Annotated in this window: 73 protein-coding genes and 7 pseudogenes; 65 read left to right on the top strand and 15 right to left on the bottom strand. The window is 38.6% G+C overall.

Annotation, left to right across the window (positions count from 1 at the left end; translation table 11 throughout):
- Positions 1–25 precede the first annotated feature (25 nt).
- The 13 genes and pseudogenes from AC07VD_RS10895 to AC07VD_RS10835 form a co-directional block, all read left to right on the top strand.
- Entirely contained in the window at positions 26–508 is a 483-nt protein-coding gene (locus AC07VD_RS10895) for a DsrE/DsrF/DrsH-like family protein (RefSeq protein WP_024572226.1), read from the top strand.
- A 15-nt stretch (positions 509–523) separates the two neighbouring features.
- Positions 524–619, top strand: a pseudogene (locus tag AC07VD_RS10890) (rhodanese-like domain-containing protein); the annotation flags it as partial.
- Between the two features lie 65 nt (positions 620–684).
- A complete protein-coding gene (locus AC07VD_RS10885; protein ID WP_086344105.1) occupies positions 685–1242 on the top strand; it encodes a sulfurtransferase TusA family protein in 558 nt (185 codons plus the stop codon).
- Between the two features lie 20 nt (positions 1243–1262).
- A pseudogene (locus AC07VD_RS10880) lies at positions 1263–1644 on the top strand (DsrE/DsrF/DrsH-like family protein).
- A gap of 29 nt (positions 1645–1673) precedes the next feature.
- Positions 1674–2808, top strand: a pseudogene (locus tag AC07VD_RS10875) (MBL fold metallo-hydrolase).
- 33 nt (positions 2809–2841) lie between these two features.
- Positions 2842–3069 carry a sulfurtransferase TusA family protein gene (locus tag AC07VD_RS10870; RefSeq protein WP_012116896.1) on the top strand — a complete coding sequence of 76 codons (228 nt, stop codon included), beginning with the start codon at positions 2842–2844 and terminating at the stop codon, positions 3067–3069.
- 59 nt (positions 3070–3128) lie between these two features.
- Positions 3129–3905, top strand: a complete 777-nt coding sequence (locus AC07VD_RS10865; protein ID WP_217018194.1) for a sulfite exporter TauE/SafE family protein — start codon at positions 3129–3131, stop codon at positions 3903–3905.
- Positions 3906–4351: 446 nt separating this feature from the next.
- Positions 4352–5011, top strand: a complete 660-nt coding sequence (locus AC07VD_RS10860) for a GntR family transcriptional regulator (protein ID WP_042976734.1) — start codon at positions 4352–4354, stop codon at positions 5009–5011.
- A complete protein-coding gene (locus AC07VD_RS10855; protein ID WP_042976635.1) occupies positions 4998–5990 on the top strand; it encodes a DMT family transporter in 993 nt (330 codons plus the stop codon). Before AC07VD_RS10860 ends, AC07VD_RS10855 begins: the two co-directional genes overlap by 14 nt.
- Positions 5991–6432: 442 nt before the next feature.
- A complete protein-coding gene (locus tag AC07VD_RS10850; RefSeq protein ID WP_004398792.1) occupies positions 6433–6909 on the top strand; it encodes an HXXEE domain-containing protein in 477 nt (158 codons plus the stop codon).
- A 247-nt stretch (positions 6910–7156) separates the two neighbouring features.
- Positions 7157–7681, top strand: coding sequence for an NAD(P)H-dependent oxidoreductase (locus tag AC07VD_RS10845; protein ID WP_003246192.1), 525 nt, complete (start codon positions 7157–7159; stop codon positions 7679–7681).
- A 455-nt stretch (positions 7682–8136) separates the two neighbouring features.
- Positions 8137–8301, top strand: coding sequence for a hypothetical protein (locus tag AC07VD_RS10840; RefSeq protein ID WP_129092547.1), 165 nt, complete (start codon positions 8137–8139; stop codon positions 8299–8301).
- Positions 8259–8456: pseudogene (locus tag AC07VD_RS10835) on the top strand (recombinase family protein); the annotation flags it as partial. The gene AC07VD_RS10840 and the pseudogene AC07VD_RS10835, both read left to right, overlap by 43 nt.
- Here the strand turns inward: AC07VD_RS10835 and AC07VD_RS10830 are convergent.
- From AC07VD_RS10830 to sknR, 5 genes and pseudogenes are all read right to left on the bottom strand, one after another.
- A pseudogene (locus tag AC07VD_RS10830) lies at positions 8422–8537 on the bottom strand (hypothetical protein). The pseudogenes AC07VD_RS10835 and AC07VD_RS10830 sit on opposite strands and share 35 nt — an antisense overlap.
- A pseudogene (locus tag AC07VD_RS10825) lies at positions 8537–8935 on the bottom strand (sigma-70 family RNA polymerase sigma factor); the annotation flags it as partial. The pseudogenes AC07VD_RS10830 and AC07VD_RS10825, both read right to left, overlap by 1 nt.
- Positions 8935–9453 (bottom strand): ImmA/IrrE family metallo-endopeptidase, encoded by a 519-nt coding sequence (locus AC07VD_RS10820; protein WP_416723817.1) that lies wholly within the window; start codon positions 9451–9453, stop codon positions 8935–8937. The pseudogene AC07VD_RS10825 and the gene AC07VD_RS10820, both read right to left, overlap by 1 nt.
- Positions 9454–9681: 228 nt before the next feature.
- Positions 9682–10038, bottom strand: a complete 357-nt coding sequence (locus tag AC07VD_RS10815; RefSeq protein WP_416723816.1) for a hypothetical protein — start codon at positions 10036–10038, stop codon at positions 9682–9684.
- A 240-nt stretch (positions 10039–10278) separates the two neighbouring features.
- Positions 10279–10629 (bottom strand): transcriptional regulator SknR, encoded by a 351-nt coding sequence (gene sknR / locus AC07VD_RS10810; protein ID WP_004398704.1) that lies wholly within the window; start codon positions 10627–10629, stop codon positions 10279–10281.
- A 176-nt stretch (positions 10630–10805) separates the two neighbouring features.
- On the opposite strand from sknR, the gene AC07VD_RS10805 reads away from it, so the two are divergent.
- The 32 genes and pseudogenes from AC07VD_RS10805 (at position 10806) to AC07VD_RS10650 (ending at position 31628) form a co-directional block, all read left to right on the top strand.
- Entirely contained in the window at positions 10806–11036 is a 231-nt protein-coding gene (locus AC07VD_RS10805) for a helix-turn-helix transcriptional regulator (protein ID WP_080332276.1), read from the top strand.
- Between the two features lie 29 nt (positions 11037–11065).
- The gene (locus AC07VD_RS10800; RefSeq protein ID WP_032679254.1) at positions 11066–11206 is read left to right on the top strand and encodes a hypothetical protein; all 141 of its coding nucleotides are present in this window, start codon (positions 11066–11068) and stop codon (positions 11204–11206) included.
- A 71-nt stretch (positions 11207–11277) separates the two neighbouring features.
- On the top strand, positions 11278–11847 hold the full coding sequence (locus AC07VD_RS10795; protein WP_015714341.1) for a helix-turn-helix domain-containing protein: 570 nt from the start codon (positions 11278–11280) through the stop codon (positions 11845–11847).
- The gene (locus AC07VD_RS10790; protein WP_032722183.1) at positions 11844–12101 is read left to right on the top strand and encodes a YqaH family protein; all 258 of its coding nucleotides are present in this window, start codon (positions 11844–11846) and stop codon (positions 12099–12101) included. Before AC07VD_RS10795 ends, AC07VD_RS10790 begins: the two co-directional genes overlap by 4 nt.
- On the top strand, positions 12098–12271 hold the full coding sequence (locus AC07VD_RS10785; protein WP_125825444.1) for a hypothetical protein: 174 nt from the start codon (positions 12098–12100) through the stop codon (positions 12269–12271). Before AC07VD_RS10790 ends, AC07VD_RS10785 begins: the two co-directional genes overlap by 4 nt.
- Positions 12231–12425: a YqaI family protein gene (locus AC07VD_RS10780; RefSeq protein WP_041055602.1), complete on the top strand. Its 195-nt coding sequence runs from the start codon at positions 12231–12233 to the stop codon at positions 12423–12425. Before AC07VD_RS10785 ends, AC07VD_RS10780 begins: the two co-directional genes overlap by 41 nt.
- Positions 12426–12528: 103 nt before the next feature.
- Positions 12529–13485, top strand: coding sequence for a YqaJ viral recombinase family nuclease (locus AC07VD_RS10775; protein WP_494721795.1), 957 nt, complete (start codon positions 12529–12531; stop codon positions 13483–13485).
- Between the two features lie 2 nt (positions 13486–13487).
- The gene (locus AC07VD_RS10770; protein WP_494721796.1) at positions 13488–14342 is read left to right on the top strand and encodes a recombinase RecT; all 855 of its coding nucleotides are present in this window, start codon (positions 13488–13490) and stop codon (positions 14340–14342) included.
- Positions 14343–14418: 76 nt separating this feature from the next.
- Positions 14419–15096 carry a DnaD domain protein gene (locus tag AC07VD_RS10765; protein ID WP_302897012.1) on the top strand — a complete coding sequence of 226 codons (678 nt, stop codon included), beginning with the start codon at positions 14419–14421 and terminating at the stop codon, positions 15094–15096.
- Positions 14978–15919, top strand: a complete 942-nt coding sequence (locus AC07VD_RS10760) for an ATP-binding protein (protein ID WP_494721797.1) — start codon at positions 14978–14980, stop codon at positions 15917–15919. The genes AC07VD_RS10765 and AC07VD_RS10760 overlap by 119 nt, the downstream gene beginning before the upstream one ends.
- On the top strand, positions 15910–16059 hold the full coding sequence (locus AC07VD_RS10755; RefSeq protein ID WP_003229910.1) for a hypothetical protein: 150 nt from the start codon (positions 15910–15912) through the stop codon (positions 16057–16059). Before AC07VD_RS10760 ends, AC07VD_RS10755 begins: the two co-directional genes overlap by 10 nt.
- Positions 16060–16154: 95 nt before the next feature.
- A pseudogene (locus tag AC07VD_RS10750) lies at positions 16155–16568 on the top strand (RusA family crossover junction endodeoxyribonuclease); the annotation flags it as partial.
- Between the two features lie 173 nt (positions 16569–16741).
- Positions 16742–16945 (top strand): XtrA/YqaO family protein, encoded by a 204-nt coding sequence (locus tag AC07VD_RS10745; RefSeq protein ID WP_124048095.1) that lies wholly within the window; start codon positions 16742–16744, stop codon positions 16943–16945.
- An 84-nt stretch (positions 16946–17029) separates the two neighbouring features.
- On the top strand, positions 17030–17674 hold the full coding sequence (locus AC07VD_RS10740; protein ID WP_124048096.1) for a hypothetical protein: 645 nt from the start codon (positions 17030–17032) through the stop codon (positions 17672–17674).
- Positions 17675–17708: 34 nt separating this feature from the next.
- Entirely contained in the window at positions 17709–18815 is a 1107-nt protein-coding gene (locus tag AC07VD_RS10735) for a helix-turn-helix domain-containing protein (protein ID WP_124048097.1), read from the top strand.
- Between the two features lie 120 nt (positions 18816–18935).
- Positions 18936–19391: a sigma-70 family RNA polymerase sigma factor gene (locus AC07VD_RS10730; RefSeq protein ID WP_416723809.1), complete on the top strand. Its 456-nt coding sequence runs from the start codon at positions 18936–18938 to the stop codon at positions 19389–19391.
- A gap of 144 nt (positions 19392–19535) precedes the next feature.
- Entirely contained in the window at positions 19536–19724 is a 189-nt protein-coding gene (locus AC07VD_RS10725; protein WP_032722176.1) for a hypothetical protein, read from the top strand.
- Between the two features lie 523 nt (positions 19725–20247).
- On the top strand, positions 20248–20967 hold the full coding sequence (terS, locus tag AC07VD_RS10720; RefSeq protein WP_494721798.1) for a phage terminase small subunit: 720 nt from the start codon (positions 20248–20250) through the stop codon (positions 20965–20967).
- The gene (locus tag AC07VD_RS10715) at positions 20960–22255 is read left to right on the top strand and encodes a PBSX family phage terminase large subunit (protein WP_302896792.1); all 1296 of its coding nucleotides are present in this window, start codon (positions 20960–20962) and stop codon (positions 22253–22255) included. Before terS ends, AC07VD_RS10715 begins: the two co-directional genes overlap by 8 nt.
- 3 nt (positions 22256–22258) lie before the next feature.
- Positions 22259–23791: a phage portal protein gene (locus tag AC07VD_RS10710; RefSeq protein ID WP_302896793.1), complete on the top strand. Its 1533-nt coding sequence runs from the start codon at positions 22259–22261 to the stop codon at positions 23789–23791.
- Complete coding sequence (locus tag AC07VD_RS10705) at positions 23788–24705, top strand: phage minor head protein (RefSeq protein ID WP_302896794.1); 918 nt, start codon at positions 23788–23790, stop codon at positions 24703–24705. Before AC07VD_RS10710 ends, AC07VD_RS10705 begins: the two co-directional genes overlap by 4 nt.
- A gap of 44 nt (positions 24706–24749) precedes the next feature.
- Positions 24750–25628 (top strand): hypothetical protein, encoded by an 879-nt coding sequence (locus AC07VD_RS10700; protein ID WP_043856840.1) that lies wholly within the window; start codon positions 24750–24752, stop codon positions 25626–25628.
- 5 nt (positions 25629–25633) lie between these two features.
- Positions 25634–26608: an XkdF-like putative serine protease domain-containing protein gene (locus AC07VD_RS10695; protein WP_043856839.1), complete on the top strand. Its 975-nt coding sequence runs from the start codon at positions 25634–25636 to the stop codon at positions 26606–26608.
- Between the two features lie 18 nt (positions 26609–26626).
- Positions 26627–27562, top strand: coding sequence for a phage major capsid protein (locus AC07VD_RS10690; RefSeq protein ID WP_043856838.1), 936 nt, complete (start codon positions 26627–26629; stop codon positions 27560–27562).
- A 10-nt stretch (positions 27563–27572) separates the two neighbouring features.
- Entirely contained in the window at positions 27573–27884 is a 312-nt protein-coding gene (locus AC07VD_RS10685) for a YqbF domain-containing protein (protein ID WP_043856837.1), read from the top strand.
- A 4-nt stretch (positions 27885–27888) separates the two neighbouring features.
- On the top strand, positions 27889–28284 hold the full coding sequence (gene yqbG, locus AC07VD_RS10680) for a protein YqbG (protein WP_043856836.1): 396 nt from the start codon (positions 27889–27891) through the stop codon (positions 28282–28284).
- The gene (locus AC07VD_RS10675) at positions 28281–28643 is read left to right on the top strand and encodes a YqbH/XkdH family protein (protein WP_043856835.1); all 363 of its coding nucleotides are present in this window, start codon (positions 28281–28283) and stop codon (positions 28641–28643) included. The genes yqbG and AC07VD_RS10675 overlap by 4 nt, the downstream gene beginning before the upstream one ends.
- On the top strand, positions 28640–29143 hold the full coding sequence (locus AC07VD_RS10670) for an HK97 gp10 family phage protein (RefSeq protein ID WP_302896795.1): 504 nt from the start codon (positions 28640–28642) through the stop codon (positions 29141–29143). The genes AC07VD_RS10675 and AC07VD_RS10670 overlap by 4 nt, the downstream gene beginning before the upstream one ends.
- Positions 29144–29155: 12 nt before the next feature.
- Positions 29156–29593, top strand: a complete 438-nt coding sequence (locus AC07VD_RS10665; RefSeq protein ID WP_302896796.1) for a phage tail terminator family protein — start codon at positions 29156–29158, stop codon at positions 29591–29593.
- Positions 29590–29781: a YqzN/YkzM domain-containing protein gene (locus AC07VD_RS10660; RefSeq protein ID WP_033880532.1), complete on the top strand. Its 192-nt coding sequence runs from the start codon at positions 29590–29592 to the stop codon at positions 29779–29781. The genes AC07VD_RS10665 and AC07VD_RS10660 overlap by 4 nt, the downstream gene beginning before the upstream one ends.
- Positions 29782–31182, top strand: coding sequence for a phage tail sheath family protein (locus AC07VD_RS10655; protein ID WP_302896797.1), 1401 nt, complete (start codon positions 29782–29784; stop codon positions 31180–31182).
- Between the two features lie 2 nt (positions 31183–31184).
- Complete coding sequence (locus tag AC07VD_RS10650) at positions 31185–31628, top strand: phage tail tube protein (RefSeq protein ID WP_003229930.1); 444 nt, start codon at positions 31185–31187, stop codon at positions 31626–31628.
- Between the two features lie 253 nt (positions 31629–31881).
- Here AC07VD_RS10650 and bsrH read toward each other — a convergent pair whose 3' ends face one another.
- The gene (bsrH, locus tag AC07VD_RS10645; protein ID WP_075058862.1) at positions 31882–31971 is read right to left on the bottom strand and encodes a type I toxin-antitoxin system toxin BsrH; all 90 of its coding nucleotides are present in this window, start codon (positions 31969–31971) and stop codon (positions 31882–31884) included.
- Positions 31972–32358: 387 nt separating this feature from the next.
- Entirely contained in the window at positions 32359–32538 is a 180-nt protein-coding gene (gene txpA, locus AC07VD_RS10640; protein WP_004398662.1) for a type I toxin-antitoxin system toxin TxpA, read from the bottom strand.
- Positions 32539–32683: 145 nt separating this feature from the next.
- Here txpA and AC07VD_RS10635 point away from each other — a divergent pair, with 145 nt between their 5' ends.
- The 18 genes from AC07VD_RS10635 (at position 32684) to AC07VD_RS10550 (ending at position 47225) form a co-directional block, all read left to right on the top strand.
- On the top strand, positions 32684–33133 hold the full coding sequence (locus tag AC07VD_RS10635) for a phage tail assembly chaperone (protein WP_032722171.1): 450 nt from the start codon (positions 32684–32686) through the stop codon (positions 33131–33133).
- A 41-nt stretch (positions 33134–33174) separates the two neighbouring features.
- Positions 33175–33312, top strand: coding sequence for a hypothetical protein (locus AC07VD_RS10630; protein ID WP_021480099.1), 138 nt, complete (start codon positions 33175–33177; stop codon positions 33310–33312).
- Positions 33313–33314: 2 nt separating this feature from the next.
- On the top strand, positions 33315–38072 hold the full coding sequence (locus AC07VD_RS10625) for a phage tail tape measure protein (RefSeq protein ID WP_494721799.1): 4758 nt from the start codon (positions 33315–33317) through the stop codon (positions 38070–38072).
- Entirely contained in the window at positions 38065–38724 is a 660-nt protein-coding gene (locus AC07VD_RS10620; RefSeq protein ID WP_494721800.1) for a LysM peptidoglycan-binding domain-containing protein, read from the top strand. Before AC07VD_RS10625 ends, AC07VD_RS10620 begins: the two co-directional genes overlap by 8 nt.
- 12 nt (positions 38725–38736) lie before the next feature.
- A complete protein-coding gene (locus tag AC07VD_RS10615) occupies positions 38737–39717 on the top strand; it encodes an XkdQ/YqbQ family protein (protein ID WP_494721801.1) in 981 nt (326 codons plus the stop codon).
- Positions 39714–39980, top strand: coding sequence for a DUF2577 family protein (locus tag AC07VD_RS10610; RefSeq protein WP_268394739.1), 267 nt, complete (start codon positions 39714–39716; stop codon positions 39978–39980). The genes AC07VD_RS10615 and AC07VD_RS10610 overlap by 4 nt, the downstream gene beginning before the upstream one ends.
- Before the next feature lie 12 nt (positions 39981–39992).
- A complete protein-coding gene (locus AC07VD_RS10605) occupies positions 39993–40418 on the top strand; it encodes a DUF2634 domain-containing protein (protein WP_087961243.1) in 426 nt (141 codons plus the stop codon).
- Positions 40411–41457 (top strand): baseplate J/gp47 family protein, encoded by a 1047-nt coding sequence (locus tag AC07VD_RS10600; protein WP_087961244.1) that lies wholly within the window; start codon positions 40411–40413, stop codon positions 41455–41457. Before AC07VD_RS10605 ends, AC07VD_RS10600 begins: the two co-directional genes overlap by 8 nt.
- Positions 41441–42019 carry a YmfQ family protein gene (locus tag AC07VD_RS10595; protein WP_085186536.1) on the top strand — a complete coding sequence of 193 codons (579 nt, stop codon included), beginning with the start codon at positions 41441–41443 and terminating at the stop codon, positions 42017–42019. The genes AC07VD_RS10600 and AC07VD_RS10595 overlap by 17 nt, the downstream gene beginning before the upstream one ends.
- Positions 42016–42288 carry a hypothetical protein gene (locus tag AC07VD_RS10590; protein ID WP_087961246.1) on the top strand — a complete coding sequence of 91 codons (273 nt, stop codon included), beginning with the start codon at positions 42016–42018 and terminating at the stop codon, positions 42286–42288. The genes AC07VD_RS10595 and AC07VD_RS10590 overlap by 4 nt, the downstream gene beginning before the upstream one ends.
- A gap of 3 nt (positions 42289–42291) precedes the next feature.
- Positions 42292–43386 carry a hypothetical protein gene (locus tag AC07VD_RS10585; RefSeq protein WP_085186532.1) on the top strand — a complete coding sequence of 365 codons (1095 nt, stop codon included), beginning with the start codon at positions 42292–42294 and terminating at the stop codon, positions 43384–43386.
- Positions 43387–43395: 9 nt separating this feature from the next.
- Positions 43396–43731 carry an XkdW family protein gene (locus AC07VD_RS10580; RefSeq protein WP_040082456.1) on the top strand — a complete coding sequence of 112 codons (336 nt, stop codon included), beginning with the start codon at positions 43396–43398 and terminating at the stop codon, positions 43729–43731.
- A complete protein-coding gene (locus AC07VD_RS10575; protein WP_040082457.1) occupies positions 43728–43892 on the top strand; it encodes an XkdX family protein in 165 nt (54 codons plus the stop codon). The genes AC07VD_RS10580 and AC07VD_RS10575 overlap by 4 nt, the downstream gene beginning before the upstream one ends.
- An 87-nt stretch (positions 43893–43979) precedes the next feature.
- Positions 43980–44873, top strand: a complete 894-nt coding sequence (gene xepA, locus AC07VD_RS10570) for a phage-like element PBSX protein XepA (RefSeq protein ID WP_085186530.1) — start codon at positions 43980–43982, stop codon at positions 44871–44873.
- Between the two features lie 44 nt (positions 44874–44917).
- A complete protein-coding gene (locus AC07VD_RS10565; RefSeq protein ID WP_003246208.1) occupies positions 44918–45340 on the top strand; it encodes a phage holin family protein in 423 nt (140 codons plus the stop codon).
- A 44-nt stretch (positions 45341–45384) separates the two neighbouring features.
- Complete coding sequence (gene cwlA, locus AC07VD_RS10560; RefSeq protein WP_085186528.1) at positions 45385–46203, top strand: N-acetylmuramoyl-L-alanine amidase CwlA; 819 nt, start codon at positions 45385–45387, stop codon at positions 46201–46203.
- 164 nt (positions 46204–46367) lie between these two features.
- A complete protein-coding gene (locus AC07VD_RS10555; RefSeq protein WP_004399085.1) occupies positions 46368–46847 on the top strand; it encodes a YqxI family protein in 480 nt (159 codons plus the stop codon).
- 15 nt (positions 46848–46862) lie between these two features.
- The gene (locus AC07VD_RS10550; RefSeq protein WP_003229947.1) at positions 46863–47225 is read left to right on the top strand and encodes a hypothetical protein; all 363 of its coding nucleotides are present in this window, start codon (positions 46863–46865) and stop codon (positions 47223–47225) included.
- Here the strand turns inward: AC07VD_RS10550 and AC07VD_RS10545 are convergent.
- From AC07VD_RS10545 to rapE, 7 genes are all read right to left on the bottom strand, one after another.
- Complete coding sequence (locus AC07VD_RS10545) at positions 47222–47368, bottom strand: hypothetical protein (protein WP_009967791.1); 147 nt, start codon at positions 47366–47368, stop codon at positions 47222–47224. The two genes, AC07VD_RS10550 and AC07VD_RS10545, sit on opposite strands and share 4 nt — an antisense overlap.
- 117 nt (positions 47369–47485) lie before the next feature.
- Positions 47486–48064 carry a type VII secretion system immunity protein YqcF gene (yqcF, locus tag AC07VD_RS10540; protein ID WP_009967790.1) on the bottom strand — a complete coding sequence of 193 codons (579 nt, stop codon included), beginning with the start codon at positions 48062–48064 and terminating at the stop codon, positions 47486–47488.
- Between the two features lie 14 nt (positions 48065–48078).
- Positions 48079–49674: an LXG family T7SS effector endonuclease toxin YqcG gene (gene yqcG / locus AC07VD_RS10535; RefSeq protein ID WP_004399034.1), complete on the bottom strand. Its 1596-nt coding sequence runs from the start codon at positions 49672–49674 to the stop codon at positions 48079–48081.
- Positions 49675–49789: 115 nt separating this feature from the next.
- Entirely contained in the window at positions 49790–50080 is a 291-nt protein-coding gene (locus tag AC07VD_RS10530; protein ID WP_418910793.1) for a CDI toxin immunity protein, read from the bottom strand.
- Positions 50044–50202 carry a CDI toxin immunity protein gene (locus AC07VD_RS10525; RefSeq protein WP_003245945.1) on the bottom strand — a complete coding sequence of 53 codons (159 nt, stop codon included), beginning with the start codon at positions 50200–50202 and terminating at the stop codon, positions 50044–50046. Before AC07VD_RS10525 ends, AC07VD_RS10530 begins: the two co-directional genes overlap by 37 nt.
- Positions 50203–50311: 109 nt before the next feature.
- On the bottom strand, positions 50312–50446 hold the full coding sequence (gene phrE, locus AC07VD_RS10520; protein ID WP_004398770.1) for a phosphatase RapE inhibitor PhrE: 135 nt from the start codon (positions 50444–50446) through the stop codon (positions 50312–50314).
- Positions 50436–51563, bottom strand: a complete 1128-nt coding sequence (rapE, locus tag AC07VD_RS10515; RefSeq protein ID WP_004398842.1) for a response regulator aspartate phosphatase RapE — start codon at positions 51561–51563, stop codon at positions 50436–50438. Before rapE ends, phrE begins: the two co-directional genes overlap by 11 nt.
- Before the next feature lie 442 nt (positions 51564–52005).
- Here rapE and AC07VD_RS10510 point away from each other — a divergent pair, with 442 nt between their 5' ends.
- Positions 52006–52770: a YqcI/YcgG family protein gene (locus AC07VD_RS10510; RefSeq protein ID WP_101502108.1), complete on the top strand. Its 765-nt coding sequence runs from the start codon at positions 52006–52008 to the stop codon at positions 52768–52770.
- 256 nt (positions 52771–53026) lie between these two features.
- Here AC07VD_RS10510 and AC07VD_RS10505 read toward each other — a convergent pair whose 3' ends face one another.
- A complete protein-coding gene (locus AC07VD_RS10505) occupies positions 53027–53635 on the bottom strand; it encodes a CPBP family intramembrane glutamic endopeptidase (RefSeq protein ID WP_175271337.1) in 609 nt (202 codons plus the stop codon).
- 214 nt (positions 53636–53849) lie between these two features.
- Between AC07VD_RS10505 and AC07VD_RS10500 the strand changes: the two genes are divergently transcribed.
- Positions 53850–54429 (top strand): NTTRR-F1 domain (locus tag AC07VD_RS10500; protein WP_494724395.1); only part of this gene is annotated, 580 nt, incomplete at its 3' end.

Here is a 54429-nt window from a genome sequence, read left to right as displayed (position 1 = left end):
GGGGTAATTAGTTAGGAGAATCAACATGACAGAACAAACAAAACGCACAACAATTGTTTTATTTAGCGGGGATTATGATAAAGCAATGGCAGCCTATATTATTGCAAATGGTGCAGCTGCCTACGATCATGAAGTGACGATCTTCCATACTTTTTGGGGATTAAACGCTTTACGTAAAGAAGAGCTGATTCCAGTGAAAAAAGGATTTCTTGAAAAAATGTTTGGAAAGATGATGCCTCGTGGTGCTGATAAGATGGGTTTATCTAAAATGAACTTTGCAGGTATGGGCCCTAAAATGATTAAAAATGTGATGAAAAAGCATAATGCACTTACATTACCTCAGTTGATTGAGATGGCTCAAGAACAGGGGGTAAAGCTCGTAGCTTGTACGATGACAATGGATCTTCTTGGTTTACAGGAAAAAGAACTATTAGATGATATCGACTATGCTGGTGTAGCAGCCTATTTGGCAGATGCTGAGGAAGGCAGTGTCAACTTATTTATCTAATGTTACTCATTGCTAAGCGGAATGAGAAGTTTAAAGGCAAGTAAAATATTGAAGAAACAAGGATTTAAAAAGATCACAAATATAAAAGGGGGTATGAATACATGGTATTAACTTCTAGGGAGAAACTTTTTGTATATTTATATACCCCCACCCCTATATGAGAAAAGGAGGAAAAAATGATGAAAGCAAATATTGTACTAGACGCTAAAGGTTTGGCGTGTCCAATGCCTATCGTAAAAACGAAGAAGAGAATGAAGGATTTAAAAGCTGGTGAAGTATTGGAAATTCATGCGACAGATAAAGGTTCTACAGCAGATCTGGAAGCATGGGCAAAAAGTACAGGCCATGAATATCTAGGTACTGAAGCAGAGGGAGAAATACTTCGTCATTTTCTTCGAAAAGGAGGAGAGCATTTATCAGAAAATGCATCTTCAATTCCTGAGATTTCATTAGAAGCTTTCAAACAGAAAGTGGATAGTGGCGAGTCTCTTAACATTTTAGATGTACGAGAGATAGAGGAGTATGAAAAAGCTCATATCCCTGGAGTTGTGCATATCCCTCTTGGTGAAGTGGAAAAGCGCTCTAACGAATTAAACGAAAATGATGAAATTTATATTATCTGCCATTCGGGAAGAAGAAGTGAAATGGCGGCCCGCACTATGAAAAAACAAGGTTTTAAAAAGGTTATTAATGTTGTTCCCGGTATGCGGGATTGGACAGGTAAAACAGAATAAATAAAAAGGATGATGAACAGATAAGTACAAGAGTAGCGATTATTGCGGCAAATGGTGGCCTGTTTGACGCTTATAAAGTATTTAATATTGCGACTGCGGCAGCAGCAAGTGATCAAGAAGTATCTATCTTCTTTACATTCGAGGGATTAACCTGATCCATAAGCATTCCCATCAACATTTAGAAATGCCGAAAGGAAAAGAACACTTCGCAGAAGGTTGTAAGAAAGCAAATGTGCCTTCTATTCTTAACTGATTGAAATGGGAGTTGCATGAATTGGTTGTCAAATAACGATGGACGTTATGGGTTTAACAAAAGATGATTTTATGGAAGGAATCGAAGTAGGCGGGGCTGTTACCTTTTTAGATTTTACTAAAGATGCTGATGTATCCTTAACATTTTAGTCCCGCTAAAAGATTCGATATAGGAGGTATTGAAACATGACCGTAAAGGCAATGACCCCAAAAGAAGTGACAAAAAAAATCTTTAACAAAGAACCTTTATTTATTTTGGATGTGCGTAATGAAAATGATTTTAACGATTGGAAGATTGAAGGACATGACTTTGACCATTTAAATATACCGTATTTCGATCTTTTAGATGGCGTAGAAGATATCTTGGAGAAAATTCCTTCTGATAAAGAAGTGCTGGTCGTTTGTGCAAAAGAAGGTTCATCCGTCATGGTATCCGAAATGCTATCTGAAGCAGGTCATTCTGTATCCTATCTTAAGGGTGGAATGAAAGCATGGAGCGAACATTTAGAGCCGGTAAAAGTCGGGGATTTAAAAGATGGCGGTGAGATGTATCAGTTTGTTCGAATCGGTAAAGGCTGCCTGTCATACATGGTCATTTCCAATGGTGAAGCAGCAATTATTGATGCGACACGTATGGTAGATTTCTTTATGGATTTTGCGAAGGAGAAGAGTGCAACGATTACTCACGTATTTGATACACATCTTCACGCGGACCATATTTCAGGCGGCAGAGTCATTGCTGAAAAAACAAAAGCAACCTACTGGTTACCGCCTAAAGATGCTGAAGAAGTGGTATTCGATTATCAGCCGTTGGAAGAAGGAAACGACATGATCATGGGAAATACAACGATTAAAATTCAACCGATTTATTCTCCGGGGCACACGATTGGGTCCACTTCTTTCATTGTCGATGATCTGTATCTTCTTTCAGGTGATATTTTGTTTATTGATTCAATTGGCAGACCAGACTTAGCCGGTATGGCAGAAGATTGGGTAGGAGATTTAAGAAAAACGCTTTATAGCCGTTACAAAGCGTTATCAAAGGATTTAATTGTATTACCAGCACACTTTATGATCATTGACGAGCTAAATGAGGATGGAAGTGTTGGTAAAAAACTAAGTACATTATTTAGCGAGAACCATGGTTTGAACATTGCGGATGAAACAGAATTTAGACACCTAGTAACAGATCATTTGCCTCCGCAACCAAATGCATACCAAGAGATTCGAGAAACAAACATGGGGAAAATCAGCCCAGATGAAGAAAAACAGCGTGAAATGGAGATTGGTCCAAACCGCTGTGCAATACGGTAACACAAGTTTCTATTAAAAAGAGGAGAGATGAACATGAAATCAGATAAAGTATTAGACGCAAAAGGCCTGGCATGCCCAATGCCAATCGTCAGGACAAAAAAAGCGATGAATGAACTGGAATCAGGTCAAATATTAGAAGTGCATGCAACAGATAAGGGAGCTAAAAGTGATCTTGCAGCTTGGTCTAAATCAGGCGGGCATGACCTTTTAGAGCAAACTGATGAAGGTGATGTATTGAAATTCTGGATTAAAAAAGGCTAATAATGTGAAAGGGTATCGAATAAAAAGATACCCTTTTCCTTTGAAAGGAGGAAACCAAAGTGGATATTGCCCTTATCACAACTCTTTTCATTATAGGGTTTATTGGTGCCTTTATTTCCGGAATGATTGGTATTGGCGGAGCAGTTATTAATTATCCAATGCTATTGTACATTCCTTCTTTAGTGGGTGTGATGTCATTAACTGCCCATGAAGTTTCAGGGATAGGGGCTATTCAAGTTTTCTTTGCGACACTCGGCGGTGTTTGGGCTTATCGTAAGCGTGGTCTTCTAAATAAAGCATTAATTATTTACATGGGAAGCAGCATCCTTTTAGGGAGTGTATTGGGGAGTTACTTTTCTCATTATATATCTGAAAAAGGAATTAACTTTATATACGGAATTCTGGCTATTTTAGCAGTTATTTTAATGTTGATACCTAAAAAAGGACAAGAACATAGCGAAGACAAAGAAGTGATATTTAATAAATGGTTGGCTTCGTCCCTAGCGTTAATCATAGGTGGTGTATCAGGTATTTTAGGAGCTGGCGGCGCCTTTATCCTGGTCCCCATTATGTTATCGATTTTAAATATTCCTGTTAGAATCACAGTCGCTTCATCTCTTGCGATTACATTTCTTTCATCTATTGGCGCAACAGTTGGTAAAGTAATCACGGGCCAGGTTCTTTTTGTACCAGCTCTGGTTCTTATGATTGCTAGTTTAATTGCTTCTCCTATTGGCGTATCAGTTGGGCAAAAAGTAAATACAAAATTCCTGCAATGGATTTTAGCGCAATTAATAGGTGCGACAGCTATTAAAATTTGGTTAGAGCTTCTTTGATATGAGTCAGCTGGTAAAATGAAAGATTAAAAGATTCATCACTCGTTGGTTTCTTATTAATGTTATAACACTTGCTCACGTTCAATAAATGTTTCAAGTGCTTGATGAAATTCTTTTTGATAAAGGTGACTTGGACAAGTCTTGACTATAGTACTATGAAGATAACTAAAGAAAAATTAGAAAAACAACAAATTTGGATATATGGTATATCTCTTATTTTCGTAGGAGATACCAGGAGTAGCACCAGACAATTTATTTAGACCAATGTTAGTTCCCATCGCCATCATTGCAGCGGGGTTTTGGTACTTAAAATGGATGAATTTTTAGAGCTTTTGTTTAAAATAACCAAGTACCATAAACAGTCGTTTTTAGAACTTGCTAATTGAATGTATCTGATTGAAAAAATTACAGTTGACCATAAAACCAATATCCGATATATTGGTTTTATGAAAAAAGATATTATTAAACCCATTAAACGTACGTCATTAAGAGATGAAGTATATCTAACTTTGAAAAAAGCAATTGTTACATTAGAGCTGCAACCGGAGCAACGCTTAAATGACAAAGAGTTAGCAGAAGAATTCGGAATTAGCCGTACTCCGGTTAGAGAGGCTCTAAAACGTCTTGAAGATGAAGGACTGGTTGAATCTATTCCTGGTTCAGTGACTCGCGTTGCACCATTAAATCTTGAGGAGGCAAAACACGCATTTACTGTGGTAGCAGCTTTACATTCATTAGCAGCTCGTTTAGCAGTACCATTACTCAAAGAGGCAGATATTCAAGAATTAGAGTTCAGTAATAAAGCCTTACTACTATCTATTGAGAAAAAAGATATTATAAAAGCAATTGAAGCCGATGAGCTATTCCACAATGTTTTTCTAGATGTGGCGGGAAATCCTGAAATCATTCGCGCGCTAGAACGAAGTATATCTAAGATTCAACGCCTTGAAATTTCTCAGTTCACTTCTATGAATGGTTTGAAATCAGTAGAACAACATCAGCACATTATAGAAGCATGCAAAAATAAAGATAAAGAAACAACAGCACATCTTGTAGAACAAAACTGGTTAAGTCTGGGGGAATTACTGACTTATGAGACAGATTGAGGTGAGAAATTTACGCCCTATTGTTTTAGGTATATGTGCTGCTTTCTTTTTTGCTTTCACATTTATATTGAATCGAGCAATGGAATTATCAGGTGGTAGCTGGATATGGAGTGCCTCATTACGATTTGTTTTCATGCTTCCATTTCTTTTACTTCTTGTTATGAGTAGGAAAAAATTAAAAGTATTATTACAAGTTATGAGAGAGAATTTAAGAGCATGGTTTTTATGGAGTTTCGTAGGTTTTGGTCTATTTTACGCTCCATTATGCTTTGCCGCTGTACATGCACCAGGATGGATAATTGCTGGGACATGGCAAATTACTATTATATCAGGATCATTGTTAGCTCCTCTTTTTATTCAAACCATTGAAACACCAGATGGAATTCTTAAGAAAAGAGGAAAAATCCCAATGAAAGGTATGGGTATGTCATTAATTATTCTTCTTGGTATTTTCTTCATGCAAATGGAACAAGCAAAATCGCTTGCTGTAAAAGATATATTGTTAGGTATTATCCCTGTTATTGTAGCATCTTTCGCTTACCCGCTCGGGAATCGTAAGATGATGGAGGTTTGTGGAAATCGTCTAGATGCTTATCAACGTGTCCTTGGAATGACATTAGCTAGCTTACCATTTTGGTTTTTACTATCCTTGTATGGTCTTTTTACAGAAGGATTGCCTAGTAAAGAGCAAACTATGCAATCTATTTTAGTTGCTATTTGTTCGGGTGTAATTGCAACTATCTTATTTTTTAAAGCGACTGATATGGTTAAAGGAGATATGCAGAAACTTGCAACTGTTGAAGCAACACAATCCATGGAAGTACTTTTTGCTGTTATCGGAGAACTAATTTTATTACATTCTTCATTTCCTTCTATTTTATCTTGGTGTGGTATGTTTGTAATAATGCTAGGAATGATAGCACATAGTTATGTTTCCCATAAAGGTGAAACGGCGCATAACCCAAATATTAGTGCTTAATTGATATTTTAAAATGTATAGTATGAACCCTTTTCTAGTTAGTATAGGTAATTTTATTACTTTTAAGTAGAAGGATACGAACAAAAACCGATGTCCCGCACATATAGGAACATCGGTTTTTCTTTATTAAATGAAATTTTGCTTTAGCGTACGAAATTCGGTTATTTTTGGTGCTTCCCCATTGACATCCAATTCAAAAACGAAATTACATTAATTAAAAAAAGGAGAAGTGATTATGGCACTAACAGAGGTAGTTGTAAGAGAGATTTATACGAACTTGACACCAACAACACGTTATTGCACTTATAAAAAAGAAGCAACTACTTAGGCAGCTTCTTCTGTCTTTTAACACCATATTAGATCACCCTCATTTGTAATATAATGTTGCTAAACCATATTGGTTGATTCTTTTAAGAGACGTGGCACGAGGGGGAAATGAAAGATGGTTTATTTCGTAGCATTTTTTTGTTTTGCTATTACACTTCATAATATTGAGGAAGCTATTTGGTTACCTGAGTGGTCACAACAATCTTCAAAGTTTCAAAAGCCAGTAACTTCAAATGAATTTCATTTTGCTGTCATTGTTATAACTATGTTGGCTTATTTATCTGCATTTGGTTTTTTATATATGCCAGAATCAGATATTGCAAAATGGATTTTCATTGGCTTTCTAGGTTCTATGGTTATCAACGCTATTTTTCCACATCTTATCGCAACTGTTGTAATGAAAAAGTATGCACCTGGACTTCTTACGGGCTTATTGCTTAACATTCCAGTAAACTCATTAGTTATTTATCAAATGTTTTTAAAGAATTTGATTGTATGGAAGGAGTTAATAATATCTACGTTGGTTGTAGGAATTATTTTATTAGCACTTATTCCATTATTATTTAAAGTTGGTGATAAAGTATCTCCTTAATGAGTTTGAATTGGTAAGGATTGAGGGGAAAGGTGGAAATTTTCTAAATAAGGGATTATTCTGTTATATCGGATTTCTACAAAACAATGTCTTAATTCATCATTGATTTTGGTGCCCAATTAGTTGCCCTGAATTCATGAAAAAGGATAAAATAGGTGTAAAATAAAGTTGCTATTTTAAAATTAGAATCAATTCATTATCTTAAAAGCAATAATAACTAATTGGCAAAGAAAGGATAATCAGTCGAATGAAAACATTAGTTATCGTTATACACCCTAATTTGGAAACGTCTGTTGTCAACAAAACCTGGATGAATCGTTTAAAGCAAGAGAAAGACATTACGGTTCATGACCTGTACGGTGAATACCCTAATTTTATCATTGATGTAGAAAAAGAGCAGCAGCTCCTGTTAGATCATGAGCGTATCGTTTTTCAGTTCCCAATGTATTGGTACAGCAGTCCCGCGTTACTCAAACAATGGGAAGATGATGTGTTAACACATGGCTGGGCTTATGGAACTGGAGGAACTAAATTGCATGGAAAAGAACTACTCTTAGCGATCTCCTTAGGCGCACAGGAATCTGATTATCAAGCAGGCGGAGAATATAATATCACGATCAGCGAGCTTATCAGACCGTTTCAAGTCACTGCTAACTATATAGGAATGCGTTTTCTTCCTGCGTTTACACAATATGGGACACTTCATCTTTCAAAAGAAGATGTTAAGAACAGTGCGGAGAGATTGGTTGACTATCTTAAAGCCGAGCATTAATCCGGTATTCGCGAGGGAAGCTGAAACAAATTATGTGTTATGAAAATAAGGGTTTGTGATAGATTTTCATAAACTTAATTTCAAAGTTACATCGAATACTGAATTCAGGGGGGGCATAGAGCGAGGGCTTAAAATTAATTAAAGCAGGGCAATGAGTACATATTTCTTAATGAAATGTAGAGTTCCTTGGTCTCTAATAGGTGCCCAATTTGTGCCCAGAATTCTGAAAAATGATGAAAATAAATATAAATAAAATAAACAGATGCTTTGAATAAAAGCTTTTGTAACTCATGATATGTTTTTACTAGGTTGAGGAACTAGTGGGCGTGGTATATGTCAGAAAAGAAACCGATGATTCAAACCATCGGTTTTTTATTTGTTTTCATACTCATTGAAAATCACCTCATTAGGACAAACAGTTATTACATAGCATTACCCAAGGGGTGATGCATTTTATGAAGGTAATAATCATCGAGGGACCGCAAGCTGACAAATGCATGAACGATTGCTATCATTATTTAATAAAACTTTATAGGCAGGAGATCCAGGGTGATAGCAATATACCGAGGAACAAGCGATCAAGGGATCGAGCATCGACAGCCAGTTCGAGGCCTTCATAAAGAAAGCAGGGACTAAGGATGTGCTGAAGTATGCCAATGAAGGATTTTCTGGGGAGCTTTTAGAACGTCCGGCTTTGAATCGCTTGAGGGAGGATGCAAGCAAGAGACTTATAAGTCAAGTCATTTGTTACGATCCTGACCGTCTTTCTCGGAGAGCTTATCAGCTATGAAAAAATGATTTTCATAACTCTTTCAAATAGAGAAAGCCGGAATATGAGATCCGGCCTCTTCTGCATTATTTCCCCTTCGCCTTCTTCCGCTTTTCCTTTTCTGCCCGATAAAACTCATGAAACATCTTCATCAGCGCCCGCTTTTCAATCCGCGATACATAGCTGCGTGAGATACCGAGTTCTTTGGCAATCTCTCGCTGCGTTTTTTCCTTCTTCAAATCAAGTCCAAACCGCCCGACAATCACTTCCTTCTCACGGTCATCTAAAATGTCAATGTATTGTTTCACTTTTTCAAGCTCCATATTGAGCTGGATCGTATCTATCACGTCTTCGTTTTCTGATTTCAAAACGTCAATCAGGCTTATTTCATTCCCTTCCTTATCCTGCCCGATCGGATCGTGAAGGGAGACGTCTTTTTTTGTTTTTTTCAATGCGCGCAAATGCATGAGGATTTCATTATTAATTACAAAAGGGGGGTGCAAAGATTTCCCGTAACTGTTTGATTAAATAAATGTTGAGTCAGTTTCCTGTAATAAATGCTTAAACGTTTCTTAGCGAATGAAGGGGATACCTTAAATAACCAAGCTACATTTTCAATTGTATGTGATTGTATGTACGAAAGGTTGATATTTCGCAACATGAAAGTTGGAATGCAAAAGTGATATGTAAAATAATTGGACTGCCACTCTAAATAATCAGTCCAGGTTGCGGGCATTGTTTTTTTATCGCCTTCATGTCTATATATATGGCAAAATTCATGAGCGAAATCATACCATTGTTCAGTTCGGCTTTTTCGGCTGTCCAAGCATATATTATAAATTCCGCTGTGTTTAAGTGCGAAGCTTGTAACAGGTTTAAACGAAAGCTTGATATCTAAAGCCTCGGCAATCCGTTCAAAATTAATTTGTTCTGGTTCTGTAATATCAATCTTTTTGTATAAGTTTTCAATCCAATCCTCTAAATGACTGTTTGTATACCTCAAGATTAAAACCTCCTTAAAGACGACAATCTAAAAATTGGATCCGTTAAATATTATAGGGAAACCAAGACTATTTTCATAGGAAAATGCGTCTAGGTGAGGGGGTATCCTGTTGCATGGATACTTGCAAATGATGGTTTGTTTCTAGAGGGTTATCTACAAAAAGTTTATTTAAAGTATGAATTGCATTATAAAAAAGAACCGCCAGTCGCGGTTCTTTTGTTTTCAGATTCAAACTGATTTAAGAGCAGATTTTTCTTTCCTTACAAATACCATGATCCCGGGGATGATCATAAGTATAGCTGGTATTAAATAGAACCAATCAATACATATAAGTCCTCCCCCTGAGACAAATAGTAGAACACTGCTCAACTTTGGCTTAAATAAGACAACAATTGAAGCTGTAAACCCAATACATGAAAGGATCAAGGATACCCATGCCTCAACAAGAAGGTCGCTTGTCATTTCAAAGTATCTAATTAAATGAAAAAATAAATCAAAATAGGCGATAACTAAAGCAAAAATAGATGCTACAACACCCAATAGGCTCCCTGTCAAACTTAAAAAAAACTCAATGGTTCTCTTCACACTAAACGCTCCTTATGTAATAGGCCACTTCATTTTTATATATGAAAATGTAAAAGAAACATAAATGAAAATATAAATGAGAAAAACAACAAAAACCCTTGCCACGTAAGGGTTTGTATGGGATTCAAAAGTCACTTTATAAATGAGGGTATGATTGAGATATAAATGAGAATCTAAATCTTATTAGTAAACAGAATTAAACATAATAAACAGAAATAAATAATAATATACTAACTGCGTTTATTTATCTGATTTCCGTCTTTCTTTTAATTGCTCCGTAATAATCTCCAAAGCAGCCTGTAGAATTTCATCAGTTACTTCACCGTCTTTAGCTGCAAGGAATGTTTCAGGATCGTTTAACACTTTTTTTGCTTCATCCTGAAATACTTTTTCATTGCTTTCTCCTTTAAGAAGATAATCCAAAGAAACATCAAGTATGTTTGAAATATTAATTAAGGTTTTATAGTCAGGCTCACGACTACCTAGTTCATAGGCGGTGTAGGCAGGCCGAGTAATTCCAAGTTTATCAGCCATATTTTGTTGGGTTAGTTTCTTTTGTTTTCTGCACTTTTTCAAGTTTTCGGAGAACATATTAATCACCTGACTTTTGTTTTTATTCTATATCTCATTGTAACGTAACAAAGAGTTACATATAAGTTTTGGTAACAAAACGATACTTTTTTTATGAAAATGTGTTGACAATGTAACGAATTGATACTATTATCTAAGTAACGAAACGTTACATTTTCTGATTAAGGGGGTGAAACCTGATGAGAAAATGGCTTAAGAAAAACCGCTTAGAAAAAGGGTTTACTCAAGAAGAGGTTGCCAAAGCTGCACAGATTGGTAGAGCATACTACACCATGATAGAAAATGGTACTAGGAAGCCTAGTGTTATTGTCTCAAAAAAAATAGGAGAGAAATTGGGCTTTGATTGGACTATTTTTTTTGATGATGTATGTAACGAAACGAAACATAATTCTAAGGATTCAGCATGATTGGAATTTACAAAGGAGGCCTTTTAATTATGAAAGTCATCTTGAAAAAAGGACCGCTGTTTGAACAGGCAGAGGCCAAAGCTTACAAATACCTCAGTGGCATACTTGTTCAGCGCATGAATGAGCATCAAGAGAAGCTTGCACAACAAAAGAAAAAGGAATCAGCCTAAGTCATATATACAGCATGGTCTATTAACTTCAATTTTAAAACTGAAAATCAAATATATCAGGAGGCAAACATATGGAGAACAACCCATACAACATGCGAAATTTACCGCAGATTATGCGTAGTGCCCGAAAGGCTGCAGGTCTTTCCCAATACCAAATCGGCAAGTTAATCGGAGGTAAGGATCAAAGGTATGTTTCAGATGTTGAAAATGGACTTGCCAAGCTCACTCCAGAGTTATGTATCAAGTGGTTTGAGAAGTGTGATGCCTATGAACATATTGATCTTGTCCATTACTTATTTAAACTTCATCCCACAGCCGCTGCTCCTATTGATCCGGCACTTAATGAATGTGCAAGTAATGCGGTGATTAATATGGTTCACCAATTGGAGGAAGCATTACAAGCAACCAAACATTTAGCCCGTTGGCTTACGGATAACCGGCCAGGTAAAACAGAAGAGCTGCCGATGGCAGATATTAAGCAGATTTTTGATTTGATTGCGGCTAACAAAACATTAATTTATTCACTTGTTCGTACTCACGGGTTGAAAATGCAGGAGCTTGCAGATAGGTGGACACGGAAAGCTTTAGTTGATCAAGTTGCTATGGCAAAACAAGAAGGAAGGCAGGCGGTTTCAGTATGAATACAAATCATTTCTTGAAGGCAGATGTTCCTATCGCAAAAAGAAAAATCGAATCAGCAGAAGAGTTAGCAATCATGCTGTCAGAGGCATTGCGTGATGGTGATTATGAAGAAGCGATTAGTCTCGCTGGAAGCATCAAGGTTCTTACTGAGGATATTAGCCGGCTGGCAAACAAAGGACAGCTTTATGAAACAGCATTGAAAATGCAACAGCGAGGCATCAACTTAACAGTAGTGAGCAGGTGTATAGGATGATAGTTCATTATGTTCATAAGCCGGCAACTGCTCTGGAAGTTCGTAAATGGTGTGCGATGATTCGTAACAATAGTGAATTCCATCTGTTATGGGATAGACGTGCAGACAAATTCAGAGAGGAGAATATGAATGGTCGAAAACCCAATGGTCATAAACAACTGGCACGATAAGCTGACTGAAACGGGTGTGCAAATAGATTTTTACGGTGATGAAGTAACTCCAGTTGATGATTATGTAATTGATGGCGGCGAAATCATTCTCAGAGAGAACTTGGAAAGATATCTAAGGGAGCAACTTGGTTTTGAATTTAAAAATGCGCAATAAAAAGCCCACTCGGCAAAGTGGACTTCTTTAAAGGCTATCAATAAAAACTCATGTGCAAATATTTTATCAGATAGCCTCAATAAAAACAATGGGGGTTAGGGTTATGACAAGAAGATCTGAGGTTCTTGCTAAGACTTCTGAAATGAGCCGTGATGAATGGCTTATTGAAAGAAGAAAAGGAATTGGCGGCTCAGATGCATCCATTATCTTGGGGTTAAACAAGTGGAAGACACCTTTTGAATTATGGTTAGACAAAACAGGACAGGTCCCTGTTAGTGAATCGCAAAGTGAAGCTGCTTACTTTGGATCATTGTTTGAAGACATTGTTGCAAAAGAATTTGAGATACGTAGTGGCAAGAAGGTTAGACGTAAAAAAGCAATACTCAAACACCCAGAACATGATTTCATATTGGCTAATGTTGACCGAATGATCGTTGGTGAAAAAGCGATCCTTGAATGTAAAACAACATCAGCCTACAACTTAAAGGAATGGGAAGACGAAGAAATTCCCGAGAGCTATATCGTTCAGGTCCAGCATTACCTGGGTGTACTTGGACCTGAATATCAGAAGGCTTACTTTGCTGTGCTGATTGGCGGAAACAAGTTTGTTTGGAAAGAGATTGAGAGAGACGACGAGTTAATTGACATGATCTTTGAAGCAGAGATTGAGTTCTGGAATGACAAGGTTTTAGGTGGACAAGCTCCTGCTTTAGATGGTTCAAGTGCTGCGGAGGAATACCTCAAAAAACGATATGCCGAAACGGAAAATAACAAAGCTATTGATTTAACTGCGGCTAATCGAGAACGTATTCAACAATATTTGCAACTTAAGGAGCAGATCTCAGAGCTACAAAGCCAGGCAAAAGAATTAGAGAACCAAATCAAACATGAAATGAAGGATGCAGAGTACGGGTTTATCGGAAACTATCAAGCTTGTTGGAAGCCTGTTGTCTCAAATCGAGTTGACACGAAAAAGCTTAAAGAGCAGTTTCCGGATATTTACGAGAAGGTCAAAAAGGAAACTCATTTCAGACGTTTTGCAATCAAGGAGGTTAGCTGATTATGGCTACTAATCAATCAATTAAAAACAACATCCAAAAGAAGCAAAAAAACGCACCTGTGCAACAACAAGGAGCAACCATGAAAGGCTTGCTTTCCTCACCATCCGTTATTAAGCGATTTGAGGAAGTGTTAGGGAAGAGGGCTACACAGTTTACTGCCTCTATCTTAAGCCTTTATAACAGCGAGCAGATGTTACAGAAAACAGATCCTATGAGCGTCATTTCCTCAGCAATGGTGGCAGCTACACTCGATCTGCCTATAGATAAAAACTTAGGGTATGCCTGGATTGTTCCTTATGGAGGAAAGGCTCAATTCCAGCTTGGATACAAAGGATATATACAGCTTGCCTTGCGAACAGGCCAATATAAGTCCATCAATTGCATACCGATTCATGAAGGAGAATTGCAGAAGTGGAATCCATTGACTGAGGAGATCGAGATTGATTTTGAAAAACGAGAATCAGACGCGGTAAGTGGTTATGCAGCTTATTTTGAGTTGATAAATGGCTTCCGAAAAACAGTGTACTGGACAAAGGCACAAGTAGAAAAGCACAAAAAGAAATTCAGTAAGTCTGATTTTGGATGGAAAAATGATTGGGATGCGATGGCTCTTAAGACTGTATTAAAAGCAGTTTTGAGCAAGTGGGGGATTCTCTCTGTTGAAATGCAAAAAGCCGTTATTGAGGAAGATGAAACAAGAGAACGGATTGACATTACCAATGAAGCGGATAGTTCAGAAATTATCGATTCCGAGCCTTCAAACAAAGACGAACCGGAAAAAACAAGCGAACAAGAAGCTGATCCTTTTGACGGTAAGCCTGTAGACATAAAAGAAGATGAACTTCCGTTCGATTGAGGCCGGCACCTGTGACATAACTGCACTCTGTGAAAGGAAGTAGGTGAGTGACTTGGACATAAAAGCAATGGGGTATGTGGTCATACCCCGACTACCATTCAAAGAGTTTAGGGATGAAAAAATTTATGATCACTTGTTCAAAAGAGCTGAATACAGGCCAAATCAAGAGCTAGAGCTTGGGCAGACCATTATCAAAATTGTGGAACTTGCAAAAAATTTTAACTGGTCAGCTGCACAGATCAAATACTCACTAGACCGAATGGAGAAACAGGGATATATCAAATTGCACCGTCTTCCACAAAAAAGAGGGTTCATCGTCACCATACTTCATTATGCGGACTACATACAGCTAGGAAATTACATGAAGAAAAAAGCTTTGGAACCAGCTGAGATTGAACATCAGGAGGTCGATGACAAAATGAAAAATGCCTTTGAGCTATATGAAAACAAAGTTGCTCGGTCAGTCGGTCCTATAGAGGCACAGCGAATTGGATACATGGTCGACGATTATGGTGAAGAAAAAGTGATGGAGGCTATCAAGACAGCGTTTCAGCTAAAGGGGAAATCAGCAAGTTTGTCATATGTTCAAGCCATCTTATCAAATCCATTCACTCAAAAGAGAAAGGAGAAACAATATGGCTATAAACAAAGCAGTCAGTATAGACACCGCATTTCAAACGATCATGCAGGAACTTCGGGAAAAGTCAGCCCGCTTTTTGGGAACAAAACAGGCCGCATCCGAAGAAAAGGCTGAATTTGATTGTCCTTATTGTAAGGATCGTGGAATTATCGTTTATCGGGTTCATAAGGACACTCCTTGGCATTTGGATGAACAGTTAGATCTTATGGTTCCAGATGAAATGGTGCCTGAAGATGATTTTCTTTTGGGGAAGGTTTGCACGCCGAACAAAGCTAGTGAATGGAAAGATACTTATTCAAAACAGTGTGAATGTGTGAGACGAAAGAAAATTGCCAGACTCATGGCAGCTAGTGGCATTACAGAAGAATTTGAAAAGCTTCTCTTTGGTAACTTCATCACGGACGGTAAACCCGACATGATCAAGGACGCTTATGAGTGTGCAGTGGAATACTATAAAGATTTTCAAAAGATCAAAGGAGAAAGGCAAAACAGTATCGCATTACTTGGACAGCCAGGCAGCGGTAAAACTCATTTGCTCACGGCGATTATGAATAATCTGATCAAGAAAAAATCAGTACACTGCATGTATTTCCCTTATGTAGAGGGCATGGGTGATTTGAAAGCTAACTTTGGTAACTTAGAAGCGAAACTCGATGCCATGAGAAAGGTCGAAGTTCTATTCATTGATGACTTATTTAAACCAATAAACGGTCAACCAAGGGCAACCGATTGGCAGGTTGAACAAATCCAGTCAGTCTTGAACTATCGGTATTTAAATCACAAACCTTTGCTGATTTCTTCGGAGTTAACAATCGATGAGATTTTGGATATAGACGAGGCTCTTGGTTCACGAATTCACCAGATGTGCCGTGATTACATAGTGATTATTAGAGGCGATCGAATGCAATTAAATCATAGGTTAGGTGATTGGGAATGAAAAAGAAAACGAATATAAAAGCAACTGGTGGACTTTATATATTTGGCCCTTCAAATCGAAATGAAGGTAAAGATCTTACACCAACAATCCGTTTACTTGAGGAAAAAATAAAGCAAATGGAGCGGATGCTGAGTGCTTAAAGCAGTCGTGTCTCTGCTGATAATTTTACTTTCTGCACCGAGAATAGAAAAAGAAATTAAGTTATGGGAACAGCTTGACGGGAGGTAAAGAACAGTTGGATTGCATTAAGTTCACTGTTTATGGTGAGCCAGTCGCACAAGGACGGCCGCGTGGATCAATACGAAATGGGAAGGTGCATATGCGTGATCCAGCGAAATCAAAGTATTTCAAACAGTATGTGGCATTGGTTGCGTCTCAGCATCGCCCAGAAACAATTATTACTGGTCCTGTCTCAATGGATGTCAAAGTGTACAGACCAATGCCTAAGTCAGTTGCAAACTCAAAAAAGAAGAAAGAGAAAGCTGAAAATGGTCTTCTGCGGCCTACTACAAAGCCTGATGTTGATAACTATGTAAAGGGCGTGAAAGATGCTTTGAATCATCTGATATACAAAGATGATAGTCAGGTTGTGGATTTGAAAGTCAGTAAGTTTTATAGCGAAGAGCCGAGGGTTGAAATTAAGGTGAAGCCACTACCACAAAGGAATAATTACATTAATGGAACAAAATATGTAGTTAAACAGGGAAAAAATGAAGGGCAAAGATGTAGTTAGTTTTTAGGGTTAGTGGGATTATGTACTTATTGTGAACAAAACTGTCAGTATGTATTTCACTAAACTAAATCAATGGAGAGTGCTGCAAAATGAACCTACCTATGGAACTTAAAGATATAGAACAAACCCCTATTAGTAGCCAACTAAAGAAAGGAAAAATTACAGTAATAATCATTGATGGGAAGAATGATAAGGCGTATGTGGCTGAAACACCTCAATATGGAAAGGTTAGTATCCAAACAATGGATGGCGAATTTTCGAGACTTCTATATGATTTTGGATTGAAGTTTTAAGGAGTTGTAAAAAAGAATTGTGGTTGCCGAAAATTAATAAAAAGTGTAAAATGGTTGCAATAAATAAAAAAGAGGAGTGTTAGTGTGCACATCGCAACCCCTTTAGATGCAAAAGAATTAATTAATAAAGAGATCCCTCTAAGTGTTCGTCGACATTTTGTACCCTTGGTGCAAAATGGTTATGATTTAGTTACCGAGTGTATGAAAAAAAATACATTTTTACAATGGTCTATTGGGGAAAGGCATCGGGGTTATCTCGACCATATAGCAGTAGAATATGTACTTAGGGACGCTGCCCAAAGCGGAACACTTGGATTAAAGTCATCTATTATTCCTAATTCAAATCGATCTGCTCTTCATTTAGAGCTAGAAAGTGATAATTTAAAAATAACTGTTAGCAGGACATCAAGTAAATTTAAAACTGCTAGAAGTGCTAAATTTAGGTCTATGCTTCAAAAAAGCAATCAGTTGTATTGGACTGAAGACTATGAGATTAAAGAAGAACCAGGCTACTTGCAATTAACACATGGTAATGATAACGGTCACTTGGTTTTTGCTAACCTAGGAATACCCGATAATAAAGGTGGATGGTATGATTTCATTGATTTAACCAAAGAAATCAACCTGATTAAAAATAAAAATATAGAAGAGAATAAAATTAAACCAGAGCAATTAGTAGGGTTTAAAAATTTTGCTCAAGGAGTGCTAAAAGTTGGAGGATCGTCTTAAACGATTCTCGTCCATTGTACCAGAAAGAATAAGGATGGGACGAGAAGCTAAAGGAATGACAACCAGAGAATTTGCTGACAGAATAGGGGTTTCTCATCAAATGGTATCAAAATACGAAAATGGCCAGTCAATGCCAACCCCATCGTTACTTGATAAAATGATTTTAGAATTAAACTTACCTTTTAGATTTTTCTTAAAGCCACTTAATGAAAATATTACCGGAAAACCTGTTTTTTTTAGAAGCAGAGCTATATCTTCAAAAAAGCTAAAGAAAATACATGAAATAAAACTTGAGTGGTTAATTGAAGTACAACATTACTTGGATAATATTTTAGATTTCCCTTCCGTTAATTTGCCGAGTAATGTTAAAAATAACTCATTTTTCCAACCTCTAGATTTTGAGGATATCGACGAAATTGCAATGCAACTAAGAGAAGCTTGGGGATTAAATGCAGGGCCTATTAGTAATTTAATATTACTTATGGAGAAGAACGGTATTGTTGTTAGTAAAGTTACTATGGCAGACATTAAAATTGATGCTTGTTCTGCGTGGGATAAACAGGGCAGACCATTTATACTTCTAGGGAATAATAAACGTTCATTTTCTAGAAGTCGTTTTGATTTAGCTCATGAATTAGGTCACTTGATATTGCATCGTCACCTAAAATTAAATGAATTTAATGATAAGAAGATTTACAATAGACTAGAGGAAGAGGCAGACTATTTTGCGTCGAGTTTTCTTTTGCCAAAAGAATCTTTTATGGAAGAATTCATTAGTTCATCATTAGAATATTTTATATCGATGAAAAAAAGGTGGAAACTTTCAATACAGGCCCTTGTTTATAGAGCTTCTTCACTTAACTTAATATCTGATAACCAAAAATCTTATCTATGGAGACAAATCTCTAGTAAAGGCTGGAGAAAAGGGGAGCCTTTTGAGCCAGCGATAGAAGAAATACCAGTACTTTTAAAACAAGCTTTTGATTTAATTATTGAGCACCAGGTTAAAAGTAAAAATCAATTAGCAGAAGAAATCAGCTTAAATATAGAGGAGATAGAGAGCCTAGCTAATTTAGATGAAGGTTTTTTGCGTGAAGTTGATGAATTTGTGAATTTAGATAATATTATAAGGCTTAAATAACACCTTAACGTAGGGAATATATGAATGTCCAAAAAGGAAAAACCTATGGGCACTAACCTCGCACAAGTAATTTTGTGTGTTGATTAGTGTCCTTTTTTTATTTGGAAAGGAGGAACAATCATGAATCGAAAAGAAATTGAAAATCTAATAAATAGCTATCACTGGATGGTGAAAGAGGTTCGTCGTTTGCAAAGAGTACTTTATGGTTCGACTATTCCCATGAGAAATTGGTGTGTTTCACAATATGGATTAGAAGCAGCTATGCCAAAAGGCAGTCCTGGGAAAAGTCAGGCTGAATTGCGGCAAATGGATATTAGAGAAGAACGTCTTTTCAAACGGCTCAAGTATTATGAGGAGCGAGTATATGCAGTTGAATTAGGGGCTGAAAAGATCAAAGGGGAGCAGCACAAAGTAATTTATGATTGCATGATGGAGGGGATGAGTTACCGTGCTATTGGCCTTCACCTTGGCATTTCACGGGAAACTGTACGCAAAATGAAAGACGAGTTGATCAGTCAATTATGCCAAGATTGCCACTTTGAGCCTTTGTTGAATCCGAAAAAATCTGTGGTGTAAAATGGGAGGCAGGTCGGCGCGGCAGAAATTTTATTGAGCCACCTAAACTATATAGTACACAGGATAATAAATCATTCGACAAATTTTGCGAACCATTCCATTTATAGACCTCTTGCCCGATAATAAAGCAAGAGGTGAAAGATTATGAAATTTGAGGTTGTTTTTTGGTTTGATAATGAAAATGTAAGAACAGCTAAAGTAATTGCCGAATCTGAAAAAGCACTTATAAAAGAATTGCAAGAATGTGAACATTGGTATGAGTTTGAAGATGGTAAGCGTATTGCAAATGTAAACATGCGACTTGTAACGCAATTTGATGTGAAAAAAAGATAAAACTAATTAAAAAAGAGTATCCCTCGGGATGCTCTTTTAATTTGCGATGTAACCATGTCCTTTATCTTAGAAGAGATTATTTGCGACTAACAGCCTCTGAGTAATGGCTTAGCTTAGAGAGGATATGATTAATGAAACCTAGAACTTATTATAAACGTATCAATATTAGCAGTACCGATGAAGGCAGCTAATTAAGCAGGTTACTTAAATTAATATTTATAGAAAAGAGGTAATAAAGTGGATTGGTCTTGGTGGGTCGCGATAATTATTGCATTGGCAGTTGTATTTGGTTTTTTTGATAATAAACATAAAAAAAAGAAAGGAAAAAAATAAATTATCTTATTAGGCTATTAGATGATCAAGATTATCGAAAAATAGAACTGTAATAGGTTCTTTAAGTGCGAGAAAAAGTACCATATGCGCTCTCCTACATGGGGGAGCTTTTATTTTTTGGCTGGTTACATTTATTCCAGCACATTGATTTCAAAACAACTCAATTCAAAGGAGGCGGCGGTGGATGTAGATGATTGAAAAGCACATACAGGCGTATAAAGATTACGTCAAAGGTATGAAATACAAGGATCTTGCCGAGAAGTACGGAGTGTCAGTGAACACCATTAAATCGTGGAAACAGCGGCATGGTTGGCAAAGAAAAAAGGGTGCACCCTCCAAGAAAAGTGTGCACACAAAAAAAGTAGGTGCACCACTCGGTAACAAAAATGCTTTAGGGAATAAGGGTGGTGCACCAAATGGAAATCAAAACGCTGTGATACATGGATTCTTCTCAAAGTTCCTGCCAAAAGAAACACTAACCATCATGGAAGGGATTCAGGAACGCTCACCTGTCGATATGATATGGGATCAGATACAGATCCAATATGCTGCGATTATAAGGGCGCAAAAAATTATGTTCGTTTCTGAAAAGCAAGAAATGATTAAGGAACTGAAAAAGAAAAAATCTGTCCTATCTGAGACGAACGAAGTCGAAGAGGAAGAATACGAATTCCAATTTTCTTGGGATCGTCATGCCACGTTCTTGAATGCTCAATCTAGGGCAATGGCAGAGCTCAGGAACTTAATTAAACAGTTTGATGAACTAGCCCATTCGGAAGACGAACGACGCCTTAAATTGGAGCATATGCGTTTAAGTATAGACAAGAAAAAATTAGAAATCGAAGAACTTACAGAAGAAGATAAACCTTTTGAAATCACCATTGTGAACAAAGGTGATGACAGTGATTAAACAAGTAAATCCTCATTTTAAAGAATTTCTCTTTGACTGGAATCAAAAGTTTCAGTTTCTCGTAGGTGGTTATGGATCATCCAAAAGCTATCATGTGGCGCTCAAGATTGTTCTGAAATTGCTCAAAGAAAAACGTACTGCTCTTGTTATCAGAGAGGTGTATGACACACATAGGGACTCAACATTTTCTCTTTTTGATGAACTTGTAAGTGATCTGAAATTAGATCACATTGTTAGGTGTGTATCTTCTCCTATGCAGATTCGATTTTCAAATGGAAGCAGAATCATCTTTAAAGGGATGGATAAGCCAGCCAAACTAAAATCAATCAATAATATTTCACTCATTTGGATTGAGGAATGTTCTGAAGTGAAGTATGAGGGATTCAAGGAGCTGTTAGGACGTCTTCGTCATCCGACATTGCTGCTTCATATGATACTTTCGACAAATCCAGTCGGAGAGGACAATTGGACTTTTAAACATTTCTTCAAGGATGATAGGGAGAAGCGCTTTGTACTGGATGATAAAGAGCTATATGAAAAGCGGACTGTCGTAATTAACGACACCTATTATCATCACTCAACGGCAGATGATAATCTTTTCCTGCCAGAAAGCTATGTCCAGCAACTTGAAGAATTGAAGGAATACGATCCAGACCTTTACCGAATTGCGCGGAAAGGTCATTTTGGCGTGAATGGAATACGGGTACTGCCGCAATTCGAAGAGCGACCGCATGAAGAGGTTTTGAAGGCTATCGCTGATATTAACCGCCCTCTTAAACGGGTTGGCATGGACTTTGGTTTTGTGGAATCCTATAACGCCGTTGTTAGGGTTGCTGTGGATCATGAAAAGAAATATCTCTATATCTACTGGGAGTATTACAAAAATGGACTAACGGACGATAAGGCGGCCGAAGAACTTAAGGAATTTGCAGAGACTAAGGAATTAATCAAGGCGGATTCAGCAGAGCCCAAAACAATACGTTACTTTCAGCAACACGGTTTCAATATGGTGGGCGCCCGTAAGTACCAAGGATCACGACTCCAATACACAAAGAAGATCAAACGGTTCAAGAAGATTATTTGCTCTGATCGTTGCGAGAACACGATTTATGAACTTAAACCGCTCACTTATGCTACCGATAAGCTGGGGAACATCTTAGAAGACGAGTTCACCATAGACCCACATACACTGTCAGCTATTTGGTATGCACTTGATGACTACGAGGTAACTGATTTGAAAGAAGAATCTAAAGGAAGACCGCAAAGATCAAGACCAGGAAGGAGGTAAAGTATGTCAAAACAATCTGTTAAAGCACGAGTGATCAAAGCCTCACCACCTACTGAATCAACGAAACAAATTTATGAAGATGAATTCGCGGACAGTTATGACAGCAATATTTTACCGCCTCCGTATAATCTCAAAGAATTAAAGATGATTGCTGAGTATTCAACGATCTTACAGCAATGTGTTGATGCCTACAGGACAAATATTGTGGGCTTTGGATTTGATTTTGAGTATGCGTTTGATGTGAATTCGCCAGATGTGACAAATGAAGAAAAAACAGAAGCTGAAAGTGAATGGACCAAGCTTGAAGGATTCGTTAAATATCTTCACTTTGATGAGTCGACTGAGACTGTACTCGGCTTTGTTATTGAAGACCGAGAAAAGACGGGCAATGGCTTTATTGAGGTCATTCGAAACGGTGAAAATAAGCCAGCCGGTATTGAATATATGGACGTTCAAAATGTTCGGGTTTGCAAACTGTCTGAACCAATCGAAGTTGATTTTACATACTTCGAACAAGGACAAATGAAATCAATCAAAAGAGAAAAACGATTTCGTAAGTATGTTCAGATGATTGACGGTCGTATGGTTTACTTTAAAGAGTATGGTGATCCTCGTACTTTAAATTTAGAGACGGGTCAATATGATGAACAGACTCCATTCGAAAAACGAGCAAATGAAGTGGTTCACTTCAAAATCGGAAGCGGTACTTATGGAAGGCCTCGATGGATTGGCCATATTGTTAATTTGTATGGTGCTCGAAAAGCTGAAGAGCTGAACTTCCTGTACTTCAAGCAAGGTAGACACATTCCCGCTGCCATTACAATTGAAAATGGTATGTTGTCAGAGGACTCATACACACAATTGCAGGATTATATGAATGGATTAGAAGGAGTAGAAAATGCTCATAAGTTTCTTTTACTTGAAGCGGAAGGTATAGCGAAGGGGAAAAACATTCATGGTGATGAAGATATTGCTCCCGTGAAAGTCGATATTAAATCACTTGCTGAAATCCTTCAAGAGGATGCTTTGTTTCTTGAATATGACCAAAAGAGCCGAGACAAAATTAGGTCGGCTTTTCGTTTGCCTCCACTTTATACAGGTGAAGCTCAAGATTACAACAGAGCGACTGCGGATACAGCAAGAAAGATAACTGAGGAACAAGTTTTTCAGCCTGAACGAAAGTTAATCACAGGTAAACTGAATGCTTTATTTCTAAATGATCTTGAAATTCATAAAGTCCGTCTCCAACTAAAAGGGCCAGACTTTAGAGATCCTTTAGAAATTGCTAAGGTTCTAACACCGTTTATAACAGCAGGTGCAGTTTCTCCGAATGATTTACGCGATTTGGCTGGACGGGTACTCGGTAAGACACTTGAAGAATGGCCAGAAGAAGAATACAACAGGCCGCTTAGTAAAACTAACGAGTCGTCCGCTTCCGATCCTTTGGCTGCGCTGTTTAAATTTAAGAACGGTACTCCTGATATGATCGGGTTATTAAAAGATATGCGGGATGTTCTGGAGGATTTGAAGAGATGAACAAAACGGATAAGCTATTGGACAGTCTGAACGCATTTATTCAAAAAGCCAAGGAAAATCAGTATAAACAATTGGGGGAGATGGTACCTGACTTTCCTGGCAAATCTAATATACCCAAGTATGTGGAGGAATATGAAAAAGGCATCGCTAGATTACTCAGACGCCAGCGTAAGAAGTTTTTAGATGGTCTGAATGGTTTTGTAAGCAAAGACTCAAAAGAGACGTTAGAAGCCCTTTTAGTGTTTTTTACTCAGAACCTTTTTGCGGAGGATGACTTCGAGGAAGAAATTCATGAACTGACCGAGGGATTCTTGCAGCAGACCATTGAAGAATTGGCCGAAATGATCATGGACTTTATAGATCCAGAAGTGCCTTTTAAAGTCTTATCAAATCGTACGATTAATTGGATTAAGGATTGGTCAAAGAAGCTGGCTGGGATCATGAAGCTGAATACTCATGAAGCGGTGGAAAACGTACTGACAGATGCTATCGAGAACGGATCATCTATACACGACATTGAATTGACTCTCAAAGAAATGCCTCAATTTGATAGAGAGCGGGCCCGTACCACAGCCATAACTGAAGTGCTTGCCGCTTCCTCTGCCGCACAGCATGAATCATATTCACAGTCGCCGGCAGTAAAGAAAAAGAAATGGCGGCACAGCGGAGGAAAGAAAAATAACCCGCGTGAGAATCACATCGATCTTGATGGAACAGTAATTGGCTTAGATGAAGAATTTCAGATACCAGGTAGCAGCGAGAGTTGCATGTTTCCGCGAGATCCTAAACTTTCTGCAGGTGAGCGGGTTCATTGTCATTGTGTTCTTTCTCCTGTGGTAGATAACATGATTTTAGGGTTGTCAGCCGAAGAAAAAGAAGAAATTCGAAGAGAAGCCTTAGCAAGAATGGAATAATATAGTATAATTTTCTCATATATTTTGAAGAATGGGGTTATTACATGAACTTCGAATTTTTGGAATTACTAAAGGGGTATATACCTGTTATTGCCGTTCTTGTATCAGCATTTATTGCTTTTATTTCGAATATTCGTCACAAGGACCTTGAAAGGTTTTATAAGAATGCTGAAAGTAACTTAGAAAAGTTAATAGAGCCTATGTATTTTACAGTTAAAAACATTGAAGCAGTAGAGGATAAACAGTATAAAATTAAGTTAATTAATGATTTTTTCAACACTTATGCTCCTAAAAAAATAAGTGTTTCAAAGCTTGGGAATAGACAGCTAATTAACAAGTATTTTGAGGCTCAAACAGCTTTTAATCAATATCTAAATAACTTTGATGAAGAAAGTTTGAAATTATTATTTTTTAAGATAGGGAGCTTAAGGTATCATATCGAAAAAGAGTATTGGAAACTTTTTGAAACTGTATATAAGGACTACAACTGGTATAAGAAAACTGTAGACATGAATTATCTGTTCCGCTTTTTTCTAAGAATCTCTTTCTTTATAGAAAGTACCTTTTATGCAGTTACATGGTTGTCATTGTTTTTTATACTGTTTGTAACTTTTGATGGATTATCTGTCTTTGGTGATACTCCTCTTTGGGGTGCCGACTTCAAACCCAAAATTCAATTTGCGGTTTTGATATTTGCAGTATCTCTTGTATTTCTTTATCTTACTATGTTTATTAACTTTGCTTTTGCAGATGACACAAAACAGAAAAAGAAATTCATCGATTATGCTTCAGCGGGTTTAACTTTTGTATGGAAGAAATGTGCTTTAAAATGGCGAGAATGGAAAGAAGAACGAGCTAATCGTAAGGAAGAAAGAGAGCGGATTAACAACCGACAAGCAGATGAACAAACTGAAAGGAGGTGAACAACATGCCAAGAGAATTGGTAAACGCAAAAATCACACATGTTTCCTACGTGGACAAGGCTGCTAATCAAAAGCAGTTCTTTTTTATGAAGTCAGAAAAACAGCCGGACTTTTACAAGGAAGTCAAGGTCCTCGTGAAAGAAGCGGCTGAACAAAAACTTGTTTATGGAATCGTATATGAACCAGATACAGTGGACGCACACGGGGATTTCATGACAGCGGCAGAAATAGAAAAGGCCGCACATGGATTCCTGAAAGATGCTCGTCAAATTGACAAGCAACATGATTTTCAGGGCGGTGTTGGTGAGGTGGTTGAGTCCTATGTCGCGCCTGCAGATTTTGAAATGAATGGGGAAACCATCAAAAAAGGATCATGGGTCCTTGTGACGAAGGCTTCCGAAGAAGTATGGGAGCAAATCAAAAAAGGTGAAATTACCGGTTATTCCATGGCTGGTACCGCTGAGACAATTGAAAAACAAGAAGAAAAGCCCATTTCTCAAGAGAAAACAGATGAGAAAGGGCTTTTTAATTTGCTCAAAAACTTTTTTGTTGGAAAACAACATCAATCATATGAAGAGCCGGTTGAAAAGGCGGGCAGAAAGTTTTCTGCTTCAAACCTGCAAGAAATTAAGAATGCTCATGCAGCCCTTGGTAATTTACTGAGTCAGGTAGAAACAAAAGAGGAGGAAGAAGAAATGACTTCGGAGGAAGTAACGAAATCCATTCAAGAAGCATTAGAGCCAATTAAGAAACGTCTCGAGACATTGGAAAAAGAGGAAGAGCTTAAAAAAAAAGATAAAGAAAAAACAGAGGAAGAGGTTGAAAAAGAGGGCGAGAAGTTGAAAAAGGCAATTTCAGAAGCTGTTCAACCGCTCGCCGATCGTATTGAAGCCATTGAAAAAAGCCGCGGAACATCTAAGCAAACCGAAGAATCGGGTTCTGAACAAGTTCAAAAATCAATCTGGTCAGGGTTGTTTTAATGTATAAGGAGGATACGAATGAGAAATCAAGAGGTTATTAATAAAGCAGAAATGACACTTTCTACTTTAGAGAGCGGTGGGATTATGAATCCTACTCAAGCTTCAACTTTTATTCGAATGGTTCAAGACACGCCAACTATTTTAAAAGATGCGCGAGTTATTCAAATGGATCATGACACACAGAAAATCGAGAAAATCGGCTTTGGTCAGCGTATTTTAAGGGCAGCCCAAGAGGGAGTTGCGCTAACTAAGGATCAAAAGTCAGTTCCATCAACTAGCACAGTTAACTTAAGTACAAAAGAAGTAATTGCTGAAGTTAACATTACCTATGACACACTTGAAAACAACATTGAAAAAGATGGCCTTCAGAATACAATCATGCAAATGATAGCTGAACGTGCTGCGGTTGATATTGAAGAGTTACTTGTAAATGGGGATACATCTTCGTCTGACTCGTATCTTGCACAATTAGATGGTATCAGAAAACAAGCCACATCTCACATTGTTGATGCTGCAGGTGAGGAATTGACACGGCAAACATTTAAGCGAGGGTACAAAGCTGTACCTCCTAAATATTTGCGAATCCCGCAGGAGTTTCGGTTCTATACATCGCCTGGTATTGAGGTTGAATGGAAAGATCGTGTAGCAGATCGTCAAACAAATTTAGGGGATGCAGCTGTTCAAGGTGGCCTTTCTTCTGCTTTTGGTGTTCCGATCAAAGGTATTGCGAATTTACAACCTTATACGATTGGAGAGGGAGATACAGCCACTGATGTTTCTGATATCATCCTTACTCACCCGAAGAATATTATTCTCGGATTCTCTCGTAACATTCGGATTGAAGTTGATAAAGACATCCGTCGCCGTATGTTTATCATTGTTCTGACAGCGAAATTAGATAGTGTTTTTGAAGAAGAAGACGCCGTAGCCAAGATCGTGAAAGTGAAGGAGTAGGTGATCTGGCTTGTATATTGCAAAGCTTATTAAAGGCAAAACATACAATGTCATGGGAGTTACCTTTCGAGCAGGTGCCAGTCAAACAGTATCGAAAAAACTCTATGAGTATTTAAATGAAAATCCATATTTTATGCTAGATAAAAATCTTAATAATCAAAAGGATGATCCGATAAATTATACTGAATCGGAATTGAAAGGTATGAATAAAGCAGAGCATGAATCCATTATTTCTAATCTTGGTGGCAATCCGTCTGACTTCAAAAACGCAGATGAAAGAATTGCCTACATCCTTAACCAAATAGATAACAAAGGGGAGTGACCTTATGCTGTTAATCACTCCCGATGAATTAAAGCGTTATTCAGTTTTTGAGTCTGTAAAGACCAGGCCTGACGAGTTGTTAAAACAGGATATCCTTGAGGCAACTGCCGATATCATTCTTAAAGTTGGACATGATTTTTCTGATGCAGAGTATATTCCTTTGCCTGAAACGGTTCGACTGGCCCTATTAAAGTTGTCTCAGTTTTATGCTCTTATAAATGGCGACGAGTCAATTATTAAAGGATATACAACTGAAAAAATTGGTGATTATTCTTATACTCTAGGGGATGGCAGTTCTCTTCAAAAACCTGATGTGTATGCATTAATAAAAGATTATGTAAAACCGGCTGCCCCTGATTTAGAAGGGGTTGAAGCGAAAGTGCGGATGAGATCAATATGAGTTATCGATCTTTACTGACTCACAGATGTGACATTTACCATCTGCAGGAGAAAAAAGAAAATAGAAAGCAAAAATTCGGGGTGCCTGTTGAAGATGTTCAACCGGTTTTTTCGTACCCTGATGAGCCGGACATAGAAAATCAGCCGTGTTATTTTACAGAAAAGAGTCAGTCCATTATCCAACAGGAGCCAAATGTAGCTATTTATCAATCTTTCCTTGTGCATTTCCCTGCTACTGCTGATATTCGAGTAAATGACAGGGCGGTTTGGGATGGTACTGCTTATAAATTACAGAAGCCCCGCAAAATCAGGAATCATCATTGGGAAGTTACGGCGGTACGGGAGCTTGAATATCTGTGAAGATCAAAGGTCTTGATCAGTTCATTCAATCATTAGACCGGGCTTCTCGTGGGGGACTGAAGAGGAAATATGAGCAGTGGCTTGAATCAATGGGTTTTGAGTTCTTAGATATCATCCAAGATGAGATCATTAGGACGAAGACCGTGGACACTCGCCGCTTGCTCAATTCCTTTCAGAAAGGTGACCAGGATAATATCTTTTCAATGACAGAAGGCAGCTTAAAGTTGGATGTTGGAACAAATCTGGATTACGCCTCATACGTCAATGACGGGCACTTTACTATCGATCCGTCTAAAAATCAGGATAGACGATGGGTTCCAGGTCGGTGGAAAGGCGACCGTTTCGAATATGACCCTGCTGAAAAAAATTCCGGCATGCTGCTGAAGTTCCGATGGGTAGACGGTTCGGGGTTTTGGGATAACGCCATGGCCATTTTTCAGTTGATGTTTGAGAGAAGCCTTGAGCGGAAGCTGCAGCAATGGATTTATGAAGAATTTTAAGGCGGTGCTGCCATGAATCAAGAAGTAGGTTCAATTATGGGCTATCTATACAAACTGTATCCTGTTCAAGTGTATGAAGACGAAATACCGCAGGACTTTGCTGTTCCGTCTCTTTACTTTCCACCGGCTTCCACGGTCGATGGGGTGGACACAGTATCCACGTTTCAGAAAGCATATGTTTTAAACGTAAAACTCTTTCACGAAAACGTACAGAAGGCTCATAACGAAGCAGAACGAATTGCGGATACACTTAGAAGCAGAAGGGGCATAATTCCGCTCATACAGGAATCTGGCGAGGATACAGGTGATTTTATTCGGCTATCTCGAATAGAAACGCGTGTATCAGATGATTACGCAACCATTGTCTTAAACTGGACGAGCCACTATTGGTATGAGCGGGAAGAACAGCGTTCAATGGATGGTTTTAAATTTAAAAGTGGGGTGAAATGATGGCCACTAAAAAAGAGAAAGCGGAAAATGCTTTTTATATTAAGGATTTGCGAGAGCACAGTCGAGAGCTCTTTGGGGTAAAACCCGAGGTGTTTGACGGTGCTCTTTTTCATGTTCATAAAACGAGTATTACAAAATCGGAAGCGAAGAAATTGATTACTCAGTTTCTTCAAAAGGAGGTCAAATAGATGAACGGCGGAACTTTCACACCTGGCAAGGAAAAAGAGCGTGCCGGTATTTACTTTAACTTCAAAACGACCGCGGAGAATCGTGTTTCTGCCGGAGAACGTGGAACAGTTGCGCTGCCGATAGCATCCAGCTGGGGTGAAGTTAAGAAATTCATTTCAATCTCTTCAATCGAGGACTTGAATAAAAAAGTGGGGTTGAATATTGATGATCCTTCGCTGTTGCTTTTACGTGAGGCGATGAAAAAGGCAAGTACAGTCTTGCTTTATCGTCTGACGGAAGGTCTTCGTGCTTCAGCAGATATTAGCGAAGGTGTAAAGGCTACTGCTCTTTATGGCGGCACTAAAGGTAATGACATCATTATTAGTATTACGGAGAACGTTATTGACTCTTCGAAAGTTGATGTCACTACCTACCTTGATCAGTCAGAAGTGGATAAACAAACAGTGTCTAAAGCTGAAGAGCTTAAACCAAATAACTATGTCACGTTTACGGGGAAAGGAGATTTAACAGTCACTATTCCGTTAACCGGTACGGCCCCCGAAGACGTCAGCGGTGCTCTTCCTGCAACTTCCGGAATCCGCTTGTCAGGCGGAACAGACAAAACACCGACAAATGCCGATTATACAGCTTTCTTGGAAGCAGCTGAGACAGAATACTTTGATACCATCGCACTGCCTGTAGAGGATAACGAGCAATTAAAAGCAACGTTTGTTGCGTTTATCAAACGGCTGAGAGACAACCAAGGGCAAAAGGTTCAAGGTGTTCTTTCAAATTACAAGGGAGACCATGAGGGTATTATCAATGTAACAGGTGGTGTCCTACTTGAGGATGGAACGGAGATCACTCCTGAAAAAGCTACAGCTTGGGTTGCCGGTGCAAGTGCGGGGGCTACATTTAATCAATCACTTACATTTGTAGAATACGAGGGAGCTGTAGATGTCCTTAACCGAATTGACAACGACGAAATCGTTGAACGATTGTCAAATGGGGAATTCTTGTTTACTTATGATTCTCGTGATAAATCAGTATCGGTTGAAAAGGACATTAATTCACTCACAAGCCTAACAGCAGAGAAAAATAAGATGTTCCAGAAAAACAAAATTGTCCGTGTACTTGATGCAATCAATAATGACCTGACATCACAATTGAAAGCATTGATCAAGTCTCGAAAAGCGAGCGGCAGTGATGTTCCCGCTACAAATGACGGACTGCAGTTTGTAAAAACGCTAATTACTCAATACTTGAGTGTTCTTCAAGATAACGAGGGCATTACTGATTTTGATTCAGAGAATGACATTACAATTGCTCTGAATAATGATCGTGACGGCTTCCTGATTGATCTTGCAGTTCAACCGGTGGATGCAGCTGAAAAATTCTACTTTAATGTTGAGGTGAAATAGGAATGGCATTAAAAGCGCAAAACACCATTTCAGGTAAAGAGGGCAGGTTGTTTCTTGATGGAGAAGAAATGGCCCATATCAAAACGTTTGAAGCCAATGTAGAGAAAAACAAATCCGAGGTCAATATCATGGGTCGTCGGATGACGGGGCACAAAACGACCGGAGCAAATGGAACGGGAACAGCCACTTTTTATAAAGTGACTTCTCAATTTGTTCTTATTATGATGGACTATGTGAAAAAGGGAAGTGATCCTTATTTCACCTTACAAGCTGTTCTAGATGACGCCTCTTCAGGTCGTGGGACTGAACGAGTCACCTTGTACGATGTGAACTTTGATTCTGCGAAAATCGCTGGGCTTGATGTTGATTCTGAAGCATTGGAAGAAGAAGTGCCGTTTACCTTTGAGGATTTTGATGTGCCTGAACAGTTAAAATCCACATTCTAATCACTTTCACGAAAAATCGCCGACTTTAACGAAGATATTTACGAAAAAATGTGGTAAGATTACTTTAGAAGTAATTCAACCGTACCAAATGGAAACATGTATTTCTTTCAAAAGAAATGCATAAAATAAAAGAGACCCGGTTGCCGCCGGGTCAGTATAAATGTTGGCCCATCAAGAGGGCTGGCTTAACAACTTCATGAAAGTATTTAGGATAGACTTTACCCTTTAACTTTGCCGAGCTCAAGGGGTGGGTCTATTTCTTCTTTATATAAGTCAACAGGGCAATTATAAATGACCCGAAAGCAAGCATAAGCATTAATGCTTGAAATGTTGACACGTGCATCACCCCCTTTCATGAGGGAGTGAGCCAGACCGCCCTTGAGATGTTGAAAGCCAATATTCATTTATACTAAACCATATTGTACCATAACACTTTCATAATCCGAGGGTTTTTAATAAAAGAAAAAGGGTTAAGGCTTCTATGATCAGGTCATTTTGAACTCATAGATAAAAAAAGTAACAAATAAAAGATACAAATAATTATATAATCAATATATATTCATGTTATAATGGTGCCAAGCAAAAGTATTGCAACTACTGGCGTAAGCTTATAGTTGGTACCACATTACCACATTACCACATTACCACTTGTTAATGTGTGTTACTTTCATGAGAAATGCTAAAATATAAAAGCCAGAGTGTGGCAGCACTCTAGCTTTTAAAAAAGAAACTACCCTTTAATAGGAGGGTCCTCGTGTAGACACTTTTCCTTTACAGTAATGTAAATAGGATGAGTGTCTTTTTTTCTAAGCATGAATAATAATGTTAAAAGAGATATTACCCATGTCATAATCCCGCCTATTAAATTGGCAAAGCCGATCATGACCATTAGAGATTCATAGGTCGACATAATTTCACCTCCTTTCATATTCGGAGGATAAGCTAAGGTAGCTTCAAGAATCTATTATACATGAATTATATGGAAAGCACATTCAAAAAGTATGAATGTGCTTTTTTTCTTGTCCAAAACTAAAAAGTAAAAGGAGCTAATAAACATGAGTGAAAAACAAAATGAAAAAGTTTACGATCTTTCATTCTTTATGCCAGGACAAACAATTGAAGCGGAAGAAGTAAAAGTACCGATTTCTAAACGATTTGTAGACAAAGAGGGCAATGTTGTTCCATTCATTTTCAAAGCGATCACGACTGAACGAATTGACGAACTTGAGAAAGAGAATACGACTTACAAGAATGTAAAAGGCCGCGGCCGTGTGAAGGAATTGGACAGCCAACGCTTTTATGCTCGTATTGCGGTTGAAACGACTGTTTACCCGAACTTTAAAGCTAAGGAACTACGTGAGGCTTACAAAACAGAAGATCCAGTGGAAGTCGCCAAACGTGTTCTTTCAGTCGGCGGTGAGTATGCGAACTGGCTAAACAAAGCAATTGAAATCAATGGATTTGATGATGATCTCGAAGACCTTGAAGAAGCGGCAAAAAACTAGTAAAGGACGGGGACAAAGAGGCTGTATATCTTTATTACGCGATGCATGAACTCAAATACGCCCCGTCAGAATTAAGAGAACTATATGAGGCTCCGAAAGAATTCAAGGCGCTCTTATATGGGTTAATCGGTTATAAGCTTGAGCTGTTAGAAAAAGAAGCGAAGAAGGGAGGTAATTAACTATGGCTAAACTAACAGCCACGTTTGAATTACATGATAAGATTTCCCGCAAGCTTCGAATGATACAAGGCAATGCTGAAAGACTTAAGAGGGCCGCTAATGGCCCTCTTATTTTTGATGCTGAAGATCGGACTGAGAAAGTTATGCGGAGAATTGACCGATCAGCCAACCGTTTGACCGGTCGGGCTCGATCGCTTGAAGTGGATTTAGATGATCGAGCTTCGAATGGCTTACATTCTATACGTCAGCAAGCTGAGGATCTTACCGAGGGTAGCCATGAGGTGACAGTTTCCGTAAATGATCAAGCTACACCACGTTTTCGTTTGATCCGTGGAGGTCTCACTGATTTGAATCGCTCGCACGCTGAGCCAACTGTTTCAGTTCGTGATCATGCTTCAAACCAATTAGATGAGATCCGTCGTCATGTGTCCGATGTAGACAGCGAACATGCTGAGCCAACTGTCTCTATTAAGGACAGAGCTTCAGCGGCTCTGGATGCAATTGAAGCGAAAATAGACAGCTTGAAGGATGCTACCATCACTCTGGCAGTTGCAGGTGGCTTTTCTGCAGGTTCAATTATGGGTTCTGGTAAAAGTACAATGTCTCAGGATGCTTATGTGTCAGCAACTTCAAACGTTAATAAGAAAGATGTTGCAAGAATGACGGATCAGATCTATTTCAATAATAAAGCGGGCAGTTCTCGTGAAGAAGTCAGTGTATCTTTGAGAAACTTATCGCAACAGACAGGAGCATCTAAAAAAGCTCTTGCTGAATTGACTGAGTCGTCAAGTAAGATTGCCCAGCTCATGAATGCTGATCAGGCAGAGGTAGATCGTGCTTTCAGTTCAATGTATAACAACTTGAAATTGTCTGGGAAACAAAGCGGAGACTTAATTGCTTATGTATACCGGAATGCCGGTGACCAGGCTGATGATTTATTAGACACGATGAATGAATACAGTTCCACCTTTAAAGACTTGAAGCTCACAGGCGGCCAAATTGCAAACGCCATGATAAAAGGAACAAAGGGTGGAGCCAGAAACTTCGATAACCTAGCCGATAGTATGCGTGAGTTTAACATTCGCCGAACCGAAATGTCTGATAGTCAAGTGGACGCATTTAAAACACTGTTCGGAGCCAAGGAAACTAAGAAAATGTTCAAGGGCTTCAAAGATGGTTCAATAAGCGGAGAGGAAAGTTTATTTAGGGTGGCAAAAGCACTTTCTAAAGTGAAAGACAAAACAAAGCGGGCTGCTATTGCGACTGAGCTTATTGGAACACAATATGAAGACCTCAAGCAGCCTATTTTAGATATGGCTGAGGGTATTGGTACAAGTGCCAAAACAAGCGGAGAATTGGAACGCAGCTTTACGAAACTTCGGGATAATAACCCGATGACACCGGTTAATGATGCCATGAGAGATTTTGAAAGCATATCTAAGGATATGGGAACCTCTCTGCTAACTGGATTAGGGCCAGCCTTTGATAAAATCAGCTCGTTCATTAACAGTAAAGAAGGTCAGGAAAAACTTAAAGAGATCAAAAAAGATATTGCCGATCTTGGAGAGGAGATAGGTGATAAGTTAAACGTAGCCATTGAGTGGAGCGTCAACCATTGGGATGATTTGAAAACAGCGATTAAAGTTGTGATCCCTCCTTTAATTGGGTTGATTGGTTATTTGAAAATACTACGTCCGTTGTTAAAAGGCATAGGTACTGTCGGAAGTGATGCAGCAGGCGTAATCCGAAAGCTAATTCCAAAACGTACTCCTGAAGCTACTGCTAATACGCGAAGTGAAAGGAGGAACAGAAACAGTAATCGTAATCCCAGCACAAGAAGCAGAGAATCCAAAACTGCCACAAGTCCAACGAGTTTACCTCGTAGCGGCAGCTTAACATGTTGCTGTTGTAGTGATGGAGGTAAAAATGATCGCATTCGTAGAAGACGAGGGAAAAGAGTTTTAGGTCGACGCGGTAATCCAAACCGAATGAACCCTTCTGACAGTTCAATTGCTGTGTCATCTGAACGGTTGGAGAGAAGGCGTTCCGGTAGAACTGTAAGTACTAATCCAACCAGAGGTTCAAGATCAGCAATAATCACTACGAGGTCGGAGCTATACTCAGCTGGAAGAGCTGCAGGCGGTACATCGAAGTTCGGGAAAGTCTTAAGTCCTCTGAAAAGTGTTGGCAAGTTTGCAAAGGGAGTCCCTCTATTAGGAACAGCGTTAGCGGCAACAGATTTAATTGGGATGAATAAAGACAATGTTGGTGAAAAAATTGGATCAGCTGGCGGTGGTCTTGCTGGAGCGGCTACAGGAGCAGCTATTGGCAGCGTTATTCCTGGAGTGGGAACAGCCATTGGTGGAATAGTTGGTGGTATAGCAGGCACTATGGGTGGCTCAAGTTTAGGTAAAGCGTTTGATGGTTCAGAAGTAAAGAAGAAACTAGACAGTACATTATTTGATCAAAAATGGTGGTCTGAAAAGTGGTCGGGCATTAAGAGTAATGCGAAGACTTCTCTCGATGGGTTAAGTGAGACATGGTCTAATGTAAAAGAAAAGGTGAAGTCTACTTTATTTAATAGTGAATGGTGGTCTGAGAAGTGGTCTGGCGTTAAAAGCTGGGCACAGGACAAATGGAATAGTGCATCATCTATTTGGGAGTCCGTAAAGGGAAAAATAAAATCCACTTTATTCAGTGAGAAGTGGTGGTCAGGGAAATGGGAAGGCGTAAAAAGTTGGGCTCAAAGTAAATGGGACAGCGCGTCTTCTGTTTGGCAATCAGTTAAAGGAAAGCTGAAGTCCACTTTATTTAGCGAGAAATGGTGGTCAGGAAAATGGGAAAGTGTAAAGAGCTGGTCAAAAAATAAATGGGATAATGCTAAATCAATATGGAAAAGTGTTAAGAGTTCCATCTCAGAAACCCTTTTTAGTAAGAAGTGGTGGTCTGAAAAGTGGCAGAGTGTAAAGGAATTGGGAAGCAGTATTTTAGGCGGGGTAAAAGAAGTTGGTGGTAAAGTAGCTTCAAGTGCGAAAAAAACTGCTGGTAAAGCGTGGGGATATGTGAAGAGTGGCGTAAATTATTTATTTGGTATGGGAAAAGAAAAGCCAAAGAAACATGCTACTGGTGGTTACATTACGAAGCCAACAATATCTTGGATTGGTGAAGCTGGTAAAGAATTTGTTATCCCTGTTGAGAATAATAAAGGGCGCGGCAAAATGCTCCTTTCTCAAGCTGCTTCAAAATTAGGGATGAGTGTGGTTGATGATATAGCGTCTGCTTCATCTGCAGGAGGTGAACCAGCAACTTCCCCGCTAATCCGTAGAGCGGCGGTGACTGCTTCTGTATCTCCTATCATTGACACATCCAGTCTGGATGAACAAGCGACTTCATTTGGTCAACAGTTCACTAAAGGCTTTGATCAAGGAATTGGAGATAACGTTGTTTCTATAGAATCTTGGAAACAGAAAAACGTTGGACAGCCAATGAACAATTTAATCTCTTATTCTTCGAATTACGGAAAGCAAGTGGTCAATGGATATGCTAAAGGTCAGAACAGCACTTCGACCGGTACAGATGGCTTCTTGCAGACGAAGGTTAAAACACCATTTCAGAACACTGTTAATAAATCTTCATCATGGGGAAGCGGAACGATCAAAGGTTTTGCTTCCGGACAAAATAGTTCACAAACTGGTACTGATCAATACGTCAGCACTCATATTAACAAGCCGTTTATCCGCTCTAAAGAATCATCAAACGGATGGGGAAGCGGTATGATTGGTAATTTTGTTTCAGGCATGACTTCTAAGGCAAGTGAAGTCAATGAGGCTGCCAAGGAACTGGCGAAAAAAGTTGAGAAGGCATTTCGTGAAGAGCTGGATATTCATTCACCTTCCCGTGTCATGATGAGTCTTGGGCGTTTTGCCTCTATAGGTATTGTAAAAGGTCTGGATTCTGTTGATGTAAAAAAGTTTGCTGAAAAACAAGCAGGCTCACTAGCTGCCGCTTATTCTGGAATGGGCGCAGTAAGCGGAAATGTGAAGCAATGGCTCATGGCTGCTATCATGGCTACAAAGACACCGATGAGCTGGCTTCCAGGGCTGATGAAAATTGCTCAGCATGAGTCAGGCGGTAATCCGAAGGCAATCAACTTATGGGATAGTAATGCGAAAGCAGGACATCCATCTCAGGGGCTCATGCAGACAATCCCAAATACCTTCAACGCACACAAATTGCCGGGAATGAATAACATTCTTAACCCGATTCACAACGCTGCTGCGGCGATTGGCTATATCAAAAGCAGGTATGGATCAATTAATAATGTACCAGGCATTAGAAGCATGAGGCACGGAGGTCCATATGTTGGCTATGCTAACGGCGGACTTATTACCAAAGAACAAATTGCTCGTGTGGGTGAAGGAAATAAACGTGAATGGATCATTCCAGAGGAGCGAGGTATCCGTGGACGTTATTTATTAGCCCAAGCAGCTAAGGCACTCGGAATGGAAGTCACAGACCCATCTCAAAAAGGTCAAACTGAACTATCTTCCGGTCAGGTAACAGCAGCCACAACAGGCAGTCAGCAAACAACTGTTACAGCATCAGGAGGTAAAGAGGTTGTTATTCAGTTTAATGGCGATCAGCATTTTCACAATGACCAAGACATGAACGGTCTTATAGCTAAGATTAAGCAGACCCTTATTGATGAGCTTGAACAGGATATCAACATTGGAACGAAGGGAGTCGTTGCTTTTGACTAAATCCGTATATGAATTCTGGATTTCCCAAGGGAAGGACAAGCTGCGGCTTCCTGTCCTTCCTGAACAAATTGATATATCCAACACAATTCAAAATGAATCAGTAAAAGTGGCTAGTTTTGGGGAGATCACTTTTATTGATAAACCGGGAGCGAAAGAAATTTCGTTCTCTTCTTTTTTTCCAAAGAAACATAGCCCGCTTGCTGAGTATAAAGGATTTCCTTCTCCTGAAAATGCTATTGCAAAGATCGAGAAATGGGTGAAATCTAAAAAGCCGGTTCAATTCTTAATTACTGGAACGAAAATTAATTTAACTTGCAGTATCGAGGTTTTTTCTTATAGCGAGGGCCAAAAAGATATAGGTGATCGTGATTATGAAATAAAGCTGAAGGAATACAAAACTGCTTCGCCGCGGAAGATCAAGCAGAAGAAAAAGACGAAGAAGAAACGGCCATCTAAATCAGCTCCTAAAACGTACACCGTTAAGAAAGGCGATACACTGTGGGACATTGCCGGCAAATTTTATGGAGACAGCACAAAATGGCGCAAGATCTGGAACGTCAATAAAAAGACTATGATCAAACGAAGCAAACGGAATATCAGACAGCCAGGACACTGGATCTTTCCTGGGCAAAAATTAAAGATACCGCAGTAAGCAGGTGATGACATGATAGAACTTTTCGTCATTAAAGAAACGGAATGGCTTGAGCTGGTAACTGAAAGTGTTTCTCTTGAGGGACAACGGTATCAGGCACCCCGATCGATCACAGCAAAGATCATAACGAAACAAGGAACCCATTCATATTACAGCGTATCAGAAGGAGATACGGTTCTGTTTAAGTGGAAAGGGAAAGAGCTGTTTCGAGGTATTGTGTTTTCTCGCAATCCGGAAGAACATGGGCTGACCTTTACGGCTTATGACATGCTGCAATATTTGGTCAAGAACAAAGATGTTTATGTTTTCTCAAATCAACGTGCAGACGAGATTATAAAACGGTTGGCAAGAGATTTTCAAATCCCAACGACATCGATTGCAAATACGGGTTACACCATTAAATCATTAGTGTTTAAAGATGATACGAGCCTTTATGACATGATTCTGAAAGCCTTGAAACAAACGAAAAGCCAAACCGGAAGGAATTATCAATTATATTCTGCAAAGGGGAAGCTTGGTCTTCGTGCTTGGCCTGATCCGTCAGAAGTATGGGTGCTGGAGACGGGTGTGAACATCACCGGCTATCAATACAGCACTTCAATTAATGACACGGCCACAAAAGTAAAGCTGCGGCGTCAGAAAGACAATAAAACATACACAGCTACCGCAAGCGATAACTCGGGCATCAGTAAATATGGTGTACTTCAGTATGTCGAAACGGTTTCCGATAACATTAACCAGGCGCAGCTTCAGCAGCGTGCGAAAGTTAAACAGGCACAGAAGAAAGGCGTCAAAAAAGAACTCAAAAGTATTCAAGCAATTGGGATTCCAGATCTTCAGAGCGGTTTGCCCGTCTATATTTCAATTCCGGAAGTCGGGGTTAAGAAAACATACTGGATTGATACAGATAAACACGAATTTAAAGGATCGACACACACGATGACCATTGATGTTGTTGAGAAAAATTCTATCCCTGATGGTGTTTCCTCATGAGATTAAGTGAAGCAATCAAACATTTGGCTGTCGGTGCAGTTGATTCTGAGTCACCGGTGGATATTATACCGGCTGAAGTGGTTTCCGTTTCCCCTGTTGAGATAAGGCTTAATGAAAATGACAAATTAATAATACCTGCCGATTTGATTATTGTTCCAAAGCGGCTGCGGGCCGGTGAAGAAGAAGCATTGAATACAGGTGAGCGTGTGATGATTGTCTCCTTAAAAGGCGGGCAATCATTTTTTATTCTCGACAAAATATAGGAGGTGTTTGGAATGGCTTTGTCTCCGGAAATCGAGTTTGAGGATATAGAGGATGACAGCGAGGTCATAGAGACCTCGCAAACCTACAAAATAGATTTTGAAAATGGCCGTATCACAAATGAAATCATCACAGGCCTTGAAGCGATTAAGCAGTTTGTATATCTGTCTCTCCATACTGAGCGATATGCATATTCTGTTTACAGTCATGACATTGGAAATGAGCTTCAAGAAGTGTTGGCAGATAACGAAACAACAGACGCATATAAGAAAATGGAGATCCCGCGGCTGATAGAGGAAGCACTGATCTATGACGATCGGATTTCTGCTGTTACAGATTTTGAAATAGAAAAACAAGGCGAATCGTTCCGTGTCTCCTTTACAGTCGAGACTGACGAAGGAACATTGGAGATCAAGGAGGTGCTTGGCGAAGATGTTTGAAGATCAAACCTTTGAAGTGATTATGGACCGTATGTTAAACAGCATTTCAGCGGACATTGATACAAGGGAAGGAAGCGTGATTTATAACGCGTTAGCTCCTGCAGCCGCAGAATTGGCCAAGTCTTATATTTGGCTCGATACTGTGCTGGAACTTGTCTTCTCGGACACAGCACAAGGAGAATTTTTAGATCGTCGGGCTACTGAAGCCGGCATCGAGCGAACGGCTGCCACGAAAGCAGTCCGGGCAGCGGAGTTTACTGAAGGAGTAACCATTCCAGTGGGTTCCCGCTTTTTTGTAGATAACCTGTATTTCCAATACACAGCTGACGGGACGTTGGAATGTGAAACAGCGGGGGAAGCGGGGAACGCAAATATTTCCGGCCAGAATCTATTGTCATTAGACACCATACCAGGACTCCAAAAAGCGATCGTGAAAGAGATTCTAATCCCTGGTCGAGAAGAGGAGGATGATGACAGTTTAAGAGCTAGATATTTTACCCGCGTGCGTCGGGAAGCTGTCAGTGCCAATAAAGCTCACTATAAACAATGGGCTGAAGAAGTAGACGGAGTAGGGAAGGTAAAGGTCTTTCCGCTTTGGAACGGGGACGGTACAGTCAAAATTGTCGTGACCAATGCTAACTTGGAACCTGCTTCCGATATTTTAATATCAAAGGTGATTAACTATATTGATCCTGAACCCGGACAAGGTGAGGGACAAGCGCCAATAGGTGCCTTTGTCACAGTGGAGAGTGCGGTATGGAAAGAGGTTGAGATTTCAGCCGAGGTACTTCCCGAGATCAATAACTCTATCGATCAGGTAAAGCAAGAAATCAAATCAGGTGTTTTAAATCTTTTTAAAAAGATTGCTTTTGAAGATAACGTCATCCGTTTATCGCAGATTAATAATATCGTCTACAATTCACCTTCAGTAAGTGATTACGCAGATATTAAAATCAATGGCGTAGCCGAAAATTTGGTTCTGAGTGACGTCGAAATCCCTAAATTGGGGCAGGTGAACATCATTGAGCAAACTCGATGAAATGGCTGCTTACCTGCCGCCGTTCCTTATCAAGTTAAAGGAAATGGCTGAACTTCTTAAAGCGGAAGCTCCGGAATTTGAGAAGCAAAATAACAGCATCTTTGATCTGACAGATCAGCTGTTTGTTACTACAGCAACCTGGGGGCTTGAACGATGGGAAAAGATTTTGAACGTACCGCGGGAATCAGGTGACACCGATGAGATCCGCCGATTGCGCATAATCTCTAAAATGTCCAATATACCGCCGGCAACATATAAGGCTATTGAACAGGCATTAAATCGGTTCCTGAAAAATCCGTCTGCTCAGGTCAGGCTACTTCAAGGACAGTACCGTTTTAATGTTGATATTGATATAGATGATATGCAGCATATGAGCGAGCTCATAGAAACATTGGAGAATATGAAGCCAGCTCATTTGGCATATACATTGCGAGCTGCTTTGAATGAGCCACTCAAGATAAAAGATACTGTCATTCTGAATAACAGAAGGTATCGAAAAACAAGTGAGCTAAAGGTAGGTTATTCCGTCACTCTCAATAATAACGAGGTGGTCCTTGTATGATTACACAGTTTTATAGAGAGCGAACAGCTGCAGATTTGAAAAATAGAATATCGAAAGTGCTGCTGAATGGAAATGAAACAAAAATTGTGGAAGTCACTATTCAGGGGGCCGTTGTCACGGTGCTTACTCATCGAGAAGAAGATATCAAACACATTGAGAGTGTGCAGATCCTTGATGAGCAAAACAACGTGATTACGGGAAGAACAACAGATTTAGACGTCAGTAATAATAGAACGCTTGATTTTAGGATTACTTTTGAGGTGGTGTAACAAATGGCATATGAAGCAAAAACAGACTGGCTGCCAGATGATCCTATTAATGAGGATGATGTGAGCCGTTGGGAGAAAGGTATTCAAGACGCGCATAAAGATTTAGATGTACATAAAAATGACATGAACAACCCTCACAATACAACAAAGGCGCAAATCGGGCTAGGGAACGTTGATAATGTACAGCAAGCTTCGAAAAAAGAATTTGAAGAGCATATTAATGATACACAACGGCACATAACACCAGTAGAGCGGGAGAATTGGAATGCAAAAGAAACAACTGCCGGAGCTCAGGAAAAAGCTGATAAGGCTTTATCGGATGCGAAATATTACGTAGATACCAACTACAAAAATAACAATCTGACATTAATTACTGGTGACAATGCTATTCAAGATGCTAGAAAGGGAGGGGAAGAATATCCTTTAGGACTGACCTTAATGGACATTGGTCAGGGCAATACTACAGGGTACCCTTTGAGTTATGGCATTGTCAAAAATGAAAAATATAATAATTACCGATTTACGCAATACTTTTATGGGACAGGAAATGAGTCTGGGACTTACTACTACAGTACAGGAGTTTGGATTAGGCACTGGTGGAGTGGTTCAGGCTGGACAAAATGGGAGAAAATATCGGGTTTTGCTCATGCAAATGTGGGAACTACAGGCATTCAATACTTAAAAAAAGTTGACCATACTAAAATAGCTTTCAATAGAATAATCAAGGACAGTCACAATGCTTTTGACATTAAAAATAACAGGTTTATTGCACCGAATGATGGAATGTATTTGGTTGGTTCAGGAATTTATGTGATAAACTCTCCTTCTTATATTAACCTTCATTTAAAAGTTTATTTAAATGGAAAAAAATACAAAACGCTACATCATATTCGAGGGTATTATGAAAATAGAGATAATGAAATGTACCTCGGTTTAAATGGTAATGCAACTGTCCCAATGAACAAAGGTGATTACTTAGAAATCTGGTGTTATTGTAATTACGTAGGAAATGGTCAAAGGGGCGTGGACGATAAGGATGGATCGTTTAACTTTATTGACATACAGGAATTAGGCGGGAGAAATTATCCAAGATTTTAGGAGGTAACGATGAATATAGGTGAAGCTATTCTTTTTAAATACCCAACAGCTGATCCCACAAAGGATTTTATTGTCCAGAATAATGGTGACGGAACTCCCTCATATATAGCAGAGTGGAATATTAGGGCACCTATACCAACGGAAGCAGAGTTAAAAACTTGGTGGGAAGAGCTTCAGAGTACATCTGCATATGAACCACCAGTTCAAGTGGATCTACTTGCAAGAGAGTTATCTCAGGAGAAGCTAGCCCGTAAACAGTTTGAAGAATTAAACCAAACTTTGGGAAGCGAGCTCTCAAAAATAAAGTTGCAACTGCTTACTCTACAAGGAGGGAAAGATTCATGAATTATTGGATTTGGGCTTTACATTATGACTGGGCTACTCCTGAAATGGTGAAACAGGCAATTCATTATAAAGATTGCTCGCCTGAGGATTTACAAAAAGGGGTAGAGAAAAAACTCATTACAGCTGAACAGTATAAAGAGATCACAGGAGAAGCCATTTAGGGCTTTTTTATTTTTCCTTAAAGGAGGTGGTTCCGTTGTAAACCCATGCTCACCACTAATGATCTACAATAGCAAGGAGGATTTATAATGGCATCATATAGTTTTCAATTTTCAACAGATGCAACTGGTAAGCCGGGGGCAGCCAAGCCATACAGAGAAGGAAACAGAGATTTTGTTGTGCCGGTAGCTTCAATCTCCGGTAATTCAGAGCTGCTGACGAACGCAGTTTTAAAAGCCACTGAAGTCTACACGCAATATGGACAAGATCGATTAGGTCAGGTTTTAATTTCAAAAGTAAAAGGTCACGCTTATTCTGATCGTGAAGGAACCTTATTCATCGAAGAAAGTAATGATATGAATACATGGACCACTGTCTCTTCATTGGTAGTTAAAGCAAATACGCTTGGCGAGACTGAATGGATTCATTTAACTAAACGCTATTTCCGTTTCAGATACGCAAATGGTAACCTGCAGCAATCTGAATTTTTACTATACCAGTCACTGGGCGCAGGTGAAGAGGATATAAACATTAACCACACTGTTCCTATTACAGCAGTTGCTCCGTTGTCAGTCCAGTTAGATAAAAACGGTTTAACTAATGATGGTCGTTTAAAAGTTCAAACTGAAGGCTTGAACCTTAGCTCATTAGACACTCAAGCAAAAACAATGGATATTGTCTTTCACGATAAAACAGAAACCATAGGTGAGGGTAACCCATTCACCGTTGGATCATTCAAAACGTTACTCATTGAGGTTTATGGGACGGCTGAGACAAGTGAATTGAAGTTCTGGGGTAAATCCTTATCGGGAACAAAAAGAGCCCTTAGAGGGCAGAAAGTAGATGACGGAACATTTGCCACTAGCACCAAAGGGAAATCAGAAGCTTGGTCTTTTAGCATTACTGGCTTTAAAGAAATTGTTATGGAGCTTACAGCTTTAACAAATGGAAACTTTTCAGTTAGAGGGACGGCCGTCTCATAAGATCCGGCTGTCCTTTTTTATTTGCCTCGGAGGAGGTGATTAGAATGGAGGAGACAAGTTTGTTTATCAATTTTGAAACATTAGATTTAGCAAGAGTATATTTATTTGGAGGGGTGAAGTACCTTGATTTACTTCTAGTACTTAGCATAATTGACGTTTTAACAGGAGTAATCAAGGCATGGAAATTCAAAAAACTGCGAAGCCGAAGCGCATGGTTTGGCTATGTCCGCAAGCTACTCAATTTCTTTGCGGTCATTTTAGCAAACGTGATTGATACAGTACTCAATTTGAACGGTGTCTTAACCTTTGGTACCGTTCTTTTTTATATCGCTAATGAAGGTTTGTCAATAACTGAAAACTTAGCACAGATTGGTGTTAAAATACCATCATCAATAACAGATCGATTACAAACAATTGAGAACGAAAAAGAACAGAGTAAGAATAACGCAGACAAAGCTGCTGGCTAAGCCAGTGGCTTTTTTTATTACACAGACGGAGGGAGAGAGGATATATGGCCATTAAAGTTGTAAAGAATCTAGTCTCCAAATCAAAGTATGGATTGAAATGTCCAAACCCCATGACGGCGGAATACATTACCATCCATAACACTGCGAATGATGCTTCAGCAGCCAATGAGATTTCTTACATGAAGAATAACTCTAGCTCAACGAGTTTTCACTTTGCAGTAGACGATAAACAGGTCATTCAAGGCATTCCAACAAATCGTAACGCTTGGCACACAGGAGATGGAACAAACGGTACAGGGAATCGCAAGTCGATTGGTGTCGAAATTTGTTATAGCAAGTCAGGAGGGGTACGATATAAGGCAGCGGAAAAGCTTGCTATTAAGTTTGTGGCGCAGCTACTTAAAGAACGCGGCTGGGGCATTGATCGTGTCCGCAAGCATCAAGACTGGAACGGTAAGTATTGCCCGCACCGTATTTTGTCAGAGGGAAGATGGAATCAAGTTAAGGCTGCCATTGAAAAAGAATTAAAGGCGCTAGGTGGGAAAACAAACTCAAGCAAAGCAAGTGTAGCTAAAAAGAAAACAACAAACACAAGCAGCAAAAAAACGTCATATGCGCTACCATCCGGTATTTTTAAAGTGAAGAGCCCAATGATGAGAGGGGAAAAGGTAACACAAATTCAAAAAGCACTGGCTGCGCTATACTTTTACCCGGATAAAGGAGCAAAAAACAACGGCATTGACGGCGTGTATGGTCCGAAAACAGCAGATGCAATTAGACGATTCCAGTCTATGTACGGGCTTACTCAAGACGGTATTTACGGACCAAAAACGAAAGCGAAACTTGAAGCTCTCTTGAAGTAAATAAATAGTCTCCTTGAGTATCTTTCTCAAGGAGATACTTATGTTTATTTTGTTACAGATAGTTCAAAATTATTCTAATATTTGAGTAAAAAGTATTATTTTTCTAGTCTGAACATAATGTTATCATTTACATGTAAATAATTTAAAAGAAAGGGATTGATTTCATGTTTAAGAAATTACTTTTAGCAACATCTGCATTAACATTCTCTTTATCATTAGTTCTTCCGTTGGATGGACATGCCAAAGCTCAAGAGGTAACATTACAGGCACAGCAGGAAGTCACTTATCAAACTCCCGTTAAACTATCCGAATTACCAACTAATACAACTGAACAATCTGGTGAATTTCACACAAATGGTATTAAAAAATGGATTGCTAAAGAAGCAATGAAGGCAACAGCCAGTGCGCTTCGACATGGTGGGAGAATTGTTGGTGAGGTAGTCGATGAGTTAGGTGGATCAGCAGGAAAAACATTCGCAAAACATACTGATGATGTAGCAGATGCTTTGGACGAGTTAGTTAAACGAGGTGACGTTGTGGAGGACGCAATTATTGACACGGTTTCCTCATATCTAATTGATGCTGGTGTAAAATCTTCTACAGCTAGAACTATTGCAAGTGTATTTACTTTCTTAGCTTTTTAATTGAGGTGATTTGAATTGGTAACAGTAGAAGAAAGGCTTGACAACCTAGAAAAAAAAGTCGAGAAGCAGGCTTTTCAACTAAGGTTAGTCCAACAATTAGCAGCTGATTATGATCGGTTTGGCTTATTTGATCAAGTTTTGGCCTATGATTTAAGTGAAAAACAGTATCAAGAATTAAGAGAGTTAACGAGCCAGTACACTGATAAGATTAAAAATGGCGAAGAGGTCTCTCTTCATAACTTTACTGAAGAATTTAAAAGAATTTTGAAAGATATTGAAAAAGAAGTGGATTTCGAAAAGTTTATTTCTCTCTGGTTAAAGGGACCAGAAGAAGGTTTTGGATTTTCTAAAGCTTTACATAACCATTTCTTTAATTAAAGATAAGGACCAGCCACATAATAAGCTGGTCTTTCTTTATTTTCCCTCAAGTTCGAACTCCTATGAACAGAATACCAGGTATCTATCCTTCCAAATATATTGTTATTAGCTTGAGGGTTTGTGTGTTTTTCTTCATTAATCATAGAATTCTCCTTACCTCAGTCATTTTCTTCTATTATTTGCAGCTGATTTCAAATTAAATAAAATAAGCCCTTCTCATTGAGAGGGGCTTATAAAGTGACTCTTCTTTATTAAAGTCATTAAACAACAGATTCTCTCTTTATATCAAAAATATCAATCTGTTTTGATTCCAGAAGATCTTGTAAATAATCTGAGCCGTGTTTTTCAGCTACTTGCAATTCTCCTTCGGATATAGGTAAAGCCATTAGCCAAGTAACATTTTTGTTACTAAATTCAAGTAGTTCTAAATCTTCCTCCCATAAAAATGGGGGAACGAACATAATATGTTTCATGTCGGTTTCCTGATCATACATACTAATCACATTTTTAAAAATAACACCTGGTGCACAAGTGAAATTTGAGTTGATTATATTAAAGGCACAAGTTGATAAAACATTAGCATATATGTCTGAAGCTGACTCCATTGCAGCTACGATTTCTATCCGCAACGGAGTGCCATTCACCTCATAATTAATAGAATGATCCGACAAACCTAGAGTTGAATATGACGTGATACCTTCCTGAGGCTGGTCACTAACCGATAAAATATCTATGCTGCTATTCTTGTTATCATCCCAATATTTCGTAACCTTCGGTTTCCCCCCAAAAGCTCCTAAAACTGTTCTAGCAATTACTTTATTTTCTTGTGTTACGCCCATTAGACAATCTCTCCTTAATCTCCAAAGTAATCATCCGTCATATCTTCCCCTTTATGACTCCTATTGGAGGAAGGTAATTCGGGTTGATAGTGGTCTGGATTATTATGTTCATCTAAAAATTGCTTTCGACTAATATTTCTTTCCATCGCACTTTGTTGATGTTTTCTAAATTCATAACCTGGTTTATGACCCATATCCCATGGTTCATCTTTTTTCATTACTTGTTTTGTTAACGGGTCTTTAACAGATCCGGTTGAATCCTTAGCATTTTCCCAAACCTTATCTCTAACGCCTTTACGGAAATAAGTTGGTCTTTTGTACGTTTTAGGAACTTTAGGTTTTTTGCTGGTGTTAGTCGATGCTTCGCTAACTCGAGAACTTGATTTTGCATTAAGCTTTTTGTTAATTCCGCGAGCTCCGAAAGGAACCAACATTGCCATTGCACCACTAAGGCTCTGTTCTTGCCTCTCTTTGGAGACTTTATTCCCGAACATATCGCGTCCTGTTATAGCTTCACTAAAACCATTTGCAGAAGCAAGTCCATAAAGTCCTTTGCTGGAGTTTTGAAGGGCATGGAATGTCTTAGGTGTTTTATATACATCGAGAGCTTTGTCTGCTCTATACAATGCTTTACTTGTTGAATAAACAGCTTTTCCACCTTTAGCTAATTTACCTGCCCATCCTACGATAGGGATGTATCCTGCCGCAGCCATTGCACCGGCAGCGACCCGTTGTCCAGCAGTTAGCTTTTCGCCGGTAACAGGATCAACCCCATCAGCGGCTCTTTTATAATCATAATATCCAGAGACCTCTCCTGTAAAATTACAAACAGCATCCCAAGACTTTTCATACCATGGTCTGTTCGCCAGTTCTTCTTGTTCTTTTGCAATTCTTCTTTGTTCCGCCTGTTGGTCCTTAAAAGAGATGTAGTCTGTTGATTGTTTCTTTACATCCTCAGTCATCTTGTGAATCTCACTGTCTCTATAAGCCTTCGCATTATAGTGAATAGGAGAGGCGCTTTTGCCTTTTGCTGTCGCATTCATTAAAGCTTGATAATCAGCTTGAATCATTTGTTCATTTGCTTCTGATAGTCCGTATTCTGATGTTAAGTTTTGGTCAACTTCATCCATTTTCTCAATGGCTTCTTTTCGTTTCTTTTCGGCAGACGAAAGTTCATTTTTAAAAGTTTCTGTCGAGAACAGATCCAAAGGCAGTATATCGTTGATATCATTTAATATATCTTTCATGGCTTTTTTCTGTTCAGACATAATGGATTTTGATTTGGTGTAGGCGTTAGCAAGCTCATGCGCTAAAAAGGTTTCTTCTATGTAGGCATCTGATAAGTTGGCATCTTCTAAAAAACCAGGAATACTCGTTAAGAAAGAAATTTTCATCTCAATTAAATCAATCCATTGGTCAGCAATGCCAGCTTGATCTTCATAAAATGATTTAATGTTATTAGCGCCTTTGCCTGAAAACTCGCTATCATCTAAATCTGCAACAGCTTTGAACGCTTTCTTTAATTTGACCATTTTACTTTTTAAATCTTTGTATTCCTGTGCTCGCTTTTCAGCCTCGGTGAGCAAGGTTTTGGCTTCAAATACTTTCATGATCATATCCTTTCATTTAATCGTCATAACAAAATATTACCATGGAAGAATGATGAAACTAACTGTTATGTGGATCAAATGGTGGAAATGAATCATTCGATCTGTGTCATTTTACCTATTTGTTAATCCTTTCAATGAAAGGGGACTTTCCAATTGTAACATCGCCATCATGAAAAAATTCGATAACGTAGCCAGATTCACTAAACATAAAAGTATCCGATCCAACGGCAGTTACATCATCAATTACGTTTAATGCATGCTCAAGACTGGTTTTTAATGCTGGCTGTTCTCCGTAACCCCAAAGAATAATAATGTTCCTATCTTTAAAATGGTGTTTAGCTAGCCAATCGTAAATCTCTTCCTCGTAATCTATAGATTGATGACAACAAACTTCTTCCCACTTGATTCGTCCCCAAGATGTAAGGGAAAACTGTTTGAAAGCAGTTCATAATATTTTGCCGTTAATTCTTCTGATAAGATTTCTTTGTTTTTCCCTAGAGCTTCTAAGCATTCATCAAATAAGTCCAAAATGTTCACCTCAAAAGCTTTAAGTATGATAGATTTTTTCAGTATTAGAAATAAGAAAAAGCCGTTATGAAACGGCTAAAGGGAATCAGAACTAATGTTGTTTATCGAATTAAACAAGGAATTCATGAGTAGGTGCGAGAGTTACATTCCGGGATGCTTCCTTCATTTCGCCATTATACATAGATCCGAAAAAGGCAAGTCCAATTAAAACGGCGGATAAACTGATAAACAATTTAGATTTCATACATGCATTCCCCTTTCGATATTTGCTTTTGAGCATATACCATCTTCTTGAAACAGATGATACTATCCTCTATTTTTCCATTATAATCGAAAAGGTTGCCTCCTAACAATGCCAGCTCTTCCAGATAAGGGTATCCTTTGCCGTTCTCTAAACGAGAAAAAATGTTGAGAAGTTTAGGTGTATCGCCATTTCTTATATAAAGAACGTCTAATGCTTCAAATAAGTTCATAAATAGTTCGTCTTTAAAATCTACAGCACTTCTGATTCCTTTGCGGAAGCAATCCATTGCTTGTTCTTTTTTGCCTTGTTTAAAATAAATCAACGCTAGGTCATGATAAGCTTGCGGAAGTACGTCAGAGTTAATTTTTCTGTATTGAACCAAGGCTTGTTCGATGTAACGAGCAGCCTTATTTAAGTTGTCCATTTTGTGATAGCAATTGCCGAGATTGAAAAACGCAGTGGCATAGATATGAGTATTTTTACTTTTAAGCAGCTCGGCACCTTTTAAAGCTTCTTGAAGGTGGGGGAGAGCTTTTTCATGATTTTCAAGGTCATCGTAGTTACCGGCAATGACAAAATGGCACTGAATACGACGAACAGAGTAAAGCTCGTGTTTCTTATAAATGTTGTATGAAAGCTCAGCGTAATGCATCGAAATGTGTGTCATTTTCATATGATAATAGACTTCAGACAGTTTAAAATAAAACTCAGCTTTTTCAATCTTGTCGGAGATTGTAGGAATTTTGCGTTCAGCTTTTTTGTAATATGTAATGGCTCTTGTGTATTCACCGTTTCTAAACTCATACATCCCGCGGAAGAAGTTATAATAATATGCCCGCATATTGTCTAATTTTTTCTTATGGCCCTCAATTTTATTTAAATATTCTGAAAGTTCCATTCGGTTTTCATCAGATGGCAGCGTGTATTCCAACATAATTTTATGGCGAAAGGCCATTAGTTGATAATAAATAAGCAAGTCTTGATCTTCTTCCATAACCTCTATATCACGTTCTATTTCAGCTTTTAACATTTCAGCATCAGTTACGTTGAATTTTTGAATATGCCTATGCCATTCATTAATCTTCATTCCCACTTCAGCTGATGTGATTGATATCAAGATATTCACCCTTCCCTTAACTCTACTAGTACTGTAAATATTAACAAGTTTTCGTTCGCAGAAAAAGGAAATAGGGCACCGCAATTTAAATTTTCGGTGAGACCGCAATAACTTTTTGCTTTAGAGAGTTATGAAATTCCCTCCTGGGAGTACCATGACTTGGCATCAAAAAACAGGGAATTTCGGTCATTCTTGTGATAGTTTAAAATTGAAAACATCCAGAAAGTCCAGCGTTAGTCGTTTTGAGGGCTGAGTGTGCATGTACAGCTAAACGCAGAACTGATTCTGGATTTTTCTTGATAAGAAAATTACTTACCTACCCACTAAAACTTAACCAATTAATTAATTAATATTCATTTGGATATATGAAAAAGTAATTAGACATTCACCGCCTTCTTGCTCCCGCAATACATTATGATAAATGCCTTTGGAGGTGGATTTTTTGACTGAGTTATATGCCAAAAGTGATCTTGAAAAAATTAAAGAAACGTTACCTGATTGGCAAATGAAGTCGTTTAACTACTTAACGGAAAAAATAGGCGATAAAGAAAATAAATTTCCTTGTATACCGGGAAGGGTAGCATTTTTAAGCGACCAGCTGCGGATTGCTTTTGTCGGTGATCCTAGGAATCCTAGAACTGCGAAGGAATTAGCGCCGTTGCTTACTCGGTATGGAACTATTTCACGAGAGACAGGAAAGTATGCATCATTAACTATAATATTTCATACACCAGAAGACTTGCTGAGTGATTACAAAATTGAGGATTACGAATCGTTGTTTTGGCAGTTTCTAAATTCATTGAGCATGGAAGATCCAGCTGATTGGCCAGATTATATACCAGAAAATCCAGAGCACTTTCAATGGGAATACTGTTTTAATGGAGAACCATATTTTGTTCTGTGTGCTACACCAGCTCACAGCAAAAGAAAAAGCAGGAGTTTTCCTTATTTTATGTTGACGTTTCAGCCTAGGTGGGTTTTTGAGGAGCTAAATGATACTACTACATTTGGACGAAATATGAGTAAGCAAATTCGCAAAAGGCTGGAGGCATATGATGAAGTACCGATCCACACGCATCTAGGATGGTATGGAAAAAAAGACAATTTGGAGTGGAAACAGTACTTCTTGCGTGATGATGAAAATCAAGGGTCACAATGTCCTTTTTTGAGAATGAAGAACATATTCAAAAAGAAAAGGTCTGATTAAATTGTTAAAACCTTATGTGGAACGATGGATTGCGCGAGTTATATCTTCACCTAAGATTTTTATCTATGATAAAGCAGTGTGCTCTTAATTATTTAAAATTTTCTTTCTTTTTAGCTCTCCAGGCAATACATGAAAGTGTAACAATAATAGACAAGCAATGACAGTTGTCCATTTATTAAAAAGTCTAAATAATAAGAAGCACTCCTGTTATCGACACCCTTACTCCTTGTTCGTTAATGTCATGAAACCAAGTAAGTTATTTTTTGTTACTTAGTAAATTGTATTTGAATAATAGCGTTATGCCTAAGTTCATTAGAAAGTGTGCTACAAATGGTACAAAAATATTATTCGTTGCAAAATATATCCAACCAAAAGTCAAACTTGGAATGCTTATATTTATTAGCATTATAGGTTTTTTAAAGTATTGAATATGAAAACCTAAAAAAAATAAGGTAGTTATTAATATTGCAATCCATTGGTTTTCAATAAATATGAAAAGTAAGTTCTGAATAATACCTCTAAACAGAAGTTCTTCAAATAACGCCCCTAACAACATAAAAGCAAATACACTTAACAGTGAAAAGTTTTGATAACTCTTGTTTGTATCGTCAATGTACTTCGAGGGAATGTACAACGATAAAACTACACCAAACAGTAGTAGAGCTAACGAAGCAATACATGTGTTCACTATCATTTTGATTGGTTTATTGATTGATAGGAAATTTTGAATTGTGAGTACATCATAAACTATCAGAATAAAAATTATAGCCACGCACATAAATGCGAATGATGAGAAAACTAAAGCAGCGTCTTTGGGATTGAAGTCTTTTTGTGTCCTCTTGGTTTTGTCTTTTATATTTTTCACATCTTACCTTCTTTCCTGTTTTGTTAGAAAAATGAAAACATCCGATATTATTAAAATTTTACCAGAAGACATAAAATTTTAAATAATTATTTGTGTTTTTTTGTGCTACGTTAAATACGCAGTTTTGCAATTTGTACTGTATTAGTGCAGTCCGTTCCTGTTATTAGTGAATATAATACCTGCATCTATTTAAGAAGGCAGGGAATGATGTTGAGTGAATGAACTAATTGTAAATGGTGGTTTTGAAACAGGTAATTTAATGGGCTGGAGTTCAGCAAATACAGGGATTATTAATACATTTGCTCATTCTGGCAGATTTTCTGCACAATTTTTGAGTAACCAGCCATACGCATATTTGGGGCAAATTGTACCTGTAACTCCGGCACAATCCCTAACTTTCTTAGTTTCTTTAGGCACATTTGGTAATAATCCAAGTCCTCAAGTAACGATACAAATATTATTTGTAGATGGAGCAGGACAACAAATAGGGGGCGGACAAGAGTTTATAATAGCTGCTGGTAATTTACCAAACATTTCATTTCACACTTGGAATGAAATATATAAAACTATTGAGATACCTACAAATGCAGTTAATGCAGTTATTGTTATAAGTAAATTAACTTTTGGATCTGTACTAATTGATGATATTTCCTTGGTTGAATACCTTGAAGTTCCAGGCCCAACAGGTCCAACAGGACCAACAGGATTGACTGGAGCAACAGGCCCGACAGGAGCGACTGGAGTGACCGGATCAACCGGAGCAACGGGAGTTACTGGAGCAACAGGACCAACTG

Source organism: Bacillus sp. GW821-FHT01G09 (genome assembly GCF_059422205.1).
The sequence above is the reverse complement of the archived record's forward strand: the minus strand, read 5'-3'. Positions and strand labels throughout refer to the sequence as shown.

What these genes read in the sequence shown, in the direction of transcription:
- AC07VD_RS10895 (WP_024572226.1), top strand. Translation starts at nt 26, where the DNA reads ATGACAGAACAAACAAAACGCACAACAATTGTTTTATTTAGCGGGGAT.
- AC07VD_RS10885 (WP_086344105.1), top strand. Translation starts at nt 685, where the DNA reads ATGATGAAAGCAAATATTGTACTAGACGCTAAAGGTTTGGCGTGTCCA.
- AC07VD_RS10870 (WP_012116896.1), top strand. Translation starts at nt 2,842, where the DNA reads ATGAAATCAGATAAAGTATTAGACGCAAAAGGCCTGGCATGCCCAATG.
- AC07VD_RS10860 (WP_042976734.1), top strand. Translation starts at nt 4,352, where the DNA reads ATGAAAAAAGATATTATTAAACCCATTAAACGTACGTCATTAAGAGAT.
- AC07VD_RS10855 (WP_042976635.1), top strand. Translation starts at nt 4,998, where the DNA reads ATGAGACAGATTGAGGTGAGAAATTTACGCCCTATTGTTTTAGGTATA.
- AC07VD_RS10850 (WP_004398792.1), top strand. Translation starts at nt 6,433, where the DNA reads ATGGTTTATTTCGTAGCATTTTTTTGTTTTGCTATTACACTTCATAAT.
- AC07VD_RS10845 (WP_003246192.1), top strand. Translation starts at nt 7,157, where the DNA reads ATGAAAACATTAGTTATCGTTATACACCCTAATTTGGAAACGTCTGTT.
- AC07VD_RS10840 (WP_129092547.1), top strand. Translation starts at nt 8,137, where the DNA reads ATGAAGGTAATAATCATCGAGGGACCGCAAGCTGACAAATGCATGAAC.
- sknR (WP_004398704.1), bottom strand. Translation starts at nt 10,629, where the DNA reads ATGTTCTCCGAAAACTTGAAAAAGTGCAGAAAACAAAAGAAACTAACC.
- AC07VD_RS10800 (WP_032679254.1), top strand. Translation starts at nt 11,066, where the DNA reads ATGAAAGTCATCTTGAAAAAAGGACCGCTGTTTGAACAGGCAGAGGCC.
- AC07VD_RS10795 (WP_015714341.1), top strand. Translation starts at nt 11,278, where the DNA reads ATGGAGAACAACCCATACAACATGCGAAATTTACCGCAGATTATGCGT.
- AC07VD_RS10790 (WP_032722183.1), top strand. Translation starts at nt 11,844, where the DNA reads ATGAATACAAATCATTTCTTGAAGGCAGATGTTCCTATCGCAAAAAGA.
- AC07VD_RS10785 (WP_125825444.1), top strand. Translation starts at nt 12,098, where the DNA reads ATGATAGTTCATTATGTTCATAAGCCGGCAACTGCTCTGGAAGTTCGT.
- AC07VD_RS10780 (WP_041055602.1), top strand. Translation starts at nt 12,231, where the DNA reads ATGGTCGAAAACCCAATGGTCATAAACAACTGGCACGATAAGCTGACT.
- AC07VD_RS10775 (WP_494721795.1), top strand. Translation starts at nt 12,529, where the DNA reads ATGACAAGAAGATCTGAGGTTCTTGCTAAGACTTCTGAAATGAGCCGT.
- AC07VD_RS10770 (WP_494721796.1), top strand. Translation starts at nt 13,488, where the DNA reads ATGGCTACTAATCAATCAATTAAAAACAACATCCAAAAGAAGCAAAAA.
- AC07VD_RS10760 (WP_494721797.1), top strand. Translation starts at nt 14,978, where the DNA reads ATGGCTATAAACAAAGCAGTCAGTATAGACACCGCATTTCAAACGATC.
- AC07VD_RS10745 (WP_124048095.1), top strand. Translation starts at nt 16,742, where the DNA reads ATGAACCTACCTATGGAACTTAAAGATATAGAACAAACCCCTATTAGT.
- AC07VD_RS10735 (WP_124048097.1), top strand. Translation starts at nt 17,709, where the DNA reads ATGGGACGAGAAGCTAAAGGAATGACAACCAGAGAATTTGCTGACAGA.
- AC07VD_RS10730 (WP_416723809.1), top strand. Translation starts at nt 18,936, where the DNA reads ATGAATCGAAAAGAAATTGAAAATCTAATAAATAGCTATCACTGGATG.
- AC07VD_RS10725 (WP_032722176.1), top strand. Translation starts at nt 19,536, where the DNA reads ATGAAATTTGAGGTTGTTTTTTGGTTTGATAATGAAAATGTAAGAACA.
- terS (WP_494721798.1), top strand. Translation starts at nt 20,248, where the DNA reads ATGATTGAAAAGCACATACAGGCGTATAAAGATTACGTCAAAGGTATG.
- AC07VD_RS10710 (WP_302896793.1), top strand. Translation starts at nt 22,259, where the DNA reads ATGTCAAAACAATCTGTTAAAGCACGAGTGATCAAAGCCTCACCACCT.
- AC07VD_RS10705 (WP_302896794.1), top strand. Translation starts at nt 23,788, where the DNA reads ATGAACAAAACGGATAAGCTATTGGACAGTCTGAACGCATTTATTCAA.
- AC07VD_RS10700 (WP_043856840.1), top strand. Translation starts at nt 24,750, where the DNA reads ATGAACTTCGAATTTTTGGAATTACTAAAGGGGTATATACCTGTTATT.
- AC07VD_RS10695 (WP_043856839.1), top strand. Translation starts at nt 25,634, where the DNA reads ATGCCAAGAGAATTGGTAAACGCAAAAATCACACATGTTTCCTACGTG.
- AC07VD_RS10690 (WP_043856838.1), top strand. Translation starts at nt 26,627, where the DNA reads ATGAGAAATCAAGAGGTTATTAATAAAGCAGAAATGACACTTTCTACT.
- yqbG (WP_043856836.1), top strand. Translation starts at nt 27,889, where the DNA reads ATGCTGTTAATCACTCCCGATGAATTAAAGCGTTATTCAGTTTTTGAG.
- AC07VD_RS10675 (WP_043856835.1), top strand. Translation starts at nt 28,281, where the DNA reads ATGAGTTATCGATCTTTACTGACTCACAGATGTGACATTTACCATCTG.
- AC07VD_RS10665 (WP_302896796.1), top strand. Translation starts at nt 29,156, where the DNA reads ATGAATCAAGAAGTAGGTTCAATTATGGGCTATCTATACAAACTGTAT.
- AC07VD_RS10660 (WP_033880532.1), top strand. Translation starts at nt 29,590, where the DNA reads ATGATGGCCACTAAAAAAGAGAAAGCGGAAAATGCTTTTTATATTAAG.
- AC07VD_RS10655 (WP_302896797.1), top strand. Translation starts at nt 29,782, where the DNA reads ATGAACGGCGGAACTTTCACACCTGGCAAGGAAAAAGAGCGTGCCGGT.
- AC07VD_RS10650 (WP_003229930.1), top strand. Translation starts at nt 31,185, where the DNA reads ATGGCATTAAAAGCGCAAAACACCATTTCAGGTAAAGAGGGCAGGTTG.
- bsrH (WP_075058862.1), bottom strand. Translation starts at nt 31,971, where the DNA reads ATGCACGTGTCAACATTTCAAGCATTAATGCTTATGCTTGCTTTCGGG.
- txpA (WP_004398662.1), bottom strand. Translation starts at nt 32,538, where the DNA reads ATGTCGACCTATGAATCTCTAATGGTCATGATCGGCTTTGCCAATTTA.
- AC07VD_RS10635 (WP_032722171.1), top strand. Translation starts at nt 32,684, where the DNA reads ATGAGTGAAAAACAAAATGAAAAAGTTTACGATCTTTCATTCTTTATG.
- AC07VD_RS10630 (WP_021480099.1), top strand. Translation starts at nt 33,175, where the DNA reads ATGCATGAACTCAAATACGCCCCGTCAGAATTAAGAGAACTATATGAG.
- AC07VD_RS10625 (WP_494721799.1), top strand. Translation starts at nt 33,315, where the DNA reads ATGGCTAAACTAACAGCCACGTTTGAATTACATGATAAGATTTCCCGC.
- AC07VD_RS10615 (WP_494721801.1), top strand. Translation starts at nt 38,737, where the DNA reads ATGATAGAACTTTTCGTCATTAAAGAAACGGAATGGCTTGAGCTGGTA.
- AC07VD_RS10610 (WP_268394739.1), top strand. Translation starts at nt 39,714, where the DNA reads ATGAGATTAAGTGAAGCAATCAAACATTTGGCTGTCGGTGCAGTTGAT.
- AC07VD_RS10605 (WP_087961243.1), top strand. Translation starts at nt 39,993, where the DNA reads ATGGCTTTGTCTCCGGAAATCGAGTTTGAGGATATAGAGGATGACAGC.
- AC07VD_RS10600 (WP_087961244.1), top strand. Translation starts at nt 40,411, where the DNA reads ATGTTTGAAGATCAAACCTTTGAAGTGATTATGGACCGTATGTTAAAC.
- AC07VD_RS10590 (WP_087961246.1), top strand. Translation starts at nt 42,016, where the DNA reads ATGATTACACAGTTTTATAGAGAGCGAACAGCTGCAGATTTGAAAAAT.
- AC07VD_RS10585 (WP_085186532.1), top strand. Translation starts at nt 42,292, where the DNA reads ATGGCATATGAAGCAAAAACAGACTGGCTGCCAGATGATCCTATTAAT.
- AC07VD_RS10580 (WP_040082456.1), top strand. Translation starts at nt 43,396, where the DNA reads ATGAATATAGGTGAAGCTATTCTTTTTAAATACCCAACAGCTGATCCC.
- AC07VD_RS10575 (WP_040082457.1), top strand. Translation starts at nt 43,728, where the DNA reads ATGAATTATTGGATTTGGGCTTTACATTATGACTGGGCTACTCCTGAA.
- xepA (WP_085186530.1), top strand. Translation starts at nt 43,980, where the DNA reads ATGGCATCATATAGTTTTCAATTTTCAACAGATGCAACTGGTAAGCCG.
- AC07VD_RS10565 (WP_003246208.1), top strand. Translation starts at nt 44,918, where the DNA reads ATGGAGGAGACAAGTTTGTTTATCAATTTTGAAACATTAGATTTAGCA.
- cwlA (WP_085186528.1), top strand. Translation starts at nt 45,385, where the DNA reads ATGGCCATTAAAGTTGTAAAGAATCTAGTCTCCAAATCAAAGTATGGA.
- AC07VD_RS10555 (WP_004399085.1), top strand. Translation starts at nt 46,368, where the DNA reads ATGTTTAAGAAATTACTTTTAGCAACATCTGCATTAACATTCTCTTTA.
- AC07VD_RS10545 (WP_009967791.1), bottom strand. Translation starts at nt 47,368, where the DNA reads ATGATTAATGAAGAAAAACACACAAACCCTCAAGCTAATAACAATATA.
- yqcF (WP_009967790.1), bottom strand. Translation starts at nt 48,064, where the DNA reads ATGGGCGTAACACAAGAAAATAAAGTAATTGCTAGAACAGTTTTAGGA.
- yqcG (WP_004399034.1), bottom strand. Translation starts at nt 49,674, where the DNA reads ATGAAAGTATTTGAAGCCAAAACCTTGCTCACCGAGGCTGAAAAGCGA.
- phrE (WP_004398770.1), bottom strand. Translation starts at nt 50,446, where the DNA reads ATGAAATCTAAATTGTTTATCAGTTTATCCGCCGTTTTAATTGGACTT.